The 54,480-nt window shown below is 74.5% G+C and carries 49 protein-coding genes, 2 pseudogenes and 1 riboswitch; of the genes and pseudogenes, 31 read left to right on the top strand and 20 right to left on the bottom strand.

Going from position 1 to position 54,480, the window contains the following annotated elements; genetic code table 11:
• Positions 1 to 615: 615 nt before the first annotated feature.
• The 3 genes from BI06_RS29625 to BI06_RS29615 are packed head-to-tail and all read left to right on the top strand — an operon-like array spanning position 616 to position 4,072.
• Positions 616 to 1,140 (top strand): PadR family transcriptional regulator, encoded by a 525-nt coding sequence (locus BI06_RS29625; protein WP_030396397.1) that lies wholly within the window; start codon positions 616 to 618, stop codon positions 1,138 to 1,140.
• Positions 1,137 to 1,844, top strand: coding sequence for an ABC transporter ATP-binding protein (locus tag BI06_RS29620; RefSeq protein ID WP_043472633.1), 708 nt, complete (start codon positions 1,137 to 1,139; stop codon positions 1,842 to 1,844). The genes BI06_RS29625 and BI06_RS29620 overlap by 4 nt, the downstream gene beginning before the upstream one ends.
• On the top strand, positions 1,841 to 4,072 hold the full coding sequence (locus BI06_RS29615; protein WP_043472630.1) for an ABC transporter permease: 2,232 nt from the start codon (positions 1,841 to 1,843) through the stop codon (positions 4,070 to 4,072). The genes BI06_RS29620 and BI06_RS29615 overlap by 4 nt, the downstream gene beginning before the upstream one ends.
• Positions 4,073 to 4,272: 200 nt before the next feature.
• Here the strand turns inward: BI06_RS29615 and BI06_RS29610 are convergent, their stop codons facing one another.
• Both BI06_RS29610 and BI06_RS29605 read right to left on the bottom strand, forming a co-directional pair.
• Positions 4,273 to 4,725, bottom strand: a complete 453-nt coding sequence (locus BI06_RS29610) for an NUDIX hydrolase (RefSeq protein WP_051742102.1) — start codon at positions 4,723 to 4,725, stop codon at positions 4,273 to 4,275.
• 121 nt (positions 4,726 to 4,846) lie between these two features.
• Positions 4,847 to 6,370, bottom strand: coding sequence for an SDR family NAD(P)-dependent oxidoreductase (locus tag BI06_RS29605; protein WP_078880375.1), 1,524 nt, complete (start codon positions 6,368 to 6,370; stop codon positions 4,847 to 4,849).
• Between the two features lie 296 nt (positions 6,371 to 6,666).
• On the opposite strand from BI06_RS29605, the gene BI06_RS29600 reads away from it, so the two are divergent.
• Positions 6,667 to 8,106, top strand: coding sequence for a GuaB1 family IMP dehydrogenase-related protein (locus BI06_RS29600; RefSeq protein WP_043472627.1), 1,440 nt, complete (start codon positions 6,667 to 6,669; stop codon positions 8,104 to 8,106).
• 20 nt (positions 8,107 to 8,126) lie between these two features.
• On the opposite strand, the gene BI06_RS29595 is transcribed toward BI06_RS29600, so the two are convergent.
• The 3 genes from BI06_RS29595 to BI06_RS29585 all read right to left on the bottom strand — a co-directional run bounded on the left by BI06_RS29595 (position 8,127) and on the right by BI06_RS29585 (position 10,665).
• Positions 8,127 to 8,930, bottom strand: coding sequence for a DUF5995 family protein (locus BI06_RS29595; RefSeq protein WP_341845508.1), 804 nt, complete (start codon positions 8,928 to 8,930; stop codon positions 8,127 to 8,129).
• Positions 8,931 to 9,017: 87 nt separating this feature from the next.
• Positions 9,018 to 9,413, bottom strand: coding sequence for a DUF3224 domain-containing protein (locus BI06_RS29590; protein WP_030396390.1), 396 nt, complete (start codon positions 9,411 to 9,413; stop codon positions 9,018 to 9,020).
• A gap of 136 nt (positions 9,414 to 9,549) precedes the next feature.
• Positions 9,550 to 10,665, bottom strand: coding sequence for a PP2C family protein-serine/threonine phosphatase (locus tag BI06_RS29585; protein WP_043472625.1), 1,116 nt, complete (start codon positions 10,663 to 10,665; stop codon positions 9,550 to 9,552).
• Positions 10,666 to 10,871: 206 nt separating this feature from the next.
• Here BI06_RS29585 and BI06_RS29580 point away from each other — a divergent pair, with 206 nt between their 5' ends.
• The 3 genes from BI06_RS29580 (at position 10,872) to BI06_RS29570 (ending at position 14,191) form a co-directional block, all read left to right on the top strand.
• Positions 10,872 to 11,813 carry a pseudouridine synthase gene (locus BI06_RS29580; RefSeq protein ID WP_043472622.1) on the top strand — a complete coding sequence of 314 codons (942 nt, stop codon included), beginning with the start codon at positions 10,872 to 10,874 and terminating at the stop codon, positions 11,811 to 11,813.
• Positions 11,814 to 11,996: 183 nt separating this feature from the next.
• Positions 11,997 to 13,736, top strand: a complete 1,740-nt coding sequence (locus tag BI06_RS29575) for an MFS transporter (protein WP_233290317.1) — start codon at positions 11,997 to 11,999, stop codon at positions 13,734 to 13,736.
• The gene (locus BI06_RS29570; RefSeq protein ID WP_043472619.1) at positions 13,733 to 14,191 is read left to right on the top strand and encodes a MarR family winged helix-turn-helix transcriptional regulator; all 459 of its coding nucleotides are present in this window, start codon (positions 13,733 to 13,735) and stop codon (positions 14,189 to 14,191) included. Before BI06_RS29575 ends, BI06_RS29570 begins: the two co-directional genes overlap by 4 nt.
• Positions 14,192 to 14,241: 50 nt before the next feature.
• Here BI06_RS29570 and BI06_RS29565 read toward each other — a convergent pair whose 3' ends face one another.
• The 3 genes from BI06_RS29565 to BI06_RS29555 form a co-directional block, all read right to left on the bottom strand.
• Positions 14,242 to 17,970, bottom strand: coding sequence for a SpoIIE family protein phosphatase (locus BI06_RS29565; protein WP_051742099.1), 3,729 nt, complete (start codon positions 17,968 to 17,970; stop codon positions 14,242 to 14,244).
• 409 nt (positions 17,971 to 18,379) lie between these two features.
• A complete protein-coding gene (locus tag BI06_RS29560; protein ID WP_051742097.1) occupies positions 18,380 to 19,453 on the bottom strand; it encodes a serine hydrolase in 1,074 nt (357 codons plus the stop codon).
• Between the two features lie 108 nt (positions 19,454 to 19,561).
• On the bottom strand, positions 19,562 to 20,479 hold the full coding sequence (locus BI06_RS29555) for a glycoside hydrolase family 19 protein (protein WP_030396383.1): 918 nt from the start codon (positions 20,477 to 20,479) through the stop codon (positions 19,562 to 19,564).
• A gap of 272 nt (positions 20,480 to 20,751) precedes the next feature.
• On the opposite strand from BI06_RS29555, the gene BI06_RS29550 reads away from it, so the two are divergent.
• Together BI06_RS29550 and BI06_RS29545 are read left to right on the top strand one after the other, a co-directional pair.
• Complete coding sequence (locus tag BI06_RS29550) at positions 20,752 to 21,525, top strand: GntR family transcriptional regulator (protein ID WP_043473449.1); 774 nt, start codon at positions 20,752 to 20,754, stop codon at positions 21,523 to 21,525.
• Positions 21,526 to 21,700: 175 nt separating this feature from the next.
• Positions 21,701 to 23,284 (top strand): alkaline phosphatase family protein, encoded by a 1,584-nt coding sequence (locus BI06_RS29545; RefSeq protein WP_199523358.1) that lies wholly within the window; start codon positions 21,701 to 21,703, stop codon positions 23,282 to 23,284.
• Positions 23,285 to 23,330: 46 nt separating this feature from the next.
• On the opposite strand, the gene BI06_RS29540 is transcribed toward BI06_RS29545, so the two are convergent.
• Positions 23,331 to 23,744: an HIT family protein gene (locus tag BI06_RS29540; protein WP_030396380.1), complete on the bottom strand. Its 414-nt coding sequence runs from the start codon at positions 23,742 to 23,744 to the stop codon at positions 23,331 to 23,333.
• 149 nt (positions 23,745 to 23,893) lie between these two features.
• On the opposite strand from BI06_RS29540, the gene BI06_RS29535 reads away from it, so the two are divergent.
• Positions 23,894 to 24,091 carry a DUF1508 domain-containing protein gene (locus BI06_RS29535; protein WP_030396379.1) on the top strand — a complete coding sequence of 66 codons (198 nt, stop codon included), beginning with the start codon at positions 23,894 to 23,896 and terminating at the stop codon, positions 24,089 to 24,091.
• Positions 24,092 to 24,177: 86 nt separating this feature from the next.
• On the opposite strand, the gene BI06_RS29530 is transcribed toward BI06_RS29535, so the two are convergent.
• The gene (locus tag BI06_RS29530; RefSeq protein ID WP_078880374.1) at positions 24,178 to 24,873 is read right to left on the bottom strand and encodes an MSMEG_1061 family FMN-dependent PPOX-type flavoprotein; all 696 of its coding nucleotides are present in this window, start codon (positions 24,871 to 24,873) and stop codon (positions 24,178 to 24,180) included.
• A 128-nt stretch (positions 24,874 to 25,001) separates the two neighbouring features.
• On the opposite strand from BI06_RS29530, the gene BI06_RS29525 reads away from it, so the two are divergent.
• The gene (locus tag BI06_RS29525) at positions 25,002 to 25,307 is read left to right on the top strand and encodes an antibiotic biosynthesis monooxygenase (protein WP_149030508.1); all 306 of its coding nucleotides are present in this window, start codon (positions 25,002 to 25,004) and stop codon (positions 25,305 to 25,307) included.
• Positions 25,308 to 25,335: 28 nt separating this feature from the next.
• Here BI06_RS29525 and BI06_RS29520 read toward each other — a convergent pair whose 3' ends face one another.
• Positions 25,336 to 25,584, bottom strand: a complete 249-nt coding sequence (locus BI06_RS29520) for an SCO4226 family nickel-binding protein (RefSeq protein WP_030396376.1) — start codon at positions 25,582 to 25,584, stop codon at positions 25,336 to 25,338.
• 259 nt (positions 25,585 to 25,843) lie between these two features.
• A riboswitch (FMN riboswitch) is annotated at positions 25,844 to 25,971 on the top strand.
• Between the two features lie 219 nt (positions 25,972 to 26,190).
• On the opposite strand from BI06_RS29520, the gene BI06_RS29515 reads away from it, so the two are divergent.
• From BI06_RS29515 to BI06_RS29470, 10 genes are all read left to right on the top strand, one after another.
• Positions 26,191 to 26,886 carry a riboflavin synthase gene (locus BI06_RS29515; RefSeq protein WP_051742093.1) on the top strand — a complete coding sequence of 232 codons (696 nt, stop codon included), beginning with the start codon at positions 26,191 to 26,193 and terminating at the stop codon, positions 26,884 to 26,886.
• Complete coding sequence (locus BI06_RS29510) at positions 26,883 to 27,527, top strand: nicotinamide mononucleotide transporter family protein (protein WP_043472616.1); 645 nt, start codon at positions 26,883 to 26,885, stop codon at positions 27,525 to 27,527. The genes BI06_RS29515 and BI06_RS29510 overlap by 4 nt, the downstream gene beginning before the upstream one ends.
• Entirely contained in the window at positions 27,524 to 28,825 is a 1,302-nt protein-coding gene (locus BI06_RS29505) for a bifunctional 3,4-dihydroxy-2-butanone-4-phosphate synthase/GTP cyclohydrolase II (protein ID WP_030396373.1), read from the top strand. The genes BI06_RS29510 and BI06_RS29505 overlap by 4 nt, the downstream gene beginning before the upstream one ends.
• Positions 28,826 to 28,921: 96 nt before the next feature.
• Positions 28,922 to 29,392 (top strand): 6,7-dimethyl-8-ribityllumazine synthase, encoded by a 471-nt coding sequence (gene ribH, locus BI06_RS29500; RefSeq protein WP_030396372.1) that lies wholly within the window; start codon positions 28,922 to 28,924, stop codon positions 29,390 to 29,392.
• A gap of 120 nt (positions 29,393 to 29,512) precedes the next feature.
• Complete coding sequence (locus tag BI06_RS29495; RefSeq protein ID WP_030306151.1) at positions 29,513 to 29,785, top strand: phosphoribosyl-ATP diphosphatase; 273 nt, start codon at positions 29,513 to 29,515, stop codon at positions 29,783 to 29,785.
• Positions 29,786 to 29,877: 92 nt separating this feature from the next.
• A complete protein-coding gene (hisG, locus tag BI06_RS29490; protein ID WP_030396371.1) occupies positions 29,878 to 30,726 on the top strand; it encodes an ATP phosphoribosyltransferase in 849 nt (282 codons plus the stop codon).
• Between the two features lie 123 nt (positions 30,727 to 30,849).
• Complete coding sequence (locus BI06_RS29485; RefSeq protein ID WP_030396370.1) at positions 30,850 to 31,284, top strand: PH domain-containing protein; 435 nt, start codon at positions 30,850 to 30,852, stop codon at positions 31,282 to 31,284.
• A gap of 247 nt (positions 31,285 to 31,531) precedes the next feature.
• Complete coding sequence (locus BI06_RS29480) at positions 31,532 to 32,881, top strand: hemolysin family protein (RefSeq protein ID WP_030396369.1); 1,350 nt, start codon at positions 31,532 to 31,534, stop codon at positions 32,879 to 32,881.
• Complete coding sequence (locus tag BI06_RS29475; RefSeq protein WP_030396368.1) at positions 32,878 to 33,924, top strand: hemolysin family protein; 1,047 nt, start codon at positions 32,878 to 32,880, stop codon at positions 33,922 to 33,924. Before BI06_RS29480 ends, BI06_RS29475 begins: the two co-directional genes overlap by 4 nt.
• A 155-nt stretch (positions 33,925 to 34,079) precedes the next feature.
• Complete coding sequence (locus tag BI06_RS29470; protein ID WP_030396367.1) at positions 34,080 to 35,063, top strand: NAD-dependent epimerase/dehydratase family protein; 984 nt, start codon at positions 34,080 to 34,082, stop codon at positions 35,061 to 35,063.
• 105 nt (positions 35,064 to 35,168) lie between these two features.
• Here the strand turns inward: BI06_RS29470 and BI06_RS29465 are convergent, their stop codons facing one another.
• Complete coding sequence (locus tag BI06_RS29465; protein WP_043472613.1) at positions 35,169 to 37,448, bottom strand: AAA family ATPase; 2,280 nt, start codon at positions 37,446 to 37,448, stop codon at positions 35,169 to 35,171.
• Positions 37,449 to 37,736: 288 nt separating this feature from the next.
• Entirely contained in the window at positions 37,737 to 38,501 is a 765-nt protein-coding gene (locus tag BI06_RS29460) for a uridine kinase (RefSeq protein ID WP_233290316.1), read from the bottom strand.
• 212 nt (positions 38,502 to 38,713) lie between these two features.
• Between BI06_RS29460 and BI06_RS29455 the strand changes: the two genes are divergently transcribed.
• Positions 38,714 to 39,877, top strand: coding sequence for an acyl-CoA dehydrogenase family protein (locus BI06_RS29455; RefSeq protein ID WP_030396364.1), 1,164 nt, complete (start codon positions 38,714 to 38,716; stop codon positions 39,875 to 39,877).
• A gap of 147 nt (positions 39,878 to 40,024) precedes the next feature.
• Here BI06_RS29455 and BI06_RS29450 read toward each other — a convergent pair whose 3' ends face one another.
• Positions 40,025 to 40,477, bottom strand: coding sequence for a hypothetical protein (locus BI06_RS29450; protein WP_037781425.1), 453 nt, complete (start codon positions 40,475 to 40,477; stop codon positions 40,025 to 40,027).
• A 275-nt stretch (positions 40,478 to 40,752) separates the two neighbouring features.
• Between BI06_RS29450 and BI06_RS29445 the strand changes: the two genes are divergently transcribed.
• The 5 genes and pseudogenes from BI06_RS29445 to fxsA all read left to right on the top strand — a co-directional run bounded on the left by BI06_RS29445 (position 40,753) and on the right by fxsA (position 45,998).
• The gene (locus BI06_RS29445; RefSeq protein ID WP_030396362.1) at positions 40,753 to 41,193 is read left to right on the top strand and encodes an Lrp/AsnC family transcriptional regulator; all 441 of its coding nucleotides are present in this window, start codon (positions 40,753 to 40,755) and stop codon (positions 41,191 to 41,193) included.
• A 30-nt stretch (positions 41,194 to 41,223) separates the two neighbouring features.
• Positions 41,224 to 42,831 (top strand): annotated as a pseudogene (locus BI06_RS29440) (amidohydrolase); the annotation flags it as partial.
• Between the two features lie 137 nt (positions 42,832 to 42,968).
• Positions 42,969 to 43,427, top strand: a complete 459-nt coding sequence (locus tag BI06_RS29435; RefSeq protein ID WP_030396360.1) for a hypothetical protein — start codon at positions 42,969 to 42,971, stop codon at positions 43,425 to 43,427.
• 174 nt (positions 43,428 to 43,601) lie between these two features.
• Positions 43,602 to 45,287: an apolipoprotein N-acyltransferase gene (gene lnt / locus BI06_RS29430; RefSeq protein WP_051742248.1), complete on the top strand. Its 1,686-nt coding sequence runs from the start codon at positions 43,602 to 43,604 to the stop codon at positions 45,285 to 45,287.
• A 129-nt stretch (positions 45,288 to 45,416) separates the two neighbouring features.
• Complete coding sequence (gene fxsA / locus BI06_RS29425; RefSeq protein WP_030396358.1) at positions 45,417 to 45,998, top strand: FxsA family membrane protein; 582 nt, start codon at positions 45,417 to 45,419, stop codon at positions 45,996 to 45,998.
• A gap of 218 nt (positions 45,999 to 46,216) precedes the next feature.
• Here fxsA and BI06_RS29420 read toward each other — a convergent pair whose 3' ends face one another.
• From BI06_RS29420 to BI06_RS29410, 3 genes are all read right to left on the bottom strand, one after another.
• Positions 46,217 to 46,591, bottom strand: a complete 375-nt coding sequence (locus BI06_RS29420; protein ID WP_030396357.1) for an RNA polymerase-binding protein RbpA — start codon at positions 46,589 to 46,591, stop codon at positions 46,217 to 46,219.
• Positions 46,592 to 46,879: 288 nt separating this feature from the next.
• A complete protein-coding gene (locus BI06_RS29415) occupies positions 46,880 to 48,517 on the bottom strand; it encodes a hypothetical protein (protein ID WP_082558731.1) in 1,638 nt (545 codons plus the stop codon).
• 160 nt (positions 48,518 to 48,677) lie between these two features.
• A complete protein-coding gene (locus tag BI06_RS29410) occupies positions 48,678 to 48,872 on the bottom strand; it encodes a hypothetical protein (RefSeq protein ID WP_030306123.1) in 195 nt (64 codons plus the stop codon).
• 355 nt (positions 48,873 to 49,227) lie between these two features.
• Between BI06_RS29410 and BI06_RS29405 the strand changes: the two genes are divergently transcribed.
• The 3 genes from BI06_RS29405 to BI06_RS29395 all read left to right on the top strand — a co-directional run bounded on the left by BI06_RS29405 (position 49,228) and on the right by BI06_RS29395 (position 51,395).
• Positions 49,228 to 49,632, top strand: coding sequence for an ankyrin repeat domain-containing protein (locus BI06_RS29405; protein ID WP_030396355.1), 405 nt, complete (start codon positions 49,228 to 49,230; stop codon positions 49,630 to 49,632).
• Positions 49,633 to 49,710: 78 nt separating this feature from the next.
• Positions 49,711 to 50,199, top strand: a complete 489-nt coding sequence (locus tag BI06_RS29400; RefSeq protein ID WP_043473434.1) for a GNAT family N-acetyltransferase — start codon at positions 49,711 to 49,713, stop codon at positions 50,197 to 50,199.
• A gap of 98 nt (positions 50,200 to 50,297) precedes the next feature.
• Positions 50,298 to 51,395 carry a serine hydrolase gene (locus BI06_RS29395; RefSeq protein WP_082558729.1) on the top strand — a complete coding sequence of 366 codons (1,098 nt, stop codon included), beginning with the start codon at positions 50,298 to 50,300 and terminating at the stop codon, positions 51,393 to 51,395.
• Between the two features lie 36 nt (positions 51,396 to 51,431).
• Here the strand turns inward: BI06_RS29395 and BI06_RS29390 are convergent, their stop codons facing one another.
• The 3 genes from BI06_RS29390 to BI06_RS29380 form a co-directional block, all read right to left on the bottom strand.
• Positions 51,432 to 52,100: a vitamin K epoxide reductase family protein gene (locus BI06_RS29390; RefSeq protein WP_078880370.1), complete on the bottom strand. Its 669-nt coding sequence runs from the start codon at positions 52,098 to 52,100 to the stop codon at positions 51,432 to 51,434.
• Positions 52,101 to 52,165: 65 nt separating this feature from the next.
• Complete coding sequence (locus tag BI06_RS29385; protein ID WP_030396351.1) at positions 52,166 to 52,993, bottom strand: thioredoxin domain-containing protein; 828 nt, start codon at positions 52,991 to 52,993, stop codon at positions 52,166 to 52,168.
• Positions 52,994 to 53,190: 197 nt separating this feature from the next.
• On the bottom strand, positions 53,191 to 53,868 hold the full coding sequence (locus BI06_RS29380) for a hypothetical protein (protein ID WP_030396350.1): 678 nt from the start codon (positions 53,866 to 53,868) through the stop codon (positions 53,191 to 53,193).
• A 278-nt stretch (positions 53,869 to 54,146) separates the two neighbouring features.
• Here BI06_RS29380 and BI06_RS51305 point away from each other — a divergent pair.
• Positions 54,147 to 54,480, top strand: a pseudogene (locus BI06_RS51305) (hypothetical protein); the annotation flags it as partial.

Here is a 54,480-nt window from a genome sequence, read left to right as displayed (position 1 = left end):
GCGGGCGAGGGGTTCGCGGGCCCGGACGGTGTGTCGGCGGCCGAGGGCGCGGCGCAGCGCGCGGCCGGCCCGCCGGGGCGGCGGCACGGTGCGGGCAGGGCGGGGTGTCCTGGACACGATGCGTGCTCCTCACGGCGGTCGGCGTGCGTGGGCCCCGTCGACTCCAATTTCCCCCGGCACCGCCCCCGGGCACAAGAGTCGGTCGGGCCGCCGGTGCGGGAGACTTCCGGTCCCGGGTCGGGTTCGGGGACGAGGACCTTCGTGCCGGGACGGGGACGTGCGCGCGGGGACCGGGACGTTCGCGCCGGGACGGGATGTTCTTGCCGGGACCGGGACGTTCGGCCCTCGGCGGGCCGGGGGTCGAGGGGGCAGGCTGGCACCGGCCGCGCCCTCCGTGCCGGGGGCGCGGTGGTCCGGCCCGCTGTGGGGGCTCGCCGGGCCGCCGTGCAGGGCGGGGGACGGGGTTCGGGGCCGTCCCCCGCTCGCGGCGTTCCTGGACCGGTCCTGGCCGGGCGTCAGCCGGTCGATGGCCGGTCGGCACGACATTTTCCCAGCTCAGCGCCGTATTCTCGCGAGCTATACACTCGGTGTATATCCCTGGTGTATGTTCCTCCCATGAGTGTTCCCCTCACCCTTCTCGGGCTGCTGGAGCGCGAGCCGAGCCACGGCTACGACCTCAAGCGCGACTACGACGCCTTCTTCGGGCGCGGCAAGCCCCTGCCGTACGGTCAGGTCTACTCCACGCTCGGCCGACTGGCCCGGGACGGCAAGGTCGTCGCCGGCGAGGCCGAGCCCGGCGACGGGCCCGAACGCAAGCGCTACGTCATCACCGAGGCCGGGGTGACCGAGTTCGAGCACTGGCTCGGCGAGCCAGTCGCCCCCGAACCCACCCTCCAGTCGGTGCTGTTCACCAAGGTCGTGCTCGCCCTGCTGCTCGGCCGCGACGCCGAGGCGTACCTCGACACCCAGCGCGCCGCCCACCTGCGCCGGATGCGCGAGCTCACCGAACTGCGCCGCACCGGCCCGCTGGTCGACGCCCTGCTCGCCGACCACGGCCTCTTCCACCTGGAGGCGGACCTCCGCTGGATCGACCTCACCACTGCCCGCCTGGACGCCCTCGCCGCGGAGGTACGCGCATGAGCCCCCTGATAGAAGCCCGCGACATCGAACTCGCCTTCGGCGAGACCCCCGCCCTGCGCGGCGCCAGCCTGGCCGCCGAGGCCGGGGAGGTGCTCGCCGTGATGGGCGCCAGCGGCTCCGGCAAGTCCACCCTGCTGCACTGCCTGGCCGGCATCCTCGTCCCCGACGCGGGCGAGGTGCACTTCGACGGACAGCGGATCGACCGGCTGGACGAGAACCGGCGCAGCGCGTTACGGCGGGACGCCTTCGGCTTCGTGTTCCAGTTCGGCCAGCTCGTCCCGGAACTGACGGCCGAGGAGAACATCGCCCTGCCGCTGCTGCTCGGCGGCGTCCGCCGGGCCGCCGCCCTCGCCGAGGCCCGGCCCTGGTTCGCCCGGCTCGGCCTCGACGGCCTCGGCGGCCGCCGCTCCGGCGAACTCTCCGGCGGCCAGGCCCAGCGGGTCGCGCTCGCCCGCGGCCTGGTCACCCGCCCCCGGGTGCTCTTCGCCGACGAGCCGACCGGCGCGCTGGACTCCCTCACCGGTGAGCAGGTCATGGAGCTGATGGTCGGCGCCGCCCGCGAACAGGGCACCACCGTCGTCCTGGTCACCCACGAACCCCGGGTCGCCGCCTACGCCGACCGCGAGGCCGTGGTCCGGGACGGCCGGGCCCGGACGCTCTCCACCGGGTACGCGCCGGTCGCGGCGGAGCGGGTCGCCCCGTGATCGCCTTCGCCCTGCGCCTCGCCGTCAGCGGCGGCCGCCAGGCCGTCGCCCGGCTGCTCACCATCACCGCCGCCACCGCCGTCGGCGTCGGCCTGCTGCTCTCCACACTCGCCGCAGTCAACGCCGTCGGAGCCACCAACGAACGCGTGCTCTGGGCCAACAGCGGCGCCAAGAGCCGCACCGAGAGCGCGGCCGTGGACCCGCTCTGGTGGCGCGACCACGGCCCCGAGTTCTACGACGGCAAGCGGCTGCTGTTCATCGAGGTCGCCGCCACCGGTCCCACCTCGCCGGTCCCGCCGGGCCTGACGAAGCTCCCCGCGGCGGGCGAGTACTACGCCTCGCCCGCCCTCGCGAAACTGATCCGCGAGACGCCGGCCGACCAACTGGCCGACCGCTTCCCGGGCCGGCTCGTCGGCGAGATCGGCAAGGCCGCGCTCACCTCCCCGGACTCCCTGGTCCTGGTCGGCGGCCAGGACCGGACGGCCCTCGCGGCCCGCCCCGACGCCCGACCGATCACCACCATCGCCGACCGGCTCCCGGCCTGCCACGCCGACTGCCCGGGCACCGGCGTCCGCGGGGACGCCATGACGCTCATCCTCTCGGTGGTCGCGGGCGCCCTGCTCTTCCCCGTGGTGATCTTCATCGGCACGGCCACCCGGCTCTCCGCCGCCACCCGCGAGCAGCGCTACGCCGCGATGCGCCTGGTCGGGGCGACACCCCGGCAGATCACCCTGATCGCGGCCGCCGAGTCCACCGTCGCCGCGGTGGCCGGCACCGTCCTCGGCTTCGGGCTCTTCCTGCTGCTGCGCCCGCTGGTCGCGGACGTCCCGTTCACCGGGGACCGCTTCTTCCAGGACGACCTCGTCCTCACCGTGCCGCAGGGGCTGGCGGTACTGGTCGGCGTCCCGGTGGCAGCGGCCGTCGCCGCCCGGCTCGCCCTGCGCCGGGTCACCGTCTCCCCGCTCGGCGTCAGCCGCCGCACCACCCCGAAGCCGCCGTCCGCCTGGCGGGCGGCGCCGCTGGTGGCCGGGCTCGCCGAACTCGCCTGGTTCGTCGGCCGCCGCCCGGACACCACCAACGGCCAGACCGCCGCCTATCTGACCGGCTTCCTGGTGGTCATGCTCGGCCTGGTGATCGCCGGCCCGTGGCTGACCATGGCCGTGGCCCGCCTGGTCGCCGCCCGGACGAGCCGCCCGGCGACCCTGATCGCCGTGCGCCGGCTCGCCGACGACCCCAAGGCCGGGTTCCGCTCGGTGGCCGGCCTGATCCTGGCCCTGTTCGTCACCACCGCCACGGTCGCCATCATCGGCACCATCGACACCAACCGCGGCGTGCTCAGCGGAGATCCGCAGACCCGGGTCGCGGTGGAGCACGGCGCCATGTCCGGCGAGCCGCCGATGACCGATGCCGTCCCGGACCGGGTCCTCGCGGACGTGCGGGCCGTGCCCGGCTTCCGGGGCCTCGCCGTCGCCCATGCCAACCCGGACGGCCTGGCCCGCGACCCCTCGGTGCCCAAGGACTTCCCCCCGCCCGTGCTGGCCCTCTGCTCCGACCTCGCGCAGGCCCCGGTGGTCGGCCACTGCGCCCCCGGTGCCGAGGTCGCGGCCGTCGAGCCGTTCGGCTTCCTGGACCTGGTGTCGCAGGAGACCACCGAGTGGCCGACCGCGCCGATCACGGCGGAGGCCGCCGCCCGGCTGCCGGTGCAGTCCCTCTATGTGACGACGGACGGGGCGACGGTCACGAAGGAGCGCGTCCGCACGGTGCTCAGCCGGGCCTTCCCGGACTACCACGCCCGGATGGTCCAGGACTGGGGCTCCACCCAGCAGCAGGAGCTCGCCGGCTGGCGGCAGCTGGCCGACGTGGTGCTGCTCACCACCCTGCCGATCGCCGGCTGCAGCCTGGCGGTGAGCGTGGTCGCGGGTCTGTCCGACCGGCGTCGGCCGTTCGCGATGCTCCGGCTCACCGGGGCGCCGCTGCGGATGCTGCGGGCGGTGATCGGCCTGGAGAGCGCGCTGCCGCTGTTGGTGGTGGCGGCCCTCGCGATCGGGACGGGGTTCGCCGCGGCCGCGATGTTCCTCAAGTCGCAGATGGACTACGACCTGGTGTCGCCCGGCGGGGTGTTCTTCGGCCTGGTGCTGGTCGGGCTGGCGTCCTCGCTCGGGATCATCGCCTCCACGCTGCCGCTGCTGAAGCGGATCACCGGCCCGGAGGCGGCCCGCAACGGCTGACCTCCGGCCCGGTGCGACGCGTGGGCCCGGCCGGATCCGCGTGAACCCGGCCGGACAAGCGCGAACCCCGCTCCCTCGAAACGGGGGAGCGGGGTTCGCGTGCGTGCGTCCCGGCCACTTTGCAAAGCCGCTCCGCACTTTGCAAAGTGGCGGGCGACTTTGCAAAGTGCGGGGAGTCACCCGGGCGGACCGGCGCCGGGTCAGTCCCGGACGGCGTACGCGTGCGTTCCCGGCCGGGGCGCGAAGCCCAGTTCCGCCCGCCAGGCGCCCAGCACCAGCCCGGACGGGTAGAACATCGGCTCCGGCAGCGCGTCCAGCGGCAGCCGCTCCCAGCCGCCGCAGGAGTGCGGCTCGGTGACCACCGCTTCCGCGAGGCTCGGCGGGGCGAGCACCGCGGCGGTGAGCCGGGGGCGGCCCAGCTCGTGGTCGAGCACCAGCGCCAGCACCCGCATCTCCTCGGCGGGGAGCACGATGCCGGTCTCCTCCGCGAGCTCGCGCGCGGCCGTCCGCTCGAAGGACTCGCCGGGGTCGACCTTGCCGCCGGGCAGGCTCCAGGTCGGCGGCTCGCCGGCCGTGGTGCGGCGGCCGATCAGCACCCGGCCGTCCCCGGTGGGCACGATCACTCCGGCGCCGAGCAGCGGTGCGTGGGTCACGTCGGGGTTCCTCCGAACGGGCGACAGGGCGACGGTGCGGCAGGGGCGGTGGGTCCGGCAGGGGTGGTGGGTCCGGCAGGTGCGGCAGGACGCCGCGGTGACGCGACGCCCTGCCGGACGGCTACCAGGCGGAGCGGTCGAAGTCCTTCAGGAAGCACCCGAAGAGGTCCTCGCCCTGCTCGCCGCGCACGATCGGGTCGTAGACCCGGGCCGCGCCGTCGACCAGGTCGAGCGGGGCGTGGAAGCCCTCCTCGGCGAGGCGCATCTTGTCCGGGTGCGGGCGCTCGTCGGTGATCCAGCCGGTGTCGACGGCGGTCATCAGGATGCCGTCGGTCTCGAACATCTCCTGCGCGCTGGTACGGGTGAGCATGTTCAGCGCGGCCTTGGCCATGTTGGTGTGCGGGTGGCCGGCGCCCTTGTAGCCGCGCCGGAACACGCCCTCCATCGCCGAGACGTTGACCACGTACTTGCGGCGGGAGGCCGAGGCGGCCATCGCCGGGCGCAGCCGGCTGATCAGGATGAACGGCGCGGTGGAGTTGCAGAGCTGCACCTCCAGCAGCTCGACCGGGCCGACCTCGTTGACGGTCTGCACCCAGCTGTTGGTGTCCGCGAGGTCCGGGACCAGGCCGCCGGCGTCGATCGCCGTCCCGGCCTGGATCCGCTCCGGCGTCGCCGAACCGGTGACCAGGGCGAGCGAGGTGACGTCCTCGGCGGAGATCCGCTCGGCGCTGTCCGAGGCCTGGTGCGGCAGCGCGGGCAGGTCGACGCTGCCGCTGTTGAACCGGCCGATGGTGGTCGACTGCGGCAGCTCGCCGGCCGGCAGCGGCGCCGACTCGGCGGCGACCAGCTCCCGGTAGGACTCCGGCGGGCGGCGCACGGTCTGCGCGGCGTTGTTGATCAGGATGTCCAGCGGACCGTCCGCGGCGACCTCGTCGGCCAGCGCCATCACCTGGGCCGGGTCGCGCAGGTCGATGCCGACGATCTTCAGTCGGTGCAGCCACTCGGCGCTGTCCGGCATCGCGGTGAAGCGGCGGATCGCGTCGTTGGGGAAGCGGGTGGTGATGGTGGTGTGCGCGCCGTCGCGCAGCAGCATCAGCGCGATGTACATACCGATCTTGGCGCGACCGCCGGTCAGCAGCGCGCGCTTGCCGGTCAGGTCGGCGCGGGCGTCGCGCCGGGCCCGGTTCTTGGTCGCACAGCCCTGGCAGAGGTTGTGGTAGAACGCGTCGACCTCGATGTAGCGCTGCTTGCAGATGTAGCAGGAGCGGGGGCGCTCCAGGATCCCGGCGATCTCCGTGGTGGTGACGGTGGTCAGGCCGAAGGCGCCGGCCGTCTCGTCGTCGATCCGGCTCGGGGCGCCGGTCGCGGTGCGCGCGGTGACCTCGCGGTCGTTGGCGGTCTTGCGGGCCCGGGTCTCCTGGCGGCGGCGCTGCTTGAGGGTGCGGAATATGCCGCCGACGGCCTGGCGGACGGTGATCGCGTCCGGGTGGTCGACGTGCAGCTCGTCCAGCTCGGCCAGCACCTCCAGGCAGAGCCGGAGCCGCTCGGGGTCGAGGCCGGGGCCGTAGTCGATCTCCTCGATGTCCTCGTCGCCCCGCCGCTGCCCGCTGTCCACGCCCGCTGTTGCCGTCGATCCCGCCGCCATGCCTCTGCCGTTCCCGCTCGCCTCGCCGATCACGGCGTCCGCCGCGTCTACCGCGTGAATGCTACGGGAGCGGCCCCGGCCGGGGCGAAAGCCCGGGACTTGGAGGATCCTCCATATCTACGCGCGAAGCTTTGATCATGGCTTGTACGCAGCCCCAGCAAACGGCGGCCAGCTGGCGTTTGTCCTACCGGTACCGGAGAATCGAACGTTGGGTGCAGGGGCGCCCGAGTGCGCCCTGCGGCCGTGCCGCACCCGCACCCGAGGTGTAATTTCTCCCAGCCAGAGAGCCCCGTTTCATGCGCTTCCTGAACGACCTCATGCCCTCGTACGACCTTACGTACGACGACGTATTCATGGTCCCCAGCCGATCCGCCGTGGGCTCCCGCCAGGCTGTCGACCTGTCCTCCAACGACGGCACCGGCACCACCATCCCGCTGGTCGTGGCCAACATGACCGCCATCGCCGGCCGCCGGATGGCCGAGACCGTCGCCCGCCGCGGCGGCCTGGTCGCCATCCCGCAGGACATCCCGACCGAGGTCATCGCCGAGGTCGTCGGCTGGGTCAAGCAGCGCCACCTGGTGCACGACACCGCCATCACCCTCGACCCCGGCGCCACCGTCGCCGAGGCGCTCTCGCTGCTGCCCAAGCGCGCCCACGGCGCGCTGGTCGTGGTCGAGGACGGCCGCCCGGTCGGCGTCGTCACCGACTCCGACTGCCAGGGTGTCGACCGCTTCACCTCGCTCGCCGAGGTGATGTCCCGCGACCTTCTGCTGCTCGACGAGGGCATCGACCCGCGCGACGCCTTCGACAAGCTCAGCGAGGCGCACCGCAAGCTCGCCCCGGTCGTCGACGGCGACGGCCGCCTGGTCGGCCTGCTCACCCGCAAGAACGCGCTGCGCGCGACCCTCTACACCCCGGCCGTCGACGCCGCCGGCAAGCTGCGGATCGCCGCCACCGTCGGCATCAACGGCGATGTGGCCGGCAAGGCCAAGGCCCTGCTGGAGGCCGGCGCCGACACGCTCGTCGTGGACACCGCGCACGGCCACCAGGAGTCGATGATCAGCGCGCTGCGCGCCGTGCGCGGGCTGGACCCGCAGGTCCCGATCGTCGCGGGCAACGTCGTCTCCGCGGCCGGTGTGCGCGACCTGGTCGAGGCCGGCGCGGACATCCTGAAGGTCGGCGTCGGCCCGGGCGCCATGTGCACCACCCGGATGATGACCGGCGTCGGCCGCCCGCAGTTCTCCGCCGTGCTGGAGTGCGCCGCCGAGGCCCGCCGCCTGGGCAAGCACGTCTGGGCCGACGGCGGCGTGCGCCACCCGCGCGACGTCGCGATGGCGCTGGCCGCCGGCGCGTCCAACGTGATGGTCGGCTCCTGGTTCGCCGGCACCTACGAGTCGCCCGGCGACCTCCAGACCGCCGCCGACGGCCGCCAGTACAAGGAGTCCTTCGGCATGGCCTCCAAGCGGGCCGTGAGCAACCGCACCGCCCAGGACTCCTCGTACGACCGTGCCCGCAAGGCGCTGTTCGAGGAGGGCATCTCGCACTCCCGGATGTTCCTCGACCCGGCCCGCCCGGGCGTCGAGGACCTCATCGACTCCATCGTCGCGGGCGTGCGCAGCTCCTGCACCTACGCGGGCGCGGCCAGCCTGGAGGAGTTCCACGAGAAGGCCGTGGTCGGCATCCAGAGCGCGGCCGGCTACGCCGAGGGCAAGCCGCTGCACTCCAGCTGGGCCTGATCACCGCAGCCGGGGCCTGATCACCGCCCGGCGCGCGTCGTGTCGGTGGCCGGTCTGCTCCTCGCCACGGGGAGCAGACCGGCCACCGGCGTTCCGGGCACCGGTGCGGCGGCGGTGGGCGCGCCGCCCACCGCGGGCTCCCGCAGGCCCAGCGGCAGGAGCAGGGCGCGGCCGAGCAGCCCGACCGCCCCGTCCAGCGCCGCCGCGCACGCCCGCGCCGCCGCCGGCCGCCCGCGCAGCCCCCAGAGCAGCTGCACCGAGCCCCAGGCGGCCTCCCGCGCGGTGCCGACCGACCACGCCCCGATCCGGTGCGTCATCGGCTCCAGCCGCTCCAGCACGTCGGGCCCGGGCATCAGCTGCTCGCGCACGGCCGTCTCGACCTCCGCCAGCAGACCGTTGATCCGGTGGTAGTCGTCCTCCAGTTGCTCCGGCTCGCGGCCGAGCCGCAGGCAGGTGTCGACGACGGCGAGCGGCAGGTCGTGCTGGATGTGGGCGTTCATCCCGGCCAGCGCGAACTGCAGCGGGTGCACCTCCGGGTCGGCGCGCTGCTCGAACAGCGGCCGCCAGCAGGCCGGTGGCCGCCGCCCCGCCGCGACCGCGTCCACCGCCAGCAGGTAGCGCCCGGCGAAGAGCACGTCCAGCTCGGCCACGGCGGGCGGATCGGTGAACCCGCCCAGTCCGGTCCGGACGCCCTCGGTGACCGTCAGATACATCCGGTTGAACACCGCCACCCCGTCGGTGGGCGGGAGTCCGGCCGCGATCGCCCGTAGCCGCCGGACCACGCCGTCGATCCCCCGCGCCCCGTCCGGGCTTCCTGTGGGCACCCCGACCATCCGTCACTCTCCGATGTCGATCGTGTATTGATCGCATCATCGTGACAGCAGTGGGGGGTGTCGCACCGGCGCCGCGCCTCAGCCCAGGTCGTACTCCAGGACGTACGTGTGCCGGCCCTCCTCGTCCACCTCCAGCTCGAACACCCCGGTGATCCCCGCCAGCTCGCCCGCGCCCGTGCCCGCGACCACCCGGATCGCCAACCGCTCGCCGTGGCTCCCCGGCGCCGAGTGCTGCAGCACGAACGACCCCTGCCGCCCGTCCAGCGCGCCCGTGAACCGCTCCACCGCCACGTACGCGGCCGGGCCGCCCGCGCCGTCCAGCACCGACAGCATCCGCACCACGCTCGCGCCGGTCAGCCCACCCGTGAACTCCTTGGTGAGCCGGACGCGGCCGAGCGTCGCGCCCGGCTGCTCGTCCGACTCCTCCGGCTCGAACGCCGTCACCTCGAAGGCCCCACTCGCCCTGCCGCCCATCGCACCGTCCCCTCGACGAAAGCCCGTGCGCCCGGCCGGTACCGACCGCGGACCCACCCTCGCACGCACCACCGACAACCGCCCCGGAACGGCCGGCGGGGCCGGCGGATCGGCGGGCCGTTCGGGCTGGCGGGGGTCAGCGGTCCCAGCGGACGGCGAGCGCGGCGGCGTCGTCGGCGAGGCCGCCCGGGGAGACCCAGGAGGCGAGGTCGGGCAGCAGGGCGTCCATCAGGTCCTCCGGGGTCCCGGCCGGGAGCGCGGCGAAGCGGTCGGGGAGGGGGTAGAACTCGCCCGCCGTGTCACGGGCCTCGGAGACCCCGTCGGTGTACAGCAGCAGCAGGTCGCCGGGCCACGGGTCGACCGGCTCGGCCGTGTAGCGGCCGTCGCCCAGCAGGCCGAGCAGGCCCAGCGGCGGGGCGTGCCGGGTGGGGACGAGTTCGGTGACCCGGCCGCCACGGCGCAGCAGCGGGTGCGGATGGCCGCAGTTGACCAGCAGGGCCGCGCTGTCCCCCCGGTCCACGGCGAGCAGCACCGCGGTCACGAACCGTCCGTCGGCGGGCCGCCCGGCCAGCGCGGCGTCCAGGTGCTCGGCGAGCCGGGCGAGGTCCGGTTCGGTGCGCGCCGCCGTGCGGAAGGCGCCGAGCACGTCCGCCGCCGTCTCGACGGCGGGCAGGCCGTGGCCCTGGACGTCCCCGAGCAGGATCCGGATCCCGAACGGCGTGTCCACCACGTCGTAGAGGTCCCCGCCGATCCTCGCCTCGGCGGCCGCCGCCATGTACCGGACGGCGATCCGCAGCGGCCCGATCCGTTCGGGCGGCGGGCGCAGCAGGGCCCGCTGGGCGGCCTCGGCGACGGTCCGCACCTGGAACAGCTCGCGCTCGCGGGCGGCGATCAGTACGACGTTGGCGGTGCTGGCGAGGGTGGTGGCGGTGATGGTGATCAGCGAGGCGAGGTGGACGGAGAGCGGCAGGTGGGAGTTGGCCTCCTCCAGCAGGCCGGCCACGACGACGGCGGCCGCGCCGGTGGCGAGCGGCACCCGGGCCCGGCGGGTGGTGGCCCCGACCAGGACGGGCGCGGCGGCGAGCACGGGGGAGAGGGTGCTGCCGGGGCCGGTCAGCAGGTCCGTCACGACGGCCCCGACCAGCAGCAGGAAGGCGCCGCCGAGCAGCAGCCTGGTCCGCCGCGGCAGCCGGGGCAGCGGCACCCGGCCCGGTGCCTCGGCGCCCTCGGGGCCCTCGCCGCTCGCGCTCACGCACCCGCCTCCAGGCCACTCGACGGTCCGACGACTCGACGGCGGCGCCCGCAGGAGTGCCGCCCCCTCCGTCCACTCTCCACCGCCGCCCGCCCCACCGGCATCCCGGCGGCCCGCCCGCGCGCATTCCGGCTGCCCTCCGGCCGGGGGCCGCCCTCCGCCCGCCGTCCGTCCGGGGGTCGCGACGAACTAGGCTGACGGACGCGATGAGACGTAGGAGCGCGGCCCCGACCTCCCCCCTGCCGCAGCGGCAGGGGGTCGATCCGGTGCACCTGCGGCTGCCGGTGACCGGCGGGCCGTGGGAGACCGTGCGGGAGTACCTGGGGGAGCGGCTGCCCGCGGTGGCGGCGGAGCGGGTGGACGGGCTGCTGCGGGCCGGCGAGGTGGTCGGCGAGGACGGCCGGTCCGTCGGTCCGGCCGACCCGTTCCGGCCGGGTGCCCACCTGTGGTTCTACCGGGAGCTGCCGGCCGAGGTGCCGGTCCCGTTCGAACTGGAGGTGCTGCACCGGGACGAGCACCTGGTGGTGGTCGACAAGCCGCACTTCCTGGCCACCACGCCGCGCGGTCGGCACGTGGTGGAGACGGCGCTGAGCCGGCTGCGGCACACGCTGGACCTGCCCGCACTGAGCCCGGCGCACCGGCTGGACCGGTTGACGGCGGGGCTGGCGATGTTCGTGGTGCGGCCGCAGGACCGTGGCGCCTACCAGTCGCTGTTCCGGGACCGGCTGGTCCGCAAGGAGTACCGGGCGGTGGCGGCCTACGACCCCGCGGTGGAGCTGCCCCGCACCGTGCGCAGCCACATCGTGAAGGAGCGCGGGGTGATCGCCGCCCAGGAGCTGGACGCGCCGCCGAACAGCGAGAGCCGGATCGGCCTGCTGGAGCGGCGCGGCGGCCTGGGCCACTACCTGCTGCGGCCGTCCACCGGCCGCACGCACCAGCTGCGGCTGCACATGAGCGGTCTGGGCCTGCCGATCCTGGGCGACCCGGTGTACCCGGTGGTGCTGCCGGAGCCCGCCCCGGACGACTTCCGCCGCCCGCTGCAGCTGCTCTCCGCCGCGATGGAGTTCACCGATCCGCTGACCGGCCGTCCGTGCCGCTTCGAGAGCCGCCGGACCCTGGCGGCCTGGTCGGACCCGGAGTCCTGGTAGCCCGTCTGCCGCGCATTCCGCGCCCGCCGCGCATTCCGCGCCTGCCGCGACTGTCCGCCGCGCCCGCGCGCCCGGGTCCGCGCGGGCCTTCTCCCGGAGCCCCGAACGGAGTAATTTAGTTGACCTCAGCTAAATACTCCCGGGCCCGGCCGGGGCCCGGCCCATCCGGGGGAGGACGGGGCGATGGACGTCGACGCGGACCACCCGCGCTACAAATGGGTGGCGCTCTCCAACACCACGCTGGGCATGCTGATCGCCACGATCAACTCCTCGATCGTGCTGATCTCGCTGCCCGCGATCTTCAACGGCATCCACCTGGACCCGCTCCGGCCCGGCAACGTCGGCTACCTGTTGTGGATGCTGATGGGCTACATGCTGGTCACGGCGGTGCTCGTGGTCACCCTCGGACGGCTCGGCGACATCTGGGGCCGGGTGCGGATCTACAACGCCGGCTTCCTGATCTTCACCCTCACCTCGGTCGTCCTCTCCCTCGACCCGCTCCAGGGCGGGGGCGGTGCGCTCTGGCTGATCGGCTGGCGGGTGGTGCAGGCGGTCGGCGGCGCCATGCTGATGGCGAACTCCGCCGCGATCATCACCGACGCCTTCCCCGCCCGGCAGCGCGGCATGGCCCTGGGCGTCAACATGGTGGCCGCGATCGCCGGCTCCTTCGTCGGGCTCGTGCTCGGCGGACTGCTCGCCGAGTGGAACTGGCGGTCCATCTTCTGGGTGAACGTGCCGATCGGTGTGATCGGCACCGTCTGGGCCTACCGCTCGCTGCGCGAGACCGGCGTCCGCCGCCCGGGCCGCATCGACTGGTGGGGCAACATCACCTTCGCCGTCGGCCTGACCGCGTTGCTCGCCGCGATCACCTACGGCATCCAGCCCTACGGCGGGCACACCATGGGCTGGACCAACCCGTGGGTCCTGGCCGGGCTGCTCGGCGGCGCCGCCGTGCTCGGCGTGTTCTGCGTGGTCGAGAGCCGGGTCGCCGAACCCATGTTCCCGCTGCGGCTCTTCCGCGACCCGGTGTTCACCGGCGGCAACCTCGCCACCCTGCTGGGCTCGATCGCCCGGGGCGGCCTCCAGTTCATGCTGATCGTCTGGCTCCAGGGCATCTGGCTGCCGCTGCACGGGTACGACTACGCCGACACCCCGCTGTGGGCGGGCATCTACCTCGTCCCGCTCACCGTGGGCTTCCTCGCCGCGGGGCCGGTCGCCGGATACCTGTCCGACCGGTTCGGGGCCAGGCTCTTCGCCGCGGGCGGCCTGCTGGTGATGGCCGCCTCCTTCGCCGGACTGCTCGCCCTGCCCACCGACTTCGGGTACCCGGCGTTCGCGCTGCTGGTCTTCCTCAACGGCCTCGGCGGCGGCCTGTTCGCCGCGCCCAACACCGCGCTGGTGATGTCCAGCGTGCCCGCCGCCGACCGGGGAGCCGCCTCCGGCATGCGGGCCACCTTCCAGAACGCCGGCATGGTGCTCTCCATCGGCGTCTTCTTCTCGCTCATGGTCGCCGGCCTGGCCGGTTCCCTGCCGCACACCCTCTCCGACGGGCTCACCGCCCAGGGCGTGCCCGCCGCGGACGCCCACGCCGTCGCCCAACTGCCCCCGGTCGGCACGCTGTTCGCGGCGTTCCTGGGCTACAACCCGGTCCGTGAACTGCTCGGCCCGCAGGTTCTCGCCCAAGTGCCCGCCGGTAACGCGGAGACGCTCACCGGCCGGGAGTTCTTCCCCCACCTGATCTCCGGCCCGTTCCACGACGGCCTGATGGTGGTGTTCTCGCTCGCCATCGCGATGTCGCTCGTCGCCGCCGTCGCCTCGCTGCTGCGCGGGCGCACCGGCCGGGCCCCGGCCGGCCCGGGGGCCGGGGGCGGTAGCGGCGGAGCGGGGAAGCCCCGCGCGGCGACCGGGGGAGCGCGCTCGTGACCACCCCCGAACCCCAGGGCCCCGACGCCCCGGACGCGGCGGCCGTCGCCCGGTTGCGGCTGGTGATCGCCCGCCTGCACCGCCGCCTCGCGCAGTCCTCGGCCGGCCAGGAGTTCACCTTCGCCCAGCAGTCCGCGATCGCCAGGATCGAGCAGCACGGACCGCTGCGGCTCGGCGAACTCGCCGCCCTGGAAGGGGTGTCCGCGCCCTCCATGACCCGCACCGTCGGCTTGCTGGTGACGGCCGGGGTGGTCGAACGGCTCCCCGACCCCACGGACGGCCGGTCCTTCCTGGTGGCCGTCGCCCCGGCCGGCGCCGAACTGCTCGCGGGCATCCGCCGACAGCGCTCCGAACTCCTCGCCCGCCGGATGCAGACCCTCACCCCGGACGAACAGGCCGTCCTGCTCGCCGCCCTCCCGGTCCTGGAACACCTGCTGGCGGCCGAGGAAGCCTGACGTCGCCGGTCCCAGGACATCCGGCGCCGTCCGCCGGTGCGGCGGCGCCGTCACCGCTCCGACAGCCCCGGTGGCAGCTCGAGTTCGAACCACACCACCTTGCCGTCCGGCGTCTGCCGGGTGCCCCAGCGGTGGGCGAGTTCGTTCACCAGGTGGATGCCGCGACCGCCCTCGTCCTCCTCGTCGGCGCGCCGCATCCGGGGGGTGCCGGCGTCCCGGTCGGCCACCTCCACGGTCAGGGTGCGGTTGCACAGCAGCCGCAGCTGGGTCGGCGAACCCGCGTGCACCAGTGCGTTGGTGATCAGTTCGCTGGTCAGCAGCTCGGCCCAGTCGGCCAGTTGCGCCAGCCCCCAGCCGGTCAGTGTCTCCCGGGTGAACCGGCGCGAGTGGGCCACCATCGCGTGGTCGTCGTCGAGCGCGAGGGTGGCGATCCGGTCCGAACCGACCGGCCGGGCCTGCGCCATGATGACCGCGATGTCGTCCTCGCTGCTGCGGCCGGTGAGTTCGGAGAGCACGGCGTCGCAGGTCTGCTCCAGCGAACCGCGCCGGTCCGCGATGGTGCGGCACAGCAACTGCAGCCCCTCGTCGAGGTCGCGGCCGCGCCGTTCGACCAGGCCGTCGGTGTAGAGGGCGAGCAGTCCCTCCTCGGGGAGGGTGAACCCGACGCTCTCGAACGGGACTCCGCCGACCCCGAGCGGCGCGCCGGGCGGCAGCTCCAGCAGCCGGGCGTTCCCGGCGGTGTCGGCCACCACCGGCGGCAGGTGGCCGGCGCAGGCGGCGGTGCAGCTCCGGTCGACGGGGTCGTACACGACACAGACGCAGGTGGCGAACTGGCCCTCGCCGATCGCCGTGGTGGCCTCGTCCAGCCGCTGCATCACCCGGTCGGGCGCCAGCTCCAGGGTGATCAACGTTCTTGCCACGGTACGCAGTTGCCCCATGGTCGCGGCCGCCCTGATGCCGTGCCCCATGACGTCGCCGACCACCAGAGCGACCCGGCCCGAGGAGAGCGGGACGACGTCGAACCAGTCCCCGCCGACCTCGCTCACCACACTGCTCGGCAGATAGCGGTAGGCGATCTCCAGCCCCAGCGTGCGGTGGATCTCCTGCGGCAGCAGGCTGCGCTGGAGGGTGAGCGCCGTCTCCCGCTCGCGCCGGTAGAGCCGGCCGTTGTCGATGGCCAGCGCGGTGCGGCCGACCAGCTCCTCGGCCAGCGCGCGGTCCGCCGGGCCGAACGGCAGGGGATTGCGGGTGCGGATGAACTCCGCACCGCCCAGCACCAGTCCGCGTGCCATCAACGGCACCATCAGGTACGAGTGCACGCCCGCTTCCAGCCCCGGCTGCACCCGGTCCTCGGAGGCGACGATCCGGCGCAGCGCCGCCTCGTCGACCTCCGACACCAGGATCGAACGCCCGGTGCGCAGGCTCTCCGCGTACACCTTGGCCGACTGCGAGGTCTCGCCGACCGCGTCGGCGGCGTCCGACATCAGCCCGTCGGCGTCCAGTTCGCCGACCGCCACCGCCCGCATCAGCACCGAGCCGTCCGGCGGCACGGGCGCCGGGTCCTCGCCGCCGAGCACCGCCTCGCGCAGGTCGACGGTGACGAAGTCGGCGAACCGGGGGATCACCACCTCGATCAACTCGTGCGCGGTGCGGTGGAGATCGAGGGTGGTGCCGATCCGGTTGGACGCCTCGTTGAGCAGCGACAGCCGCTGCTGCGCGGCCCACGCCTCGTCGAGCGCGCGCTGCCGGGCGGCCGCGGCGTCCCGCTCCCGGGTGAACAGCAGCGCGTTGTCGATCGAGACGGCCGCCCGCGCCGCCAACTCCCCGGCCAGCGCCAGGTCGTCGTCCTCGTACGGGCGCTCCAGCACCGTCCGGTAGAACGCCGCCACGCCGACCGGCGAACCGCGGGCGATCAGCGGCACCACCATGAACGAGCGCACCTGCTGCTCGTGCACCGCCGCGGCCCGCACCGGATCGTCCCGGAACCAGGCCATCCCGGCCTCGTCCATCCGCGGGACCAGTACCGGACGGCGGTGGCGCAGCGCCCAGGCGTAGGGGGAGGAGGGCGGGAAGCGGTGCACCCCGCCGCTGCGGTCGATCGGGCGCAGGGTGGAGCGGTCCGCCGAGTGGAAGGCCATCCGCCGCAGCAGCGCCGAGCCGTCGCCGGACGGCCGCGCCTCGCGCTCGCCGCGCACCAGGTCGTCGAGCACCTCGACCACCACCGTGTCGGCCAGCCGGGGGGTCGCCACGGCGGCCAGTTCCTCGGCGGTCTGGGTGAGGTCGAGGGTGGTGCCGATCCGGGTGGAGGCCACATTCACCAGGGCGAGGCGCTCCTGCGCGGCCTTGGCCTCGCGCAGCGCCTGCTGGCGGGCGAGCACGATCTGGTGCTGGCGCAGGTAGAGCCGGGCGTTGTCGATGGCCACGGCGGCCCGGGAGGCCAGTTCGTCACCGAGCGTGATGTCGGCCTCGGCGAAGGACTCCCGTTCGCCGCGCCGGGAGTAGACGATCATGCCGAGCGTGGTGCCGCGTGCCACCAGCGGGGTGATCCGCACCGAACGCGGACGGTCGCCGAGGAACGCCTGCCGGCGACTCTCGGTGATCGCGTCGCTCAGCGGTGGCAGTTCCCAGGACGGCACCACCACCGTCCGCCCGGTGGCCAGCGCCCGCGCGTACGGGGTGTCCGGGTTCACCTCGTACACGGTGTCGACCGGCAGCGCCTCGGCCGGGTACAGCGGATCGGAGGTCGCCAGGGCCAGCCGGCGCACGTGCTGCGGCGCGGTCGGGTCCAGCGGCTCCACGGTGCGGCCGGCCGCCAGCGCCTCCAGGGCGAAGACGCCGCTGATGTCGGCCACCTTGGGCACCATGGCGTCGGCCAGCTCCCGGGCGGTCTGCCGCAGGTCCAGCGTGGTGCCGATCGAGGCGGAGGCCTCGACCAGCAGGGCGAGCCGCTCCTGCGCGCGCGCGGCGCGGGCGTCGGCCCGGAAGCGCTCGGTGATGTCGATGATGGTCGAACTCACGCCGAGCACCTGCCCGCCCGGCTCCTCCAGCCGGAAGTAGGAGGCGGACCACGCGTGGTCGTGGGTCGGGTCGCCCGGGGTGCGGCCGTGCGAGCGGGCGTCCACCACCGGTTCGCCGGTCTCCAGCACCCGGCGCATCACGGCCTCGCTCTCGGCACCGTTGATCCCGGGCAGCAGCTCGGTCAGCCGGTGCCCGAGGTGCCGCTCGACCGGCAGCCCGTTGACCCGGGCCAGCGCCTCGTTGATCCGTACGAAGGCCAGCTGGGCGTCGTAGACGGCCATCCCGACCGGCGCCTGCGAGAAGAAGCCGTCCAGTAGTGCCAGGTCCGCCTGGATCCGCTCCAGCGTGGTCACGTCGGAGGCCACCGCGAGTACCAGCGGGCTGCCACCGGGACCGGCGATCGGATGGGTGCGGAACTCCAGGTTGACGTGGTGCCCGTCCCGGTGGCGCACCGGGAACACCCCGGACCAGCCGTGGCCGTCCAGGATCCGCTGGAACAGCTCCAGCACCTCCGGCCGGTCCTCCTCGGAGGCCAGCAGCTGCGCGGCCCGCGCGCCGATCGCCTCGGCCGCGGAGTAGCCGAGCAGGGCCTCGGCGTCACCGCTCCAGTGCAGGATCCGCCCGTCCGCCTCGATCAGCGCGGTGGCGATCGGCACCATCAGCAGCGCGTCCGGGCCCTCGGCCGGTTCCGGGCGCACCCCGTCCCCGGACGGCACCCGTCCGGGCCCGCCGGCCTCGTGCTCAGGACGCTCGTTCACCATGCTCGGTCACCATGGCCAGCACCGCCCGGAGGTCGTCCCCATCAGCCCTGCCATCCTCCCACGCCCCCCACCGACCCCGCACGACACACCTGCTGCGAACGGTGTCGGCACGGGCGGGATCCGCGTTCCGGACAGGCCGGGAGGAGGTTCGCCGCTCCAGTTCTCATGGGCCGCCGGGCCGGCGACCACCGGTGGTCGGCCGCCGCCTCAAGGAGTGGCGGTCGGTGCCTGCGGCGGTGGCGGGTTCGCTTCCCGGACGACCTGCCGGCCGGTTCCCGGGGTCGAGCTCGTGAGGTGTCGGACTCCGGTACCCCGGAGGGTCACGAGCACGGTGTGGACCTGGCCGACCGGCTCGGTCAGGTCCTCCGGTCGGTCGGTGCGAAACGCGGTTCTCCCTGCTCGGGCCACGCTACTGGCCCGGGAAGGTGGCGCGGGTGGTCTGGAGGGTGCGGAGGAGGCGGACGGCGGGGGTGTCGACGGAGCGGCGGGTGTTGGCGAGGACGATGACGCCGACCTGGCGTTCGGGGTCGAAGGCGACGAAGGAGCGGTAGCCGCCCGTGCCGCCGTTGTGCCAGATCTGGAGGTGGCCGCCCTGGCGGGCGTGGAGGCGGTGGCCGAGCCAGCCGAGGTGCATCCAGGCGACCGGGTTGACCCGGTGCCGCACCTCGCGGGTGAGGGCGATCGCGGGGCCGAGCGGTGCGGAGCCGGTGTCGCCGGCCAGTTGGGCCTGGAGCAGGACCGCCAGGTCGGCCGCGGTGGAGCGCAGGCCGCCCGCGCCGGCGAGGTCGGCGAGCTGCCAGGCGGGGACGGGCCGTCCGCCGGTGGTGTGGCCGGGGGCGAGCCGGGCGGTCTGCTCCGGGGAGGGCTCCAGGACGGTGTCCCGCAGGCCGAGCGGTTCGCAGATCTCCCGCCGGACGAGTTCCCCGTAGCCGACGCCGGCCCGGTGGGCGAGGGCGAGGCCGAGGAGTCCGGCGCCGAGGTTGGAGTAGCGGAAGCTGCGGCCGGGGGCGGCCCGGAGCCTGGTCCGGCCGAGGCCGGTCAGCAGGGCGTCGGCGGTGCAGTGCGCGTACGGGTCGGGCTTGTTGGGGCTGAGGAGGGAGGACAGCAGCATGCCGGCGGGCAGCCTGGGCAGGCCGGAGGTGTGGGTGGCGAGGTGCCGCAGGGCGAGCGGCTCGGGGCCCTTGGCCGGGACGGCGGCGCCGGCCGGGAGGGCGTCGGCGAGGACCTCGGCGAGCGGGTCGTCGAGGGTGACGGTGCCCGCCAGCGTCAGCCGGGCGAGCGCGAGCGAGGTGAAGACCTTGGTCACCGAGCCGATCTCGAAGAGCGTGTCCGGTCCGGGGGGTCCGCCCGCGGCCCCGGGGCCGGTGCGTCCGGCGCCGCGGATCTCCACCGTGCCGCGGGCGAGCCCGGCGACCACCGCGCCGACCTGTTGGCCGGCGAGGCGGTCGGCGGTCTGCTGGACGAGGCTGCCAAGATCGTTCATGAGTCCGAGCCTAGGAGGGGCGGGACGGTGGTTTCGTCCACCGCGGCGACGATTTCGGCACCCGCCGCTCGTCCCCCGGAGGTACGGCGCCGCCGTCCCGCCGGTCCGTCAGCAGCTCAGGTTGTTGCCGGGGACGGTGCCGAGCAGCTGGGTGAAGCGCTGGTAGGCGTTGATCCGGCTCTGCACCTGCGCGGGGTTGCCGCCGTTGCACTCCAGCGAGCCGTTGATGCTGCGGATGGTCTCGCCGAAGCCCGCGCCGTTGACCATGGCGTTGTGGGGGGTCATGGTGCCGGGCCCGTTCTGGGTGTTCCAGTACCAGAGCGCGGTCTTCCAGGCCACGGCCGGGTCGGTCTGCACCAGGTTGGGGTTGTGCAGCAGGTCGATGCCGAGGGCGTCGCCGGCGGCCTTGTAGTTGAAGTTCCAGCTCAGCTGGATCGGCCCGCGCCCGTAGTAGGCGGCCTGTCCGGCGGGGCAGCCGTAGGGCTGGGAAGTGTCGCAGTAGTGCGGGTAGTTGGCGGTGTTCTGCTCCACCACGTAGACCAGCGCGCCGGTTTCGTGGTTGACGTTGGCGAGGAACGCCGCGGCTTCCTGCTTGCGCACGGTGTCGGTGCCGGTGGCGGCGAACGCGGGGTACGCGGAGAGGGCGTCGATCAGGCCCTGGTAGGTGTAGAAGGGGTTCCGGTTCGGGAACATCTGGTTGAACTGCGCCTGGCTGACCGGGAATCCGCCGGGGTTGACGGTGCCCGTGGGGGTGGGCGTTCCGGTCGGGTTCGGGCCGGTGCCGCAGCCGCCCTGGTCGGACCAGACGCCCGAACCGCCGGTGCTCGGCGGCTCGTTCTGGGTCCACCACTTGGCGAGCCAGTTGTGGCCGTTGTACGAGACGGCGGCCCCGCCGGTGTAGACGGCGGAGGAGTTCCAGGGCGTCGCGCAGACGGCGGCGCTGGCGTTGGCGGCGGGCAGCAGCAGGATCACCGCGAGCGCCGTGAGGACGGCGGAGAGCAGTGCGAGCAGGCGTTTCGTGGACACTTGATCACCCCTTGTGCGGTGGGGGCCGCACGGTCGTGGAGGACGGGACGTCGGGGCAGGGGAGCCGGGGCCCCGCGTTGGGGGGCGCGTCGTGGGGGACGGGCCGACCGGGGTGCGGGCCGGGTGCGGGGCTGTTCCAGACTCAAGCGGAGTGGTCTATACCTGTCAAGGGGGTCGGGGCGAATCGCCCGGAATGCGCCCGTCGGCGGGTGGACCGGCGGCGCCCCGACGGCCTGTCATGGCCCGGCTGCCGGGTCTGGGAGGATGTCCGGGTGGATCAGACCCCCGACGCCGACGCCCGGTCGGGCCCCGGCGCACCGATCAGGTCGGGCATCCCGGAGCACGGCCGGGTGCCCAAGTACTACGCCGTCAAGGGCCAGCTGGAGGCGCTGCTGGACGAGCTCGGCGAGGGGGGCGTGCTGCCGACCGAGCGCGAGCTCGCCGCCCGCTTCGAGGTGGCCCGGGAGACCCTCCGCCAGGCCCTGCGCGAGCTGCTGATCCAGGGCCGGGTCCGGCGGCGCGGCCGCAGCACGGTGGTGGCCGGCCCCAAGCTGGAGCAGCCGCTCTCGCTGGCCAGCTACACCGAGGGCGTGCGGCGCCAGGGCCGGGTGCCGGGCCGGACCCTGATCGGGCTCGAACGACTCGGCGCCGACCCCCAGTTGGCCGGGCAGCTGCGGATCGACGCCGGCGATCCGGTCTGGCACCTGGAGCGGGTGCTGCTCGCGGACGGCGAGCGGGTGGGCCTGGAGAGCACCTACCTGGCGGTCGGGCGGGTGCCGGGGCTGGAGGAGGAGTTCGACCCCGGGTCCTCGCTGTACGCGTACCTCGGCGAGAAGGTGGGCATCTCCTTCGGCGCCGCGGACGAGCGGATCGAGACCGTGCTGGCGACCCCGCGCGAGGCGCTGCTGATCGGCACGCCGCCCGCCCTCCCGATGCTGCTGCTGCACCGGCTGACCAGGGATTCCGCCGACCGGCCGGTGGAGCGGGTCCGCTCGCTCTACCGGGGCGACCGCTTCAGCTTCACCACCCGCCTCGAGGCGGACTGACCTTCCCCCGGCCCCTCCTCCGGCCCCCTCCTCCGACTTCCTTCACGGGTCGGCCTTGATCACAGAAAGATAACTGGTCTGGACCGAATTCGGGCGTTGTTCACACCCGGGTCGGAAACCCGGCGACCCCCGGCCATCCGCTGCTCCGACCGTAGTCACCGCCCCGTTCCGCGCCATGACGACGCATCAGGAGAACGACGTGAACGCCCGGACCCCCGCCGCGCAGCACACCCACGCCACCCCGCAGAGCCCCGCCGCCCCCGGACTGTCCCGCCGCGGCCTGCTCCTCGGCACCGCCGCCGCGGCCCTCGCCGCCGGCCCGCTGGCCGCCACCGCCGCCCGCGCGGCCACCGCCGTCGCTGCCGCCGCCCGCACCCCCAAGGTCCTGGTCATCGGCCTGGACGGCACCATGCTCACCCGCATCAAGGACTCCGGCGCCCCGAACCTCGCCGCCCTGATGGCCGGCGGCCTCACCGCCGCGAGCAGCCTCTACACCAGCCCGATGGCCGGCACCTCCTCCGGCCCCGGCTGGTCCACCATCGCCACCGGCGTCTGGCCGGACAAGCACAACGTCCTCGACAACAACTTCACCGCCCCCGCCTTCGCCACCTACCCCGACTTCCTGACCCGGGTCGAGACGGCGAACCCGGCGCTCTCCACCTACGTGGTGGCGTCCTGGGCGCCGATCGCCGACACCATCTACTCCGGCCGGGTCGACACCCGGGTCGCCACCCCGTCCGCCGAGTACGACACCGGCACCACCTCCCGCGCCGTCGCCCGGCTGCGCGACGGCAACCCCGACGCGGTCTTCGTCCAGCTCGACAACGTCGACCACGCCGGCCACAGCAGCGGCTCCGCCAGCCAGGCCTACCTGGACGCGATCCGGGGCGTGGACACCCAGGTCGGCCAGATCCTCACCGCCGTCCGCGGCCGGGCCGGCTACGCCCAGGAGGACTGGCTGGTGATGATCACCGCCGACCACGGCCACACCCCCACCGGCGGCCACGGCGGCTCCACCTGGGAGGAGCGGCAGACCTTCGTGATCGCCAACGGCTCGGCGTTCCCGGCCGGTTCGGTCCGTTACGACGTGCGGATGGTCGACATCGCGCCCACCGCCCTGGCGCACCTCGGCATCACCGCCGACCCCGCCTGGGGCCTCGACGGCACCCCGATCCCGGCCCTGGTCCCGGACGACTTCGACGCGCTGCGCCCGCAGCTCACCGGCCGGGTCGACGAGACCGGCATCCCGGCCGGCGTCCTCGGCTTCACCCGCACCGCGCCGGCCGGCTGGTCCGTCGACAACTCGGCGATGGGCACCGGCGGCGTCACCGAGTGGCGCGGCTGGTCGTTCACCACCGACGAGTTCTGGACCAAGGCCCAGCGCGACCAGAACCGCGAGCTCAACGTCCGCTCCCGCAACGTCTTCGCCGTCGCCGACTCCGACGAGTGGGCCGACAAGACCTTCCAGGGGAACTACGACTCCACCCTGGTCAGCCCGGAGTACCCGGTGGCGGGCCGGAGCAGCGTCCCGGTCACCTTCAACACCTTCTACCGGCCGGAGGGCGTGCAGACCGCCCGGGTGCTCGCGGTCTGGGACGGCGGCACGCCGGTCGAGGTGAAGAGCTACACCGCCGACACCAACGGCCGCCAGCGGCTGGACCTGGCCGTCCCGGCGGGCGCGAGCCGGCTGCGGCTGCGCTTCCGGTACACCGGCAGCAACAACTGGTACTGGGTGGTCGACAACGTCCGGGTCGGCTGAGCCGGAGGGCCGGACCTGAGGCCGGGCGGCTCCGGCGGCAACGGCTTCAGGGGGCGAGCGCGGCGCGCAGCCGCTCGGCGACCAGCGCCGCGTCCGCCTCGTCGGAGTACGCCCGGCGCGGCCAGAAGAAGCCGCGCAGCCCGTCCTTCGGGTTGCGCGGCACCACATGGACGTGGAGGTGCGGCACCGACTGGCTGACCCGGTTGTTCGCCGCGACGAAGCTCCCCGCCGCCCCCAGTCCGAGTTCCACCGCGGCCGCCACCCGCCGCACCCGCAGGAAGAACGGGCCCACGTCCGCCGGCGGCAGGTCCGTGAGGGTGGGGCGGTGGTCGCGGGGGACCACCAGCACATGGCCGGGGAAGAGCGGCCGGCGGTCCAGGAAGGCCACCGCCACCTCGTCGTCCAGCACCCGGTGCGCGGGCTCCGTGCCGGCGACCACCGCGCAGAAGACGCAGTCCATCCGTCCATTCAACCGGCCCCGGGCCGCCCCGGCACCCGCTCCGGCCGGGGTCACCCGTCCGGACCCCGAGCGGGTGCGGGCCGACGGCGCCCGGGCGCACCGTGCAGGTGGGGCGCGCGGCGCGTCCCGTCGACGAGGAGGTGGCCCGGATGGCGGGCAAGTTCGAGGTGTACGAGGACGCCGGCGGCAAGTTCCGGTTCCGGCTCAAGGCGGGCAACGGCGAGATCGTCGCCACCGGCCAGGGCTACGCGAGCAAGGACGCCGCCCACAAGGGCGTCGAGGCCGTCCAGCGGGCGGCGAACGGCGCGAGCGTGGTGGACGTCGCCAAGTCCGGGGCCGCGGCCTGACCCCGGCGGTCGTGCGGGGCCGGACGGGGCGGCACGAGCAGCCCCGGCCCGGCCCCGCACCGTCGTTCCCGCCCACGCTCCCGCCGTTACTCGTAGCGGTAGAGCAGGGCCTCCCGCTCGTTCTGCTCGATCGCCTCGACGGTCAGCGACGGGTCCGCCAGGTGCGAGAGCGTGACCTCGGCCGAACTCGGCTGGGCGTCCTCGGCGAGCCAGTTCTCCGGCTTCCACGCCGAGGCGCGCAGGAACGCCTTCGGGCAGTGCGCGAACACCTCCTCGACCGCGACCACGATCGCGCTGCGCGGCGGCTTGCCGACCGCCGTCAGCTGCTCCAGCAGCCGGGGATCGGTGGAGACGCAGGCCCGCCCGTTGACCCGCAGCGTGGTGTCCCGGCCCGGCACGACGAACAGCAGCCCGATCCGGCCGGTCCCGACGATGTTGTGGAGGGTGTCCAGCCGCTTGTTGCCGGTCGCGTCCGGGATCGCCAGGGTGAACTCGTCCAGCACGGACACGAGTCCGGCCGGTCCGCCGCGCGGCGACACGTCGCAGCGTCCCTCGGCGTCCGTGCTGGCCAGGAGGACCAGCGAGGAGCAGGCGATCAGCTGCCGGGCGACCTCGTGGATGCGGTCCACCTGCTTGCGGCGCGCGTGGTCCCCGGGCTGCTCGTAGACCTCCCGCAGCCCGGCCGCGTCACGCACGGAGGTGGCGGCGAGCGCCTCGAACAGGCCGGAGGGCCGGTCCGGCCCGGGTGTTGACGGAACAACGGATTCCGGTGTGCTGGTCATACCGATCAACGTAACCGAGCCCGTGCCGACGCGGCCCGTCACCGTCGGGAAATCCTGCCCGAACCCCTCGCCACCAGCGCTTTCGCGTCGATAATGGGGCCAGGACGCTTTCGGGGCAGGTGGTCGCCGTGATCATCAGAATCTGGGCCGGGCAGGTCATGGCCGGGCACATCGAGGAGTTCTGCGAGGTGCTGACCAGCAAGGTGCTCCCACAACTCGGGCGCACCGAGGGCTGCCTCGGCGGCGAGCTGTTGCGCTCCGTCACCGAGGGCGGGCACCGGGTGCTCGTGGTCAGCCGCTGGCGCGACGAGGCGGCGCTGCTCGGCTACGCGGGGCCGATGTGGCGGATCCGACCGGTCTGGTCGGAGGGCGAACTGCGGTACCTGGCCCACCCGCCGGAGGTCACCCACTTCACGCCGGTCCCCGTGCCCTGATCCGCCGGGGCCCGCCGCCGGGTCGTGCTCAGACGATCAGCGGAACCGGGTGCACCTCGGCCGCCGGATGCCCGGTGCGCTCGTGGATCCGCTGCACGGCCTCCTTCGACGGAGCCTCGGACAGGCAGTAGACGTGGCCCGACTCCGGATCGGCCCAGGCCTGCTCGAAGGTCACGCCCTCGTCGGCCTGGATCGCCAGGTCGGCCTGGTGCGCCATCCGCAACTCTTCCTCGGTGATGCCGGCCATCCCGTGGTGGACGTCCATGAACTTGGCCATAGCTCCCGCACCTCCTGCGGTCGCCCGCGACGGCGCGTGCCGCCGCCCCGGTACCACCAGCCTGCGCCCGCCGCACCCCGGACCGCCACCGGACGCCCCGCGCGGGCGCGCCGCCGGAGGCCCCGCGCGGGCGGCGAACCCCCTCCGGCGACCCGCGTCGTCCATTCCCCGGCGCCGAGTGAAAGAGGCCACAGTGGACACCTCTCCCTGGCTCCGCGCGGATCATGGCAGAATGACGGCAGAATCAGCAGTGACGTTCAGCGCACTCCGGGGTCGGTGAAAATCCGAACCGGCGGTTACAGTCCGCGACCCGTCCGCAGCCAGCGGCCGGTTGACCAGGTGAAATTCCTGGACCGACGGTTAAAGTCCGGATGGGAGGTGTGCGCGGCGGACGAGTGAGCAGGGCCCGTGGTCCCCCGGTGGACCTCGGGAGGCGGTGTGCGGCGACGGACGGGGTCCCCCCTCGTTCCGGCGCCCGGTTCGGCGGCAGCCCGGTGACGGGTCCCGTTGCCGTCCGGCGCCCGTGTACCCCTTGCCCGCGCCTGTCCGCGTCCTTCTCCCGTGCCGCACCCCGGAGTCCGCGCCCCAAGCGCGAGGAGAACCCGGGTGTTCACCGGCATCATCGAAGAGCTCGGCGAGGTCGTGTCGATCGAGGAGATCGGCGACTCCTCGCGAATCCGTCTGCGCGGCCCGGTGGTCTGCGAGGGCGCGCGGCACGGGGACTCCATCGCGGTCAACGGCGTCTGCCTGACCGTCGTCGACAGCCCCGAGGAACTCGCGGCGGGCACCGGCGAGTTCAGCGCCGACGTGATGGCCGAGACACTGCACCGTTCCAGCCTGGGCGAGTTGAAGCCCGGCGGACGGGTCAACCTGGAGCGCGCCATGGCGCTCGGCGCCCGGCTCGGCGGACATCTGGTGCAGGGTCATGTCGACGCCACCGGGCGGCTGTTGGGCCGCGAACCGGGGGAGCGCGACGCGGCCGGCGAACTCCGCTGGGAGGTGCTGCGGTTCTCGCTGCCCGACTCCGTCTCGCGCTACCTGGTCGAGAAGGGCTCGATCACCGTCGACGGCGTCAGCCTCACCGTGGTCGAGGCCGCCCGCGACAGCTTCACCGTCAGCCTCATCCCGGCCACCCTCGCGCTGACCACCCTCGGCACCAGGGCCGTCGGCGACAGCGTCAACCTGGAGGTCGACGTCCTCGCCAAGTACGTGGAGCGGCTGCTGGAGGCCCGCACCCTCCCGCCGCTGCCCGGGGCGAACGTGCCGGACGCGACCGACACCACCCCGGGGGAGGAACGGTGAACTGGCTCAACGGCACCGTCCACCTGCTCGGCCAGGACGTCTACCGCTCCGACATCATCGGCAACCTGTTCGGCCTCGCCGCGCTCGCCCTCGGCTGGCAGCGCTCCCGGCTGACCTGGCCGGTCCAGTTGCTCTCCGGCCTGGTCCTGGTCGGCGCCTACTGGAGCGCCCACCTCAGCGGCGGCGTCGGCAAGCAGATAGTCGTGATCACGGCCGCCGTGTGGGGCTGGACCCGGTGGCAGCGCGGCAGGCGGGGCGACGGCGACGTCGCCGTGCGCTTCGCCACCGGCCGTGAGCGCGCCGCGCTGATCGGCGGCACCGCGCTCGGCACCCTGGCGGTCGGCACGCTCTTCACCGCCGTCCCGCAACTGTCCTGGGACGCCTGGCCGGACGCCTACATCTTCGTCGGCACCCTGGCCGCGATGGTCGCCCAGGCCCGCGGCTGGGTCGAGTTCTGGTTCGCCTGGATCGCCGTCGACCTGGTCGGCGTGCCGCTCGCCTTCAACAACGGGCTGGTCTTCTCCGGCTTCACCTACTCCGTGTACTTCGTCCTGGTCCTGCTCGGCCTGCGCGCCTGGTGGCTCCGCGGCCGCACCGCACACCCCGTGACCGACCCCGCCCTCCAGGGAGCCTCCGCATGACCGAGAACCCCACCACGCGTCCGGCAGAGCACCCCACCGCGACCCCGGCCGGGGACAGCGCCGCCGAGTTCGTCCTCGACCCGGTCGAGCGGGCCGTCGCCGACATCGCGCTCGGCCGCGCCGTGATCGTCGTCGACGACGAGGACCGCGAGAACGAGGGCGACATCGTCTTCGCCGCCTCCGCCGCCACCCCCGAGCTGATGGCCTTCACCGTCCGCTACAGCTCCGGCGTGATCTGCGCCCCGATGACCGGCGCCGAACTGGACCGCCTCAAGCTCCCGCCGATGACCCAGGTCAACGAGGACCGCAAGGGCACCGCCTACGCCGTCTCGGTGGACGCCAGGGACGGCGTCGACACCGGCATCTCGGCCGCCGACCGGGCCCGCACCGTGCGCCTGCTCGCCTCGCCCGGCACCGGCCCCGCCGACCTCGCCCGGCCGGGGCACGTCTTCCCGCTGCGCGCCGTCGAGGGCGGCGTGCTGGTCCGCCCCGGCCACACCGAGGCCGCGGTCGACCTGGCCCGGCTGGCCGGCCTGCCGCCGGCTGGCGCGATCGCCGAGGTGGTCAACGACGACGGCACCATGGCCCGGCTGCCCGAACTGGTGGCCTTCGCCCGCGAGCACAACCTGGCGATCATCTCGATCGAGGACCTCATCGCCTACCGCCGCCGCACCGAGCTGCACGTCGACCGGGCCGCCGTCACCTCCCTGCCGACCGCGTTCGGCGAGTTCACCGCCGTCGGCTACCGGGGCACCCTCGACGGCGTCGAGCACATCGCGCTGGTCGCCGGCGGACTCGCCGAGGACGGCCGGCTCCCCGACGGCGAGGACGTCCTGGTCCGGGTCCACTCCGAGTGCCTGACCGGCGACGTGCTCGGCTCGCTGCGCTGCGACTGCGGCCCCCAGCTGCAGGCCTCGCTGCGCCGGGTCGCCGAGGCCGGCCGCGGCGTGGTGCTCTACCTGCGCGGCCACGAGGGCCGGGGCATCGGCCTGGCGCACAAGCTGCGCGCCTACGAGCTCCAGGAGCGCGGCCGGGACACCGTCGACGCCAACCTCGACCTGGGCCTGCCCGCGGACGCCCGGGACTACAGCATCGGCGCCCAGATGCTCGGCGACCTCGGCGTCCGCTCGCTGACGCTGCTGACCAACAACCCGGACAAGCTCACCGCGCTCACCGAGCACGGGCTCAAGGTCAAGGGCCGCGAGCCGGTGGAGATCCCGGCCGGCGAGCACAACGCGCGCTACCTGCGGACCAAGCGCGACCGGATGGGCCACGACCTGCCCGGCCTCGACGGCTGACCCGGCCGCACCGCCCCCTGCACCGACCCGCACCCGCACCCCCGTACTGATCCGCAACCCGCAACCAGCAACCCGAACCACCGAAAGGCACCGCACATGAGCGGCCACGGAGCCCCCGAGCTGACCATCGACAACGCCGCCGACCTCAAGGTCGCCGTGATCGCCGCCCAGTGGCACGAGCAGGTGATGAACGGCCTGCTCGACGGTGCCCACCGCGCCCTCAAGGAACTGGGCGTCGCCGAGCCGACCGTCCTGCGCGTCCCCGGCACCTTCGAGCTGCCGGTGGCCGCCAAGCGCCTCGCCGAGCGCGGCTACGACGCCGTGGTCGCCCTCGGCGTGGTCGTCCGCGGCGGCACCCCGCACTTCGACTACGTCTGCCAGGCCGCCACCGCGGGCCTCACCCAGGTCTCCGTGGACACCGGCGTCCCGGTCGGCTTCGGCGTACTGACCTGCGACAACGAGCAGCAGGCGGTGGACCGCGCCGGCCTGCCCGGCTCCACCGAGGACAAGGGCCACGAGGCGGTCACCGCGGCCGTCGCGACCGCCCTCGCGCTGCGCGCCCTCTAGAGGGCCGGTCTCCGGCCGATCGGCCGGAGCGCCACCCGGACCGTGGACGTCCACCGGACTGTCCACGGTCCGGAACTGTTTACCGCCGGTCCGCCCGCACGCCGTATGGTGAGTCCCATCATGGCTTCGAAGACATTCGAGGAGCTCTTCACCGAGCTCCAGCAGAAGGCCGCCACCGGCGACCCCTCGTCCTCCCGTACCGCGCAGCTCGTCCAGCAGGGCGTCCATGCGATCGGCAAGAAGGTCGTCGAGGAGGCCGCCGAGGTCTGGATGGCCGCCGAGTTCCAGTCCGACGAGCAGACCGCCGAGGAGATCTCGCAACTCCTCTACCACCTTCAGGTGATGATGGTCGCCCGCGGGCTGACGCTCGACGACGTCTACAAGTACCTCTAGACCGCCGGACCTCCGACCGGCCGCCGGACCCCCGGTCCGCCCCGGCCGCCCGGAAACCCCACCCACACCGAACAGGTAAGGAACTGACCTCCATGCTGCGCATCGCCGTGCCCAACAAGGGTTCGCTCTCGGGTCCCGCGGCGGAGATGCTCCATGAGGCCGGCTACCGGCAGCGCAAGGACTCCAAGGAACTGGTGCTGGTCGACCCGGGCAACCAGGTCGAGTTCTTCTTCCTGCGCCCGCGCGACATCGCCGTCTACGTCGGCTCCGGCCGCCTGGACGTCGGCATCACCGGCCGGGACCTGCTGCTGGACTCGCACTCCAACGCCGAGGAGGTGCTCGCGCTCGGCTTCGCCGGCTCGACCTTCCGGTTCGCCCGCCCGGTCGGCGCGGCGGTCGAGGACGTCGCGGACCTCGAGGGCCTGCGGATCGCCACCTCCTACACCGGCCTGGTCGAGCAGCACCTGGCCGACCGCGGTGTGAAGGCCACCGTCACCAAGCTGGACGGCGCGGTGGAGACCGCGGTGCAGCTGGGCGTCGCCGATGTGATCGCCGACGTGGTGGAGACCGGCACCAGCCTGCGCAACGCCGGTCTGGAGGTGTTCGGAGAGCCGATCCTGATCTCCGACTCCGTGGTGATCCGCCCCAAGGGCGCCGGCGAGGACCCCCGCGTCGACCAGTTCCTGCGCCGGCTGCAGGGCGTGCTGGTGGCCCGCCGCTACGTGCTGATGGACTACGACATCCGCGCCGAGAACGTCGGCGCCGCCGTCGCCCTGACCCCGGGCCTGGAGTCGCCGACCGTCTCCCCGCTGCACACCGAGGGCTGGGTGGCCGTCCGCTCGATGGTGCTCCGCAAGGAGGCCCAGCAGATCATGGACGACCTGTGGGGCATCGGCGCCCGGGCGATCCTGGTCACCAACATCCACGCCTGCCGCCTCTGAGCGGCGCCGGCATAAGCACCGGTTGAATGGGGTGGGGCCGCCGTCGGCGCCCCACCCCGTTTCCGTGGTCCGACCCGTTCGCCGTCCGACCGCCCCACCCCTCGAACCACCCCGGAGCCCCTCGTGTCCACCCCCGCCGAGTTCCCCGTCACCTGGGCCCCGCGCCGCACCCGCGCCGTGCTGCTGCCGGTCTGCGTCGTGCTGGTCGTGCTGTTCGCCGTGATCGCGGTCGCCCTCCCGGCCAACTGGCAGCTCAACGACCGGATCATGATGGCGCTCAGCGGGCTGCTCTTCGCCTCCGTCGGCCTGATGCTGGCGCGGCCGCGGGTCAGCGCCGACGCCGAGGGCGTGACCGTGGTCAACTTCGTCCGCAGCCGTCGGCTGGCCTGGGCGGAGATCGTCGGTGTGAACTTCCGCCAGGGCGACCCGTGGGCCTCCCTCGACCTCGCCGACGGCACCTCGCTGGCCGCCGTCGGCATCCAGCCCGGCGTGGGCCGGAACCAGGCGATCGCCGACGCCCGCGCCCTGCGCGACCTGGTCGCGCGGCACGGCGGCTGAACAGCCGCCGACCGACGCCCGTCGGCGGAGGCCCGGTGACCGGCGCCCGGTGACCGGAATCCGACGTCCGGCCGCGCCCGAACGTGAATCCGACCCTCGCACGGGTATGGTCTACGCTGGCAAAAGCGGGGCAAAGGCATTGCCCTGCCCGAAATCGACCTGAGGAGTGACACTCCCCGTCCATGGACGATCCGTCCGGTAGTACCTGCGCCGCCCACCCTCCGACCGACGGACGGCAGGCGGCACTGTGATCACGGCCTGGTTGCTGCTTCTCGCAGCCCTCCTGCTCATCCTCGCCAACGGCCTCTTCGTGGCCGCCGAGTTCGCCTTCGTGACCGTGGAGCGCGGCGCCGTCGAGCGCGCCACCGCCACGGGGGACGCCAAGGCCCGCCGGGTCTCCCGGGCCCTGCGCCACCTCTCCTTCGAACTCTCCGGCGCCCAGCTGGGCATCACCGTCACCTCGCTGGTCGTCGGCATGCTCGCCGAGCCCGCGCTGTCGACCCTGCTGAAGCCCCTGTTCGAAGCCGTCGGCCTCTCCGCCGGCGCCTCCCGCGGCGTCTCCGTGGTGCTCGGCATGCTGCTCGCCACCGTCGTCCAGATGGTGATCGGCGAGCTCGTCCCGAAGAACTGGGCGATCTCCCGCCCGCTCCAGGTGGCCCGCGCGGTCGCCGCCCCGCACATGGCGTTCTCCCGGGCCTGCCGCCCGCTGATCCGGGTCCTCAACGGCTCGGCCGACCGCACCGTGCGCGCCTTCGGCATCGAGCCGCAGGAGGAGCTGGACCACGCCCGCACGCCCGCCGAGCTGGTCTCGCTCGCCCGGCACTCCGCCCGGGCCGGCGCCATAGACGAGGAGTCGGCCACTCTGTTCGTGCGGACCCTCGGCCTCGGCGACCTCACCGCCGAGTCCGTGATGACCCCCCGCGTGGACGTCTCCGCGCTCCAGCGGGACGCCAGCGCCGCGGACGTCCTCAACCTCACCCGGGCCACCGGCCTGTCCCGCTTCCCGGTGTACACCGACACCCTGGACGAGGTCACCGGCACCGTCACCCTCAAGGACGCGCTCGCCGTCCCCGCCGCCCGGCGCGGCACCGTCCGGGTCGGCGACCTCGCCGTCCCGCCGCTGCTGGTGCCCGAGAGCCTCCCCGCCGAGCGGCTGCTCGACCAGCTGCGCCGCCTCCAGCCGATGGCCATCGTGGTCGACGAGTACGGCGGCACCGCCGGCGTGGTCACCGTCGAGGACATCGTCGAGGAGATCGTCGGCGAGGTGCAGGACGAGCACGACCCGGCCGACCGCCCCGAACTGCTGCCGCTGCCCCCGGTCGACGGACAGCCCGTCTGGGCGGCCGACGGCCGGGCCCGGCTCGACCAGCTGGAGGCCATCGGCCTGCACGCCCCGGAGGGCCCCTACGAGACGCTGGCCGGCCTGGTCACCGACCTGCTCGGCCGGCTGCCCGCCCCCGGCGACCGGGCCGAACTGCCCGGCTGGCGGTTCACCGTCGAGGCCGTGGACCGCCACCGGACCAGCAGGGTCCGGGTGGAACGCACCGCCGGGCACGACCACCCGCACAGCACCGAGGACGAGGGCCGCACCCGATGACCGCGCTCCAACTCGCCGTCGCCCTCGTCCTGCTGCTCGGCAACGCCTTCTTCGTGGGCGCCGAGTTCGCCGTGGTCTCGGTGCGACGCAGCCAGATCGAACCGCTCGCCGAGGCCGGCAACAAGCGCGCCCGCACCGTGCTGCACGCGCTGTCCAACGTCTCCGCGATGCTCGCCGCCGCGCAACTCGGCATCACCGTCTGCTCGCTGGGCCTGGGCGCGCTCGCCGAACCGACCATCGCCCACCTGCTGGAGGGGCCGTTCCACGCGCTCGGCGTCCCGGCCGGCCTGATGCACCCGCTCTCCTACGGGATCGCGCTGGCCGTCGTGGTCTACCTGCACATGGTCATGGGCGAGATGGTGCCCAAGAACATGGCGCTGGCCGGCCCGGAGAAGGCCGCGCTCTGGCTCGGCCCGCCGCTGGACCGGCTGGCCCGCTGGCTGGCCCCGGTGATCGCCTTCCTCAACGCCTTCGCCAACGGCGTGCTGAGGCTGTTCAAGGTCGAGGGCAAGGACGAGGTCGAGTCGGTCTTCACCACCGAGCAGCTGATCTACCTGCTCGCCGACTCCGGCGACGCCGGACTGCTGGCGAAGGACCGCCAGGAGCGGCTGGAGGACGCCCTCGAACTGGGCCGCCGCCCGCTGACCGAGGTGCTGCTCACCCCCGAGCAGCTGGTCACCGTGGACACCAAGGTGACCGCCGCCCAGGTCGAGGAGCTGGCGCTGCGCACCGGCTTCTCGCGCTTCCCGGTCACCGACGGGGACCCGGCCGGCCACGGCTACCTGGGGTACCTGCACCTCAAGGACATCCTGGAGGTCGACGACCCGTCGGTGCCCGTCCCGGCCCGGCTGTGGCGGCCGATCACCGTGCTCCGCGGCACCCTGCCGCTGGACGACGCGCTCGGCGCGATGCGCCGGGCCACCTGCCACCTCGCGGCCGTGCTCGACCAGGACGGGCGGACGCTCGGCGTGGTGATGCTGGAGGACGTGCTGGAGGAGCTGGTCGGCGAGGTGCACGACCCGGACCACCGCTCGGCCGCGTAGGCCGCCCGGGCCGCCCGCGCGGCCCCGCGCACACCCCGGGAGGCCCCGGGAACCCCGGTTCCGCCCGGGGTTCCCGGGGCCGCTTCGCTCTCGGCGATTCCGCTCTGAGCGTGGGGGCGTTCCGCTGCGGACCCTCGCCGGGCAGGGTGGTCGGCATGAGACTTCTCCTGCTGGGTGGGACGGAATTCGTGGGGCGGGCCGTCGCGGAGGCGGCACTGGAGCGGGGCTGGGAGGTGACGGTCTTCCACCGGGGCACGCACGCCGCGCCGGCGGGCGCCCGGGTACTGCACGGGGACCGGACGGCCGAGGGCGGGCTCGCGGCCCTGGCCGAGGGGGAGTGGGACGCGGTGGTGGACACCTGGTCCGCCGCCCCGTCGGCGGTGCGCGACAGCGCCCGCCTGCTGGCCGGCCGGGTCGGCCGCTACGCGTACGTCTCCAGCCGGTCGGTGTACGCGTACCCGACGCCGGCCGGCGCGGACGAGAGCGCGCCGCTGGTCGAGGGCTCGCCGGACGACGGCGAGATGCCCTACGCGGAGTCCAAGCGCGGCGGCGAGCTGGCGGCCCTGGACGCCTTCGGCGACCGGGCGCTGCTGGTCCGGGCCGGGCTGATCGTCGGACCGTACGAGAACATCGGCCGGCTGCCCTGGTGGCTCGGCCGGATCGCCCGCGGCGGCCCGGTGCTCGCCCCCGGTCCGCGCGACCTCGCGGTGCAGTTCATCGACGTCCGCGACCTCGCGATCTGGACCCTGGACGCGGTCGCGGCCGGCCTCGGCGGCCCGTACGACCTGGTCGGCCCGCGCGGGCACAGCACCATGGGCGAGCTGCTGGAGGCCTGCGCGAAGGCCACCGGCGCCGAGCCCGAGCTGCGCTGGACGGCGCCGGAGGCGATCGCCGAGGCCGGTATCGCCCCGTGGGTCCAGCTGCCGTTCTGGGTCCCGCCGGGCGAGCTGTACGACACCGTGCACGGCGCGGACGTGAGCAAGGCGCTGGCCGCCGGGCTGCGCTGCCGACCGGCGGCGGAGACGGTGGCCGACACCTGGGCGTGGCTGCGGTCGATCGGCGGGGCCGCGCCGCAGCGCCCGGACCGGCCGACCGTCGGCCTGGACCCGGAGCTGGAGGCCGCGGCGCTGGGCGGCTGACGACCGACGCCGCAACCCATGGCCGCGCCCGTGCCCGTGCCCGAGCCCGACGAGCGGGCCGGGCCGGGCGGGGCGGGGCCGGGTCCGGCCCGGCCCGGCCCGGCCTCAGCCCCGGCCGTCGATCAGCTCGCCGTACGCCTGCAGCAGGTCCGGCAGCCGCAGCGTGGCGAGGTCCTCCCGGCCGGGCGGCTCGCGCAGCAGGGTGAGCCGCAGGTCCCGGTAGGCGCAGGACTTCTCGTACAGGGTGCGGATGAAGCGGCCGTTGCCGAGATCGTCGATCCAGCCCTCACGGACCACATGGGTGCAGATCGAGGCCAGCTCCTCGGCCGCGTCCTCGTCCCACCCGTCGCCGTCCTGCCCGGCGAGCGCCGCGCCGATCGCGGTCAGCTCGCCGGGGCGGTAGCTGGGGAAGTCGACCCGGGTGGTGAAGCGGGAGTTGAGCCCGGGATTGGTGGCCAGCAGCCGGTTCATGCCCTCCGGGTAGCCGGCCAGGATCACCACCAGCCGGTCCCGGTTGTCCTCGGCCCGCTTGAGCAGCACCTGCAGGGCCTCGTCGCCGTACGCGTCGCCCTTGCTGTAACCGGAGTTGGAGAGGCTGTAGGCCTCGTCGATGAAGAGCACGCCGTCCAGCGCGGAGTCGATCAGCTCGTTCGCCTTCACCGCCGTCTGGCCGAGGAACTCCCCGACCAGGTCGGCCCGTTGGGCCTCCACCAGGTGGTCGCCGGAGAGCAGGCCGAGGGCGTGGAAGACCCGGCCGAGGATCCGGGCGACGGTGGTCTTGCCGGTGCCGGACGGGCCGGAGAAGACGAAGTGCCGCTTGGGCGGCTGGACCGGCAGGCCCTGCTCGGCGCGCAGCCGGGCCATCCGCAGCTGCGCCGAGAGTGCCCGGACCTGCCGCTTGACCGGCTCCAGGCCGACCATCCGGGAGAGTTCGGCCAGCGCGGCGTCCAACTCGGCCCGGTGGTCGTCGCATTCGGACATCGCGCTGGTGCTCGCCGCCTGGGCCAGCGCCGTCTCGCCGCGTGCCGCCGCGGCGGCCGGGGAGGCGGCGGCGGGCTGCGGGGCGGTCGAGCCGGAGCGCCCGTTGCCGACCAGCGGGGGCGGTGCGCCCGCTCCGCCGCCGGGCCTGTTCCCCGTACCGCCCGTACCGCCGGTGCCGGTGCCGCTGCCCGGTCCGGCCGAGGTGGGCAGGGCCGGGTGGCCGTCGTCCGCCTCGTCGTTGTCGGCCTCGACCGGCCCGCCGGGAGACGGACTTCCGAACGGGTCCGCGAACCCCGGCCCGCCGAACGCACCGGCTCCCGGCAGCTCGCCACCCGACAGCTCGGCACCCGGTGGTTCGGCGCCCGGCGGCAACTCCGGACCGGACAGCTCGGCGCCCGCGAAGGCCGTCGCCTGCTCCGACTCCGCCTGCTCCGTCCCGAACTCCGCACCCGTCCCGAACTCCGCGCTCGCGCCGAACTCCGAGCCCGCACCGAGCGCCTCGAAGCCGGCCTGCTCCAGGACGGCCGCGTCCAGCAGCGCCGCGTCGATCGCGTCGTCCTCCGCCCCGCGCCCCGCGTCCCGGCCGCCGATCCCGGCGCCGTCCAGCAGGGCGTCCGCGAGGCCGTCCTCCGCCGAGATCGCCGCGAGCCGGGCGGCGGTGTCCATGAACGCCGGGTCGGCCCGGTGCACGGCCCGGTACAGCGGCAGCGCGGCCGCGCTGCGCCCGGCGCCCTCGTAGGCGCGGGCCAGCCAGTAGCGCAGCTCCTTGCGCTGCGGCTGCTCGGAGCGGCAGCGGGCGAGCGAGGCGGCGAGCGGCGGCTGGGCCTGCGCGCACATGTCCAGCCGGACCCGGGCCATACCGGCGAACAGCCCGGCCTCGATGCCGAGCAGCGGGTCGTCGAGCAGCCGGTCGGTGTCCCGGATCAGCTGCTCCCAGTCCTTGAGGAGGTAGGAGCGGCAGGCGTGCAGGAAGCGCGCGGACGGGTCCTCGGCGGGGGCCGGGCACTGCTCCAGGGCGTGGTCCAGCTCGGTGAGGTGGCGTCCGTCCAGCCAGTGCGAGGCGTGCGCGAGGGCCAGGTCCCGGCCGGTCTCCAGTACCGGCTGCACCCACCAGCCCAGCCAGTACCAGGAACTGAGCGGGCGTCCGTGCCGCCGCCGCTGCTCGCCGAAGCGTTCCCGGTGCCGGTGCATCGCGAGCAGCGCGCCGGAGGTGTCGCTGCGCAGCGCGTGCAGGCCGAGCCAGGCGTCGGCCATGCCGGGGTCGAGCCGGACGGCGGCGCGGAACTCCTCCTCGGCCCGGGTGTACGCCCCGGCCGTGTAGGCGTCCATGGCACGCAGCCAGGCGCGGTCGGCGAGCCGGTTCGGAGCCGGGCCGCCCGCGGTGTTGCTGTCGGAACTCTCCACTCAACGCCCCCCGCGATGTGGCTCGGGGCCCGGCCGGTGCGGCGGTGTGCGGACCCGCCGGTGGTCGTCTGCCCACGGGGCGCATATGCGCCTGCCTGGAATCGTACCGGCGCGGCGCTGATCCGGAAGGGTGCCGCACGATGTCAAAAGCGATCGGGCGGAGGGCCGTTGAGGGGTGGCCGGCCCCGGGGCGGGGGAGTCGGACGGCACCCCCGGCTCACGGGGGAACAAGCCGGGGATGCCGGGTCCGAAGTTGCGGAATCAACAATTCCGCGAACGAGGGAGAACTTATTTCCTGGCGACGTCGCAGGTCAAGGGCATGGTTGAAGGTTCACCGACGGTGCCCGGCGCGATCCGCCCGGTCACCCCGTCGACCAGGGTGCCGGCGTGCGGGCGGCTCGGGTCCGCGGCGAAATGCGCCGATTCGGCGAGCGCCCAGCCGGCCCAGAACTCCGCCAGCCCCGGACCGTCCCGCCGCTCGCCCCGCCGCCGGGCCGCCGCAGCGTCCAGCTCCATCCACACCAGGCGGGCCAGCTCCGGCCGCACCGCGCGCCGCCCGGCGCCGACCCCCTCGACCAGGACCACCGGCGCGAGCGGCACCGCGGCCGTCCCGGCGAACCGGCGCAGCGTCCAGTCGTAGACCTCGTACTCCGCGTCCCGGCCCGACGCGAGCGGCTCCAGCACCTGGCCGCGCAGCCGTTCGGTCCAGCCGAACGGCTCGGCGTGGGTCGCCAGGTCGTCCAGGTGCACCACCGGGGCGCCGCCGAGCGCGGCCGCCAGCCGGGCGGCGAAGGTGGTCTTGCCCGAGCCCGCGTGGCCGTCCACCGCGACCAGCCGCACCGGACCGCAGGACGGCGGCAGCGCCCGCAGCTCGGCGGCGAGGGCGGCCAGCTGGTCGGGGGCCGCCGGGGCGTCGGAGGCCGCCGGGGACGCCGCGGGTCCGCCCGGGCCGGGCCGCACCACGGGCCGCGCGCCGGGCCGCACGACGGACCGGGCGACGGACCGGGTGACGGGCCCCATTACCGGGGCGGCGGAAGTCTCGGAAGAAGCCACAACGTCAACCCTACGGCGGACTCCGCGCCGGTCCGGACAGTGTTCGAGTCCTGCCCGTGACGGCGGCGCCCTGATCAGGCATACTCGCATCGCCATGCCTGTGAACGGCCGTTCACCGCGATCCGGTGCCGCCCGGCCGAGGCTGCCACACCCTGCGCGGGCCCGACCACACCCCGGGGCCCGGCGCACGACCGAGGAGGCGACCAGCCGCTATGACCACCTCCCCCGCGAAGTCCGTGGACCGCCAGCTGCCCAGCGAGGAGGCCCGCGAGCTCCTGAACCTCACCCGGGACCTCGTCCAGCGTGAGCTGAAGCCGCGCGCCGCGGAGGACGAGGCCGCCGGCCGCTTCCCGCGCGAGGTCTTCCGCACGCTCGGCGAGGCCGGCCTGCTCTCCCTCCCCTACGACGAGAAGTACGGCGGCGGCGAGCAGCCGTACGAGGTCTACCTCCAGGTGCTGGAGGAGCTGGCGTCCGGCTGGCTGGCCGTCGGCCTGGGCGTCAGCGTGCACACCCTCTCCTGCCACGCGCTCGCCACCTTCGGCACCGACGAGCAGCGCGAGCGCTGGCTGCCCGGGATGCTCTCCGGCGAGCAGCTCGGCGCCTACTGCCTGTCCGAGCCGCAGTCCGGCTCCGACGCCGCCGCCCTGCGCACCCGGGCCGACCTGGACGGCGAGGAGTACGTCGTCGGCGGCACCAAGGCCTGGATCACCCACGGCGGCCAGGCCGACTTCTACAGCGCCCTGGTGCGCACCGGCGAGGAGGGCGCCCGGGGGATCAGCTGCCTGCTGGTGCCCGGCACCCAGCCCGGCCTGTCGGCCGCCCCGCCCGAGCACAAGATGGGCATGAAGTCCTCGCCCACCGCCCAGCTGCACTTCGACGGCGCCAGGGTCTCCCGGGAGCGGCTGATCGGCAGCGAGGGCCAGGGCTTCCAGATCGCGCTCGCCGCGCTGGACTCCGGCCGGCTCGGCATCGCCGCCTGCGCGATCGGTGTCGCCCAGGCCGCGCTCGACACCGCCGTCGACTACGCGCGCGAGCGCCACCAGTTCGGCCGGCCGATCGCCGACTTCCAGGGCCTGTCCTTCATGCTCGCCGACATGGCCACCCAGATCGAGGCCGGCCGCGCGCTCTACCTGTCCGCCGCCCGCCGCCGCGACGCCGGCCAGGCGTTCTCCAAGGAGGCGGCGATGGCGAAGCTGTTCTGCACCGACGCCGCGATGCGGGTGACCACCGACGCCGTCCAGGTGCTCGGCGGCTACGGCTACACCCAGGACTTCCCGGCCGAGCGCTACATGCGCGAGGCCAAGGTGCTGCAGATCGTCGAGGGCACCAACCAGATCCAGCGCCTGGTGATCGGCCGCCACCTCACCAAGGGCTGACCGCCGACCGGCCGCAGTCCCCTCCCGGGGGCCCGGCGGGCGGCACGCGAACGGCCCCCGGCGTCGCTCCTGGGTGCGGAGCGTGGCCGGGGGCCGTTCTGCCGATCATCGGGGCCGACGCGCGATGCCCGGGCGCGCGGCCGGCGCTCAGCGCCGGGAGAATCGGCCGCGCTGCTCCGGAATGACCGGCGCGGAGCCCGAGCGGACCGGGCGGTGCACCAGCGCGTGCGAGAACGGCTGGGTGCGCCAGTCGTGCTCGCCCGGCAGCGCGAGCAGCGCGGCCAGGCCGGCCGAGTCGGCCTCCTCGGCGCACTCCACCTCGGCCAGGTCGTCGGTCGGCGTGCCCGAGCCCGGGCACAGGGTGGGGGAGAAGGGGTGCCAGGCCCGGGGCAGCACGGCGTGCTGCGGCAGCCGCGCCTCGTCGCCCACCAGGGCGATCGGACGCCGGCAGGACGGGCAGTCGACCCGGACGGTCTCCCACGGCTCGGCCTCGCCCGGATCCACCCCCGGCGCGGCGTCGTAGGGGACCGCGAGGTCCTCGCGGTCGGTCGTATCGTGGGCGTCGTCCGCGCCCGTCGGGCGCTGGTCGGTAACGCGCATGGTGATCCCCCTCGGATCGGGCCCGGCGTGGTCGCCCGGGGCCACAACCAGCATTTCCCGCCGACGCGGACTCATAACCCTGCAGTTCGGCGCACTGTGATGCACCGGGTGTGTCCTTCGCCACATTCGTCCGGCATGTGCCCGTACGGCACTCCGGGGCGCGCCGGGTGCCGCTCCGCGCCCCCTCCCGGTCCCGCGTGCGCCCCCGGTCCGCCGCCGCCCGCGCCCCCCGCCGCCGCGATCCGCGCGCCCACGAGGGGGTAGGTTTGCGCCTTGTGGAGGATCTCGATCAACGCATCGTCCGACTGCTTCTCCAGGACGGCCGGATGAGCTACACGGACCTGGGCAAGGCCACCGGCCTGTCCACCTCGGCGGTGCACCAGCGGGTGCGCCGCCTCGAACAGCGCGGGGTGATCCGCGGCTACACCGCGATCATCGACCCCGACGCCGTCGACCTCGCGCTCACCGCGTTCATCTCGGTCAAACCCTTCGACCCCAGCGCCCCCGACGACACACCGGAGCGGCTGGCCGACCTGCCCGAGATCGAGGCCTGCCACAGCGTCGCCGGCGAGGAGAACTACATCCTCAAGGTCCGCGTCGGCGCCCCCGGCGACCTGGAGGACCTGCTGGCACGCATCCGCAGCGCCGCCGGCGTCTCCACCCGCACCACCGTCGTCCTCTCCACCCCCTACGAGGCCCGCCCCCCGAGGCTCTGACCGGCCCTCCGCGGGGTGCAGACTTGGCCCATGACCGAACGCACCTCACGGACCGTCCTGCTGCGCGGCGGCGCCGTCTACAGCCCCGCCGACCCCTTCGCCACCGCCATGCTCGTCGAGGGCGAGCACGTCGCCTGGGTCGGCAGCGACGGTGCCGCCGAGGCCTACGCGCGGACCGCCGACGAGATCGTCGAACTCGACGGCGCCCTGGTCACCCCGGCCTTCGTCGACGCCCACGCGCACGCCACCGCCACCGGCCTCGCGCTCACCGGCCTCGACCTCACCGGCACCCCCTCGCTGGCCGCCGCCCTGGCCGCCGTCACCGCCTTCACCGCCCGTCAGCAGCCCGGCGGAGTCCTCATCGGCCACGGCTGGGACGAGACCGGCTGGCCCGAGGGCCGCCCGCCGACCCTCGCCGAACTGGACGCCGCCGCCGGCGGCGCAGCCGTCTACCTCTCCCGCACCGACGTGCACTCCGCGCTCGCCACCACCGCGCTGCGCGACCTCACCGAGGGCCTCGCCGACCGGCCCGGCCACCACCCCGACGGCCCGCTCACCCGCGACGCCCACCACGCCGTCCGCGCGACCGCGCTCGCCCGCCTCACCCCCGCCCAGCGCCGCCACGCCCAGCGCGCCGCTCTCGCCCGCGCCGCCGAACTCGGCATCGGCGCCCTGCACGAGTGCGCCGGCCCCCAGATCTCCTCCGAGCAGGACCTCACGGCCCTGCTGGAGCTGGCCGCCGAGGGCGACGGCCCCGAGGTGTTCGGCTACTGGGGCGAGCTCGCCGAGCACGGCGGCGTCGAGACCGCCCGCCGGCTCGGCGCCGTCGGCGCCGGCGGCGACCTCTTCGTCGACGGCGCCCTCGGCTCGCACACCGCCTGCCTGCAGCACGACTACGCCGACGCCGCCCACACCGGCACCTCCTACCTGACCGCCGCCCAGGTCGCCGACCACGTCGCCGCCTGCACCGAGGCCGGCCTCCAGGCCGGCTTCCACGCCATCGGGGACGCCGCGGTCGCCGCCGTCCTGGACGGCGTGCGGGCGGCCGGCGACCGGGTCGGCGCCGACCGCGTCCGGGCGCTGCGCCACCGGGTCGAGCACGCCGAGGCCCTCGACGAGAAGACCGTCGCCGCCTTCGCCGAACTCGGCCTCACCGCCTCCGTGCAGCCCGCCTTCGACGCCGCCTGGGGCGGCCCGGACGGCATGTACGTGCAGCGCCTCGGTGCCGAGCGGGCCGCCGCGCTCAACCCGTTCGCCGCGCTGCTGCGCTCCGGCGTCCCGCTGGCCTTCGGCTCGGACGCCCCGGTCACCCCGCTCGACCCCTGGGGCACCGTCCGGGCCGCCGCCTTCCACCGCACCCCCGAGCACCGGATCTCGGTCCGGGCCGCGTTCACCGCCCACACCCGGGGCGGCTGGCGGGCGGTCGGCCGCGACCAGGACGGCGTGCTCGTCCCCGGCGCGGTCGCCAGCTACGCGATCTGGGCCGCCACCGACCTGGTCGTCCAGGCCCCGGACGACCGGGTGGCCGGCTGGTCCACCGACCCGCGCTCCGGCACCCCCGGCCTGCCCGACCTCACCCCGGGCCACCCGCTGCCCACCTGCCTGCGCACCGTGGTCCGGGGCCGCACCGTCCACCTCGCCGAGGCCGTGAGCAGCACGGACACCGGCACGGACACCGGCGCAGCCACCGGCACGGACACCGGCGCGTAGACCGGCACCGGAACCGGCGGAAAACCGGATGATCGGAGCGGGCCGGCCGCCGTAGGTTGGCGCCCATGACCGATCAGCCGTTCGTCCCCGCCGACTTCACCGTCCCCCGCGCCCTCGACGCCGAGGGGTTCCGCCTGGAACCCCTCGGCGAGCAGCACAACGAGGCCGACCACGCCGCCTGGACCGGCAGCGTCGCGCACATCCGGGCCACCCCCGGCTTCGGAGACGGCACCTGGCCGCCGGCCGAGGGCATGGACCTCGACCGCAACCTCGCCGACCTGCGCCGGCACGCCGCCGACTTCGAGGCCCGCCGGGGCTTCACCTACAGCGTCCTGGCCGTGCCCGGCGACGCCGTCGTCGGCTGCGTCTACCTCTACCCGGACCAGGAACGGCCCGGCGCCGCCGAGGCCAGCTCCTGGGTCCGCGCCGACCGGGCCGAGCTGGACGCCCCGCTCCACCGCGCGGTCTCCGACTGGCTCGCCACCGCCTGGCCGTTCGCCGAGGTGACGTACGCCCCGCGCTGACCGGGCCGGGGCGACGCCCGCCGTCCCGCCGCGCCGGCCCGGCGGGACGGCGCAAAGCGACCCTCACCTCACGGCGGGGTGTCCGGACGGGGTACCTTCTTCGGACAGCGTCCGAACAGCCGTCCCGGTACACCACAGCGGGACGGCGTCGAGAGAGATGGTGCGACGGTGGTCATGCCCGTCACCCAGGAGCGGTCCGGTACCGCACCCGAAACCCCCGACGAGGAACCCGGTCCCGGCCCCGGCCGCGGCGCCCGGGCCCTCGCCAGGATCCGGGCCGGCCTGCCCCGCACCGGACTGGCGGCGCTCGCCGGGCTGCTGCTCGCGCTGGCCTTCCCGCCGTTCGACCTGTGGCCGCTGTCCCTGCTCGGTGTCGCCGCGCTGTCCCTGCTCACCCGGGGCCGCACCGTCCGCCAGGCCGCCTGGACCGGCTTCGCCTTCGGCCTGCCGTTCTTCCTGATGCTGCTCAGCTGGCTGCGGGTGGTCGGCTGGGACGCCACGGTCGGCCTGTCCGTCGTCGAGGCGCTCTTCCTGGCCGCCCTGGGTTCCGGCCTCGCCGTCACCTCCCGGCTGCCCGGCTGGCCGCTCTGGGGCGCCTGCCTGTGGATCACCCAGGAGTGGGCCCGGGACCGGCTGCCGCTCGGCGGCTTCCCCTGGGGCCGGCTGGCCTTCGCCAACACCGCCACCCCGTTCACCCCGCTGGCCGCGCTCGGCGGCGCCCCGCTGGTGACCTTCGCCGTCGCCCTGTCCGGCACCCTGCTCGCCTGGGCCGCCGTGCGGGCCACCGGCCGCGGCACCGACCGCCGCCCGGTCGCGGCCGCGCTCGCCGCGCTCGGCGCCGTCGCCACCATGCTCGCCGGGTTCCTGGTGCCGGTGCCCACCGCGCCCGCCGACACCGTCAAGGTTGCCGTCATCCAGGGCAACGTGCCCAACCCCGGCATGGACTTCCTCGGCCGCCCGATGATGGTCCTCAACAACCACGCCGCCGCCACCGAGAAGCTCGCCGAGGACATCAGGGCCGGCCGGGCCGAGAAGCCGGACATCGTGATCTGGCCGGAGAACTCCTCCGACCTCGACCCGTTCTCCGACCCGCTGGCCTACCGACGGATCGACGAGGCCGTCCGCGCGATCGGCGTGCCCACCCTGGTCGGCACCCTCGTCGACGGCCCCGACGAGCAGCACGTGCAGAACGAGGGCATCGTCTGGGACCCGAAGACCGGCCCCGGCGCCTCCTACACCAAGCAGCACCCCGTGCCGTTCGGCGAGTACGTGCCCTTCCGTGACCAGCTGTCCAAGGTCATCACCCGCCTCCAGCGGGTCGCCCGCGACTTCTACCCCGGCGACCACAACGGCGTCATGCAGCTCGGCCCGGCCCGGATCGGCGACGTCATCTGCTTCGAGGTCGCCTACGACGAGATCGTCCGCGACACCGTCGACCAGGGCGCCCGGGTCCTCGTCGTGCAGACCAACAACGCCACCTACGCCAAGACCGGGCAGCCGGAGCAGCAGCTCGCGATGAGCCGGCTGCGCGCCGTCGAGCACGGCCGCGCGGTGCTGATCGCCGCGACCAGCGGCATCAGCGCGGTCATCGCCCCGGACGGCAAGGTCGTCCAGCGCACCGAGGAGCTGACCGCCGCCGAGCTGATCGCGACCGTCCCGCTGCGCGACGGCACCACCGTCGCCGACCGGGTCGGCGCCGCCCCCGAGTGGACGCTCGCGGTGGCCGGCCTGCTGGCCTGCGCCGGGGGCGTGCTGCTGACCCGCCGCCGCCGTACGACCGCTGCGGGGGACGCCGGCGCCACCACCGCCGGGGAGACCGGCACCACCGCCCGCGGCGGCGCGCCCACCCCCGGCGAGTGACCCGCTGTTCCACCGGGCCCGCGCCCGGTGGAACACCGGCCGCCGGCCGACCGTTGGACCAGGTGGTGCCGTAGCCGGCCCGGACCTCCCGTGCGGCGCGCAGAGCACCGCATGGAGTGGATTCGTACCGTGACCCGGCAAGACACCCCCACCCGTCCGGCCCCGCGCTCGAAGCTGCGGCGCGCGCTGCCGCTGCTGCTGACCGCCTGGCTGGTGCTGGAGATCTGGCTGCTGGTGCAGGTGGGCTCCTGGCTGGGCGGCCTGACCGTGGTGCTGCTGCTGATCGCGGGCGCGCTGATCGGCGGCTCGCTGATCAAGCGGGCCGGCGCGCGCGCCCTGTCGGCGGCCTTCGAGCAGACCCGCGACCCGCGACCGGAGCAGCCGCAGACCGGGACCAGCCTGACCGTGCTGGCCGGTCTGCTGCTGATCCTGCCCGGCTTCCTCTCGGACGGGCTGGCGCTGACCCTGCTGTTCCCGCCGACCCGCGCGCTGTGGCGGGCGGCCGGACGCCGGGCGGCCGACAAGGTGCTGCGCTCCGCCGCCACCGCGGGCACCGACCCGCTGGCGGACGCGATGCGGCTGCAGGAGCAGCTTCGGATCCACCGCCCGGACGGCAAGGTGATCCAGGGCGAGGTGGTCGAGCCGGGCGCCGGTCCGGCCGCCGGACCGCAGGGCCCGGACACCGGCTACCGTCCGCCCCTCAACGGCTGACCCCGCCCGTCGGCGCCCGCCCGCCGGTGCTCCTGTTCCGGAGCGCCGGCGGCGGCGTGCACCCGGCCGACGGTCACGTGCACCCGGTACGAGCAGCGGTCAGCTGTACCCGGTGCGAGTGGCTGACGGGCGCGAGGCGCCTGCCGGCGGAAACGCGAAAGGGACCCTGGTGACCAGGGTCCCTTTTCGCGTGCCCCCGCCGGTCGGCGGGAGCGGGGTCAGGCGCTCTTGCGGGTGTCCCGCGGGTGTACCGCGAGGTTCATCCCACCGGAGCGGAGCACGGCCAGCCGCTCGGCCAGCACCTCCTCCAACTCCTCACGGGTCCGGCGCTCCATCAGCATGTCCCAATGGGTACGCGTCGGCTTGGTCTTCTTCTCCTCGGGCTCGTCACCGTCGAGGAGTACCGCCTCCTGGCCGCAGAAGCGGCATTCCCAGGCGGAGGGGATCTCGGCTTCGACCGAGAAAGGAACCTCGAATCGGTGTCCGTTCTGACATGCGTACTCGACGGTCTGGCGGGGAGCCAGATCGATACCGCGGTCGGTCTCGTAGCTAGTGGCCCCGAGTCGCGTGCCGCGGAGAGCTCGCTCGCTCATGAATCGTGCCTCCCGGGCTTATGGCCCACAGGACTAGTGGTCGCTGTTCTTCGTCGTTCGGTCAACGCTCGGCTTCCGACGAAGATTCCCGTCCCGGGACATGCGTCGTCTGTTGTGCCGTCCCTGTTTGTACCCACCGGCGCCCGATTTGTCACATCTGGCCGGTGATATCACCCCAGGTGTCACCTATTTCACATCTGGTGATCGGTCGGCCTTTCCCCGACGAGCGTACCGGGCCGGGATTCGACGGCGGAAGCCGCCCCTCCCCTTCGGATGTACGGCCGCAGGTCAGGCGAGTGGGCGGAAGCGTAGCGCGGCCGGGCCCTTGGCGAGGTCCACCCCGGCGTGCGCGGCCGGATCGAGCTCCACCGCGACGGTCGGCAGGCCGTCCGGGTGCACCGGCAGCGGCTGCGCGGAGGGGACCGGCGCGGGTGCCTCGGTGCGGGTGTCGCGGTGCGGCAGCAGGGCGATCACGGCGTCCCGCAGCGCGGCCGGCGCCTCCTCGTCCAGGGGGTCGACGGTGGCCGGCAGCTGGAGCCGGACCGGGGCGCCGGTGCCGATCCGGGCGTAGCCGCGTCCGGCCGGGGCGTGCGCGGCGGGCACGATGTCCAGCGGCACCCCGAGGGCGGCGTGGCTCTCCTCCGGGCCGGCCGGGCCGAGCACTACCCGGGCCCGGGCGGTGGCCCGGACGCTCGGCGAGATCCGGTCCCGGGCCTCGATGTCGTCGGCGACCACCACGGTGACCCGGGCGGCGCGGCCGTGCCGCAGCGGCAGCTCCAGCAGGTCCTGCGGGTCCGGGCGGCCCTCGGCGTGGGCCAGCTCGGTCAGCTCGGTCGGGTGGTCCAGCAGCAGCCACAGCGGCCGGGTGACGTCGGCGGGCGGCGCGGCGCCCGCGTGCCGGGCGGCGTTCAGCGCGGTGAGCCGGCGCTCGGTCTCCTGGGCCGCCCAGTGCAGCGCGGCCAGCGCGCCGTGCAGGCTGGTCTCCACGGTGTGCACGCCGGGCCGGTTGACCAGGCAGGCGTGCTCGCCGGTGCCGGCGCCGTCGATCACCATCAGGTCGGCGTACGGCAGGACCTGGAGGGCGATCGAGCGGATCAGGCTGGAGGTGCCGTAGCCGCTGACGCCGAGCGCCAGCAGGTGCGGCTCGGCCGAGCGCGGGCCGGTGCGCCAGACCACCGGCGGCTGCTGGGCGGGCATGCCGCCCTGCTGCACCGGGATGGTCCTGGCGCTGCCGTCCTCGTCGGTGAAGCCGAGCACGATCTCGCCGGGCGCGGCCACGAAGCGCTGGGCGGCGATGTCCGTGGGCAGCGGCGCCAGGGCGGCGATCCGCAGCCGGTTGGTCTCCTCGTCCCAGTCGAAGCGGTACTCCCGGGCCCGGCCGGCCTTGCCCTGGACGACCTGCTCGATCCGGGCCCGGGCGGCCGGCTCGGTGTCGGTGAAGTACGCGGGGTAGGCGATCTCCAGCCGGGAGAGGCGGCCCTCGGCGTCGAACTCCCACCCGGTGAAGACGTTCTTCCAACTGCCCTCGTGGTGGTAGAGCGGTGCGAGCTCGTCCGGCCCGGCCAGGTACGGGGTGAGCGCCGCGTACAGGGCGGTGAGCTTGACCTCGGCGACGTCCGGCTCGGGCGGGGCCGCCGGGGCCTTGGGCGCGCGCCCGGCCCAGGCGGCGCTGGCCATCAGCGCGACCAGCGCGAACAGCAGGCCGTGCGGCAGCAGGAAGATGCCGACCAGCATCGCGGCGACCAGGAACACCGTCGGCCCGCGCCGCTCCTTCGGGGTGGCCTGCCAGCGGGCCTTGGCCCAGCCGACGTGGTGGCGCAGCCCCCGGCCGACGACGGTGAGCGGCGCGAACATGTCGGAGGCGTGGTCGCCGGCCGTGCGGGCGAGGTCGCGGCCCTTGTTGAGGTGGTGGCGGTTGAGCGGCATTCCTGGCTCCCCGGGCGAGTGGGACGGTCGGGTGGAACGGGGCTTGCGGCGACGGCCGGTCCGGTGGCGGCAGCGGCCGGTCCGCCGGCGGCTCCGGCGGGAACGACCGGGCCCGGGGCGGTGGGATCCGCGCCCGGGCCCGTAGGGCGGAAGAGCCCCGCTAGAACTTGATGCCGCCGAGCAGGCTGGCGAGGGTCGCGCCGCCCGCCGTGATGCTCGGCGCGATCGAGGAGCCGGCGATGTAGAAACCGAGAAGGGCGCAGACGATCGCATGGGAGACCTTGAGTCCGTCCCTGCGGAAGAAGAGGAATGTGATGGTGCCGAACAGGACGATGCCGGAAATCGAGAGGATCACGTTCTGCTCCTCGAAGGAGGGGACGGGGACAGTGTCACGGAAAGTGCCACAATCGTGACAAAAAGTAATAGATGATGGAACGGTGCAAATGGGTGGATCTCCGGAGATGCCCCACCTTGTGACCCGGACGGCGGTGTGCGAACCGACCCCGCCGGGGCCCGGGGGTGCCGCATTTCCGGCGCGCCGAGCCATTCCCGACCCCCGGGCGGGAAGCTTCCGGGGGTGGTGCAAAGTTCCCCCGAACGGGCGCGCAACCTTCCCGCCCGCGTGTCGTGCGCTACGGTGCGTCCGGCGCGACCACCGACCACACCGGCGCGGCCCCGATCCGGGCCGCGCCGCGGAGAAAGGCCGAGACATGACCGACACCCCCGACGCCGACGTGATCGCCCTGGCCGGAAAGCTCTTCGACGCCGCCCGGGCCGGGGACTCCGCCACCCTCGCCGCCTACGTCGACGCCGGTGCCCCGGCCGACCTCACCAACGACCGCGGCGACACCCTGCTGATGCTCGCCGCCTACCACGGCCACGCCGACGCGGTCACCGCCCTGCTGGAGCGCGGCGCCGACCCGAACCGGGCCAACGACCGGGGCCAGACCCCGCTCGCCGGCGCCGTCTTCAAGGGCAACGACGACGTCCTCGACGCCCTGCTCGCCGGTGGCGCCGACCCCGCCGCCGGCACCCCGTCCGCCGTGGACACCGCCCGGATGTTCGAGAAGGCGGCTCTGCTCGCCCGGTTCGAGGGGCGGGCGGAGGCGGGCTGAGCGAGAGCCGTAGGCTTGACGACCATGGAGAGCACCACCACCGGCGGAACCTTCGCACACGACCGTACGGGTGACCGCATCGAGCTGCGCGTCACCGGCTTCGGGCACCCCGACGCCCAGCTCCTCACGGCGGAGGTCCAGCAGGAGTACGTCGTCCGCTACGGCGAGGGCGACATCACCCAGTTGCACCCCGACCACTTCGAGCCGCCCGCCGGCCTCTTCGTCATCGCGTACCTCGACGACCGGCCGGTCGCCTGCGGCGGCTGGCGCGCCAAGTCGGCGGCGCCGTTCGGCATCCGCGACGGCGACGCCGAACTGAAGCGGATGTTCGTCCGACCCGAGGCGCGCGGCCGGGGCCTGGCCCGTACGCTGCTGCGCCACCTGGAGCGGACCGCCGCCGACGCCGGCCGGACCAGGTTCGTCCTGGAGACCGGCACCGAGCAGCCCGAGGCCATCGCCCTGTACGCCTCCGAGGGGTACGCGGCGATCGAGAAGTTCGGCATCTACCGCGAGCACCCGCAGAGCATCTGCCTGGGCAAGGAGTTCGACGGCGCGTCCACCGTCTGACCCGCGCCCGGGCCGGGTAGCCTCCCGAGGGGGACCGGTCGGTCCCCCTCGGGAGGGGCGCCGGCCGACGGCCGGCGACGGGCGGGGGAGAACCGCGGATGACCGGACCGGTACTGCCCTCCGAACGCGCCGGAACCACCGGAGACGGTGACCTCGGAGAACTCGCCGACCCCGACGGCCCATTGGCCCGCCTGGTGGCCGAGGGCCTGCGCACAGCCGGGACCGGCGGCGTCTGGTCGGTGGGCGACGCCGGCGGCGTCCGGGCCCGCGGCCGGACCGGCCCCCTCGGCCAAGGCGCCTGGGCCGCACAGGAGATGGACCACGACACCCTCTTCGACCTGGCCAGCATCACCAAGATCGTCGCCCTCTGGCCGTGCGCCGGAGCCCTCCGACAGGCCGGCCGGCTCCCGCTCGACCGCCCCCTCGCCGACCTCTGGGCCCCGACCGCCCGGCACCCCGTCGGCGCCGTGACGATCCGTCAACTCCTCACCCACACCGCCGGAATGCCGCTGCGCACCCGCTTCGCCGAACTCTACGGCGACGACCCGGCCGCGATCCGGGCCGGCGTGCTCGCCGCCCCGCTGCACCGCCCGCCCGGCGCCGCCGTCGAATACACCGACCGGGCCGCCGTCCTGCTCGGCCACCTCGTCGAGGACCTCGCCGGCGCACCGCTCGACCGGCTCGCCGCCCGGCAGGTCTGGCAGCCGCTCGGCATGACCGACACCCACTACGGCCCGCTCGGCCCGGACAACGCCCACCGCACCGCCCCCACCGAGTACGAGCGCACCGCCGGCGGCATCCTGTGCGGCACCGTGCACGACCCCTCGGCCCGGCTGCTCGGCGGCGTCTCCGGCAACGCCGGCGCCTTCTCCACCGCCCGCGACCTGGAACGCTTCCTCACCGCCCTGCTCGCCCCACCCGCCGGACTGCCCTGGGGCGAACCCTGGATCACCGAGTCCCTGCGCGTCCACACCGGCGGCCTCGCCCCCGCCCGCGGCCTGTCCTGGCTCTGCGCCGCCGGCACCGACCCCGCCGCCGGCACCTTCGTCCACTACGGCTTCACCGGCACCGGCATCTGGATCTCCCGCCGCCGCGGCCGCTGGGCACTGCTGCTCACCAACAAGGTCCACTACGACCGCGACTTCCGGCCGCTCACCGACCTGCGCAACGCCTTCCGCCGGGCCGTCCTCGGCTGACGGCCCGACGGGGCGTGCCTGCGGTGGCGCCGCAGGTCAGAGCAGCGTCGACCAGTACGACCAGAACCGGTTCAGGATCAGCAGCGCGATCACCGCCGCCCACAGCACCGGCAGCGCCCAGTGGTAGCGGGCCGCCTCCCGGACCACCGGCCGCAGCCGGGGCCCCACCGGGATCACCCCCGACCGCAGATTGTGCAGCGTCGTGTACCAGAACAGCGCCACCACCGTCACCCAGACCACCATGCAGTACGGGCACAGCGCGCCGATGTCGTACAGCGCCTGGACGATCAGCCAGTGGGTGAACCCCACCCCGAACAGCGTCCCGGCCTGCAGCCCCAGCCAGAACCAGCGCCGGTACGCGGCCCCCGCCAGCAGACCCGCGCCGACCGCCGCCAGCGCGCCGAACGCGGCCAGCCCCAGCAGCGGGTTCGGGAAGCCGAACACCTCGGCCTGCGCGGTGCGCATCACCGAACCGCAGCTGATCACCGGATTGATGTTGCAGCTCGGTATGTAGGAGGGATCCTCCAGGATCCGGAGCTTGTCGAAGGTCAGCACCGCCGAGGCGGCCAGCCCGACCAGGGCGCACAGCAGGACGAACAGCGAGAACGCGCGGCCCGCGCCGACCGGCCCCGGAGCGGGCACGGCCGGACCGGAGGCAGCGGGACGGGAGGAGGAGTGGGACGGCAGAGCGGTCGATGCGGTCATGGCAGAGCACTCCGTGGATGGGGAAGGGGCCGGCCCGGCCGGGAGATCGGCCGGGCCGGTGGTGCTCACTGCAAGCCCGCGGCCTGCTTCACCTGCGCGGTGAACTGCTCCGCCGTCAGCGCCTTGTTGCCGCTGAACAGCGTGAGCGGCTTGCCGTCCACCTTCACCGTCGGGGTACCGGTCACCCCGCTGTCGTTGAACGCGTCCGCGACCTTCTTCGCCCACGGCGCGTACGTCCGGTCCGTGACCGCCTTGACGAAGGCGTCCGACTTCAGACCCGGCACCTTGTCGGCCAGCTCCAGCAGGTGGTTGACGTCGCCGAAGCCGTCCTCGCGCTCGTCCGGCTGGTTGGCGTACAGCACGTCGTGGTACGCCTTGAACTTGTCCACGCCCTCGTTCACCGCGGCGCCGATCGCCGCCAGCGCGGTGCGCGAACCCTTGCCGCCGAGGTTCTTGTCCAGGAACGCGGCCAGGTGGTACTCGACCTTGACCGTGCCGTCCTCCGCCAGCTTGCGGACCGCGTCCCCGTTGGCCGCCTCGAAGTTCTTGCACACCGGGCAGCGGAAGTCCTCGAACACCTGCAGGGTGTGCGCGGCGTCCGCCTTGCCGTAGGTGATGACCGTGCCGTCCGCGCCCGAGGTGTTCGCCGGGACGACCATCGCGGTCGGCTCGACCGCGTCCGCCGCCGAGGACTTGCTGTCGCCGCCGGCCGTGCTGATCGCCAGCGCGGTGCCGCCGACCAGGGCGAGACCGACCACGAGCGAGACGCTGACGACTATCCGCCGGCGGCGCGCGTTCGCCTGCTTCTCCAGGCGCTGCGCCTCCTGGATGCGCTCACGGGCGCTGATCTTCTGGGCCTGCTTGCGGGAGGGCTTCTGGTTGGGGTGAGCCATGTCGGTTCAACTCCGTAATGGGGCGCGCCCAGGGGCGCGCGGAGGTGTCCCCACCCCGGCGCACGGCGCGGGCGCGCGGGGGCGCCGGCGCAGGTACGGGCCGGAGGGGACTACTGGACTGGAGGCGGAGTCGCGCACCGCCCGCCGGACACCCCGGACACCTGCGAGCCCGTCACGGGGCAGTCGTCAGGGAGTCGTCAGCGGGCGAGCGCCAGCAGCGGCGGGCCGCGGCGCGGCGCCGGACTCAGCACCACGTCCTCGCGGTGCGGGCGGCGGCGGTCCGGGACCGGCAGCGGCACCCGCAGCACCGGCCGGGCCGGTGCCGGGACCAGCAGCGCGACCAGCGCGCGCAGCGGCGCGGCGACCGCCTGGCGCAGCGCGCGCAGCGCCCGCACCAGGCCGGACAGGGCCGCGTCACCCAGCCGCAGCCAGGCAGCGGCGGCCAGCGCGATCACCAGGTGCACCAGCAGGAGCAGCAGTTGGGTGGCCGCGGGCGCCAACCGCCCGGAGTGCCCCAACTGGCCGTAGAGCAAGGACGACCCGTCCACCGAGCCGCCGCCGCAGACCAGCAGGTTCATGCCGCGGGCGGGGAGGTCGGCGCCGAGGACCGGACCGCAACTGGTCTGGCCCAGATTGAACGTCGTGTTGAGCAGCAGCTCGACCGGGACCAGCACGGCCGCGATCTGCGTCAACCGCCGCTCCCCGCCGGCCAGTACGGCCGCGACCAGGAAGACGACGGCGGTCGCGACCATCACCAGGGTGAGCGGCAGCGGGCGACCGGTGATCACCACCTGGCCCAGCGCGGACAGCGGCACGGCGAGCGCGGTGAACACCGCGGCCCGCAGGGCCCTCGTCGCGTGGGTGGAGGTCGTCACGATCGGGAGTATGTCACGGCCCTTACGCCGGGCACGAGGGTGCGTCGGGGCCGGCGGCCGGATCGGCGCACAGATTGTCCCGCATCGGTCGTCCGTTCGCGGTCCGGGGGCGGGGAGTTCACCGGGGCGATGGGTTTGACGGCCCGGCTGCGGGTGAGGGGCCGTCAGCCGCTGACGGGGTCGGTGGGACGGTCCGACAATCGGGCGATGGACTATGCCCATGGCCCGGGGCCGGGGGCGCCCGATGTGCCGGAGGTGCCCGCGGTGCCGTCACCGTCGTGGCCTTGGCCGCCGTGGCCGTGGTTCCCGCCGCATCCCCCGCACCCTTCGCACTCCCCGCACCCTTCGCACTCCGCGACGCCCTGCCCGTCGCCTTCGCCTTCACCGTCCTCCACGCCCTCGCCCGCGCCGTCCTCCTCGCCGTCGGCGCCCTCCGTGCCGTCGCCGACGCCGCCGCTGTCGCCGTCCGCCCAGCCGTCCGCTCCGGCTCCCGCCGCGCCGTCCGCTGCCACGTCCCCCGAGTCGGCCGCACCGTCGCCCGTGCGGACCGCGCCCACCACCGCCACCGTCCCGACCACCCCCACCACCCCGGCCGTCACCCGGCAGCCCGCG

Origin of the sequence: Kitasatospora sp. MBT66, assembly GCF_000710405.2 — a bacterium.
Classification (GTDB): domain Bacteria; phylum Actinomycetota; class Actinomycetes; order Streptomycetales; family Streptomycetaceae; genus Kitasatospora; species Kitasatospora purpeofusca.
The sequence above is the reverse complement of the archived record's forward strand: the minus strand, read 5'-3'. Positions and strand labels throughout refer to the sequence as shown.

Coding starts and splice junctions, on each gene's coding strand:
- BI06_RS29625 (WP_030396397.1), top strand. CDS start 616: ATGAGTGTTCCCCTCACCCTTCTCGGGCTGCTGGAGCGCGAGCCGAGC.
- BI06_RS29620 (WP_043472633.1), top strand. CDS start 1,137: ATGAGCCCCCTGATAGAAGCCCGCGACATCGAACTCGCCTTCGGCGAG.
- BI06_RS29605 (WP_078880375.1), bottom strand. CDS start 6,370: ATGGCGGCGGGATCGACGGCAACAGCGGGCGTGGACAGCGGGCAGCGG.
- BI06_RS29600 (WP_043472627.1), top strand. CDS start 6,667: ATGCGCTTCCTGAACGACCTCATGCCCTCGTACGACCTTACGTACGAC.
- BI06_RS29590 (WP_030396390.1), bottom strand. CDS start 9,413: ATGGGCGGCAGGGCGAGTGGGGCCTTCGAGGTGACGGCGTTCGAGCCG.
- BI06_RS29580 (WP_043472622.1), top strand. CDS start 10,872: ATGAGACGTAGGAGCGCGGCCCCGACCTCCCCCCTGCCGCAGCGGCAG.
- BI06_RS29575 (WP_233290317.1), top strand. CDS start 11,997: ATGGACGTCGACGCGGACCACCCGCGCTACAAATGGGTGGCGCTCTCC.
- BI06_RS29565 (WP_051742099.1), bottom strand. CDS start 17,970: ATGGTGAACGAGCGTCCTGAGCACGAGGCCGGCGGGCCCGGACGGGTG.
- BI06_RS29560 (WP_051742097.1), bottom strand. CDS start 19,453: ATGAACGATCTTGGCAGCCTCGTCCAGCAGACCGCCGACCGCCTCGCC.
- BI06_RS29545 (WP_199523358.1), top strand. CDS start 21,701: ATGACGACGCATCAGGAGAACGACGTGAACGCCCGGACCCCCGCCGCG.
- BI06_RS29540 (WP_030396380.1), bottom strand. CDS start 23,744: ATGGACTGCGTCTTCTGCGCGGTGGTCGCCGGCACGGAGCCCGCGCAC.
- BI06_RS29535 (WP_030396379.1), top strand. CDS start 23,894: ATGGCGGGCAAGTTCGAGGTGTACGAGGACGCCGGCGGCAAGTTCCGG.
- BI06_RS29530 (WP_078880374.1), bottom strand. CDS start 24,873: ATGACCAGCACACCGGAATCCGTTGTTCCGTCAACACCCGGGCCGGAC.
- BI06_RS29520 (WP_030396376.1), bottom strand. CDS start 25,584: ATGGCCAAGTTCATGGACGTCCACCACGGGATGGCCGGCATCACCGAG.
- BI06_RS29505 (WP_030396373.1), top strand. CDS start 27,524: ATGACCGAGAACCCCACCACGCGTCCGGCAGAGCACCCCACCGCGACC.
- ribH (WP_030396372.1), top strand. CDS start 28,922: ATGAGCGGCCACGGAGCCCCCGAGCTGACCATCGACAACGCCGCCGAC.
- BI06_RS29495 (WP_030306151.1), top strand. CDS start 29,513: ATGGCTTCGAAGACATTCGAGGAGCTCTTCACCGAGCTCCAGCAGAAG.
- hisG (WP_030396371.1), top strand. CDS start 29,878: ATGCTGCGCATCGCCGTGCCCAACAAGGGTTCGCTCTCGGGTCCCGCG.
- BI06_RS29475 (WP_030396368.1), top strand. CDS start 32,878: ATGACCGCGCTCCAACTCGCCGTCGCCCTCGTCCTGCTGCTCGGCAAC.
- BI06_RS29470 (WP_030396367.1), top strand. CDS start 34,080: ATGAGACTTCTCCTGCTGGGTGGGACGGAATTCGTGGGGCGGGCCGTC.
- BI06_RS29455 (WP_030396364.1), top strand. CDS start 38,714: ATGACCACCTCCCCCGCGAAGTCCGTGGACCGCCAGCTGCCCAGCGAG.
- BI06_RS29450 (WP_037781425.1), bottom strand. CDS start 40,477: ATGCGCGTTACCGACCAGCGCCCGACGGGCGCGGACGACGCCCACGAT.
- BI06_RS29435 (WP_030396360.1), top strand. CDS start 42,969: ATGACCGATCAGCCGTTCGTCCCCGCCGACTTCACCGTCCCCCGCGCC.
- lnt (WP_051742248.1), top strand. CDS start 43,602: ATGCCCGTCACCCAGGAGCGGTCCGGTACCGCACCCGAAACCCCCGAC.
- BI06_RS29420 (WP_030396357.1), bottom strand. CDS start 46,591: ATGAGCGAGCGAGCTCTCCGCGGCACGCGACTCGGGGCCACTAGCTAC.
- BI06_RS29415 (WP_082558731.1), bottom strand. CDS start 48,517: ATGCCGCTCAACCGCCACCACCTCAACAAGGGCCGCGACCTCGCCCGC.
- BI06_RS29405 (WP_030396355.1), top strand. CDS start 49,228: ATGACCGACACCCCCGACGCCGACGTGATCGCCCTGGCCGGAAAGCTC.
- BI06_RS29395 (WP_082558729.1), top strand. CDS start 50,298: ATGACCGGACCGGTACTGCCCTCCGAACGCGCCGGAACCACCGGAGAC.
- BI06_RS29390 (WP_078880370.1), bottom strand. CDS start 52,100: ATGACCGCATCGACCGCTCTGCCGTCCCACTCCTCCTCCCGTCCCGCT.
- BI06_RS29385 (WP_030396351.1), bottom strand. CDS start 52,993: ATGGCTCACCCCAACCAGAAGCCCTCCCGCAAGCAGGCCCAGAAGATC.